Below are 42,017 nucleotides of genomic sequence, written 5' to 3' on the forward strand. Positions count from 1 at the left end.
TTACAGACGCGCTCTGCTATGCCGCCTGATGCTCCTCAATGGCCAAAGTCGAGCTAAGAAGTGGTTGACTCTTTTAAACAGACCTCACCCCCAGCCGAGCACAGGCCCAGCGGGGGGTGAGGTCTGAAATCCTGGAGGGTCAATCAACTCCCCAGTTGATCGACCGCCGCGCCCTCACTCTAGCGGATCTGCCTGCCACCCGAACTTGACCTTGCCGCACGGCAACGCGTCCAGCCCCCGGCGATTCCTGAACCAACGGTGCCGAAGCATCGGGGGCGTTTCCTAGGGGTTAGAGGCTGCTTTTAAGGGTGGTGGCCACCTTGAAGGCCACTTTTTTGCCGGCGGGAATCTGAATTTTCTCGCTGGTGCCGGGCCGCACCCCCGTGCGGGCGGCGGTGGCTTTGACGCTGAGGGTGCCCAAGCCGGGGAGGCCGACCGTCTTCCCGCCTTTCAAAGCGTCCACGATGAACTCAAGCAGGGCGCTGAAGACGTCGTCGCTCTGCTTCTTGGTCAGCGTGGTTTGGTCGGCCATCAGCTCGACCAGTTGGGTTTTGCCGATCTTGGTGCTTTCGGCAGGTGCAGGAGCCGCTTTAGCGGTGGGCTGCTTGACTGAGGCTTTGGCGGCTTTCTTCGTCATGGCGAGAGTGTGACGGTTGGGCCGTCACAATGCAAGGCTGCTCGGGTCAGCAGGCCGCTGCGTCCGGTACAACGTTCAGCGCTCACTGTGGGGACGTGTGGCCTCACCCTGGCGCTGAAGGGGACTCAGATGGGTGCCGTGGTGCTGCAGGCTCACCGGGCCATCAGCACTGAGCGGGGCAGGGGAGAGGGGTCACCTGGAGACGCGGCACACTGCTGCACTCGCTCCTCAAAGGTTGGGCACTCTGGCAGCGGGTTATTGTAGGAATAATAAATATATAAGGAACTCATTCCTCAGGGAGAAGAGTCACCCGTAAGCGTAGTTCCGCCCGAATGAACACCACAAAATGAAGAGCCACACAGGAAACCCAAGTGCCCCGCCCCAGCCAACTACTTGAAGACGGGAGAAGGCACAGGGGGGGATTAAATTGTTATTCCCTTGGTGCATCAGATCTCACAGCGCCCTCTCCAAAGCGGCGTCAGCAGGAGTGCGAGTTCCGAGTTCGTCGAGGCACGAAACGCAGATACAGAGTTTTCGGCCTCAACGTAACCAAATTTGGCTTAGAGTCGTCCCAGAAGCGTAGGGAGTTCCCCTAATCCACTCGGCACAAGTTGAATCGAGAAGTAGGCTTGAGCCAATGCGGTAGCGGGCAAAAAATGGGCTGCACTCGCGTGGCTTCAGTGGACAACTTAAATGTTATTCCCCTATAAAATAGAGCCCTGTCTCCCCCTCTCGAGCCTGTCAAGACTGCCAAGACTTCCAGCAACTTGTCCAGCGTGCCTTCAAAAGCACCTCTGGTCACGACCCTCGCACCTTGCCCTCCATCGGCGCGTTCCGCTTGCAGCGCAGCGCTGTTGATGCGCCGGTCTACTGTCCCGCCGCTGGGTAAAGTTAGCCTGCTCGAGACTGAGTTACCGGAACCCGGCACAGGCGCTTGCCTGCATCACAACCAAATTAGCGTGATCAAGCGTGTACGGAGCAGCGCTGGGATCGACATCATCGAAAAGCTTGCATTAGCGTTTGGAGTGCCGGCTCAGGAGCTATTGGCCTGATCCATTGCCAGCCGACCGATGCCCGCTCACCACTGACCAACGCCGCATCCCTGTCTCGACGCAGACCGTCCAATTCTCTGCAGCCTCCGGGGATGCCGACACGACGGACACCCCTTGTCGAAGATGTTCACAATAACTGTCTCGCACGAAGATGTCTGAAGTGGATAGGATTCAGCGAGAAGATCTTGGAATGAGAGTCAAAACGACCGTAGGCTTGCCCGGTGACCGGAGCCGCACCACTTTCAGGGGTCACACGAGAGTCGGAACAGAATTTCCCGCTTAGCCCAAATCACCTGGATAAACGTGGTTAGGAGAGCATCTTTGCCGTTACTGATCACTCCAGGTCTGTGGAGGGGTGGTGACGTCTGCTGTGAGTCGAGCGATGGCCCCAATGACACTGGGCAGGGCGTCCAGCACGAAGTCGAGTTCATGTGGTCGTTCAGCCAAAAACGCCAGATTGTCCAGCGCGGCTAGAGACAGCAGCGCACGAAAATGAAGATCACGGGTGGTCGGCAAGGGACGAAGCAGGGTATAGCCGTCTAGGAACGCGGCGCGTTGAGCCGATTCCATGTCCAGAGCACTGTGGGCGATGTCGAGCAGATACGGTCCCCAGCCCAGCCTGCCAAAATCGATCAACCGCAGCTGCTCCCTTTGAACCACAAAGTTTCCAGGATGCGCGTCCCCATGAATTAGACCGTAGCCGCCGGGCACCGCTTCGATGGGATCAAGCAAGTCCTGCAAGACGGGCCAAGCCGCCTCAACGACGGCCACTTGATCCGGTGTGACACGCGCGATCCCGAGCGTGCGCTGCAACGCCTGCCAGGAGCGATCAAAATAGGTCAAGTCGTAGGTGGGACGGTCGAGGTTTGCGAAGGACTCTGCCTGTTCAGCGTGCAGGTGGAGTTGTGCAATGAGCTGTCCAGCGTCTTTGGCCTGTTCAGGGGTGAAGGGAGCGCTCAGCGGTTCGCCATCCAGCCAAGTGAGCAGGGTCGCCCACACAGGAGAGGCTTCTGGCCGCTCCCCCACGGCTTCAACCCAGTGACCGGCTTGACTCCGAATCGGGCGTGGGAAGACGTCAGGAACGACCAGCCACAGATGATCAAGCCAACACGCCTCGGCTTGGAGGGCTCTGCTGTCCTGAGCGTGAGAGGTGTGCAAGCGCAAAACGTAGTGGTGGTCATCAAGTCCTCCCACCCGGTAGACCGTGGTGTCGCTCTGCCCCAGAGGCGTCAAGGCCGCGTCTGGCAAACCGAACAAGTGGAGGGCTTGCTGTGCTCTGACTTCCAGCTGTTCCGAACTCAACACCGTCGAGGGAGTGGGGAAATTCATGATGGAACGCTAGCAAGCAGGGGGAGAGGTGTCGATTCGCTGGATGGCGGATGGTGTCGAGGTGAGGTATACCCCAACTGGACGTCAAAAATCCAGCTCGAATCTGTCCAAATAGGGTCGAATTTCTGGTTTCCTGACGCAGCCTATTTCAACTCTCAGAGTCCAACTGGACAGATCAACCTCTTAGCGGGAAATTCTGTTCCGACTCTCGTGCAACCCCTTTCAGCATGACGGAAACAGATGTCTCGGTGTGGACATTGGTCTGACTTACACATCAGCCCATCAGTCGACATGGGCTCTTCATCAAATCACTCCTGCAGAGCAGCATCCCAGTCCACGAGCAGGACTTCAATGGCACAGGCGGCCTTCCTGCCGCGCCAGCACCCGCAGCGCATAGGCGACGGCCGAGAGCAGCATCGCAGTGGTGGTTCCCCCATCCAACCCCAGATACGCCGCTGAGTGCAAGGCGTGATAGGCCGCTGGCAGTGGTTCATCACGCTCTGCGACCAAGCGCTCGTACCAGCCTTGCCCCAGCGCTGGCAAATCCAAGAATCGTTCCCCTGCCAGAGCTGCGACGTCTCCCGCGTGCCGATCCACTTCAGCAGCAAACGCCAACAGGATCTCCCGAGTCGGCTGGGTGTGATGTAACGCTGGCGCAAATTCCACCGCCGCCAATACCTGCAAGGTCGTTGCCACACACGTCTCAAAGGCCTGCTGATTGTGCAGCTGGAAGTGGGGAGCTTGAGGTACGGCCGTCATCCCCTCCAGCATGGCGCAGCCCGCAAAAAGGGTCAAGGTTAAGTGATCGCAGATGGCCTGCAGATGAACCCCTCCGAATAACACAGAGGGTTTACAGCTCTATCACCTGAGACAGTCTCGCGAATTCGTGAACGGTTTGATTGGGTGCTCAGAGCCCAAAGAGTGCACCCGGCAACCGAGAAAACTCTTCTGAAAGAGAATGAAAACGCAAGATTGAAGTTCAACGCTTGACAGGGTCCCAAGCAGCGGCAAGGCTTCGGCAGCTGAATGCTCCAAGGCAGCCCGCACTGTGGACACCTGTTCTGCCGTCAAACCATGCAATGCTGCCACGGCCGCCCGCCGTTGAAGGCGCCCGACTCAGCGCAAGCCTAGCAACACGCCCTGCGTTTCACGGGCATCCTGCGGGCCACGCAACTCACCTTCTGAGCCAAGAAGAAGGGGGCGTTTTCTGCTTTGGAGTGACCTTGCTGGGCATGCTAGGGGTTCACTCGCTTCAAAACCCCAATTGCTGAAATGGCGCACCGCATCCACCGAAACAGGTAACGTATCGGGGCCGCCCAGTTGCCAGCCGCTCATCCACTGGCCGCAGGCCCGTAAGGACAGCAACCTAGAGAACACCCACGCGGCGAGAACGGCGAAGGCGACGACGATTCACGCAGAAAACATAGCTGAGTGGGCCTTTCAGGACGTGGAATGAGGAAGGGGGACAGGAAGTTATTCTGCTCGTTGAAACCCACTCAGGCCGAAAATCATTTGATCCAAGGTGGGCTGGCCTCCTCGCCTGTTTCACGGAACAACTGCATTCCGGCGGGAGAAATGATCAGCCACTCGGCGTTGGCATCCCCGGTATTGTCCACGCGGTGCACAGTGTGGGCAGGCACGATGAGCGTATCGCTGGGAGACAGTTCGACACTCTGATCACCGCTGGTGACCGTGACCCGACCTGCGAGCATCACCATGATTTCTTCGCGGTTTTGGACATGGGGAGGATTGAAGCCGCCGGGGGTTTGACGCTGCCGAACGACGGTTACGTCAGTGGCCCCGAGCCGGGGAGTCGCGAGACTGGTACCGTAGTTCCCGTTCGGGGTTTCCATGGCCTGTGTGTCTCCAGCGCGGATAGTGATCATTTGAGCCTCCTGGTGATGCCTGCTGGGGCACAACCATCACTATAGTAAGGTAACCTGTCCATTTAGACAAGGGGGATGACTAGTTTGCAAGACGTACCCAACACCACGACCCTAGAGCAAGCCCGCCAGCAACACATTGGCCGTCTCCTGCACCGCGCCGCCCGCGCTTACAACGTCCTGGCCCTCGAAAAACTTCATGCCCAGGGGCACACCGTATTGAGCCTCGCCCACACCAATCTGCTGCCCCACCTCGATACAGAGGGTACCCGCATTGTCACCCTGGCTGAGCGCGCCGGAATGACCAAACAGGCGGCGGGGCAACTGGTGACCGAGCTAGAAGCCCACGGTTACGTCGAGCGCCAACCTGACCCCGTGGACGGACGGGCTACCCGCGTGCAGTTCACGGCGGCAGGATGGCGGTACCTGCTGGACGCACAGGAAGTCAAACGTGCGATTGAAGACGAGTATCAAACCGAACTGGGACAACTGCTGTGGGAACAGCTCAACGAGGCGCTCCATCGCCTTTTGGGCGACGGCTCTCCTTCCCGCTGATTCCAGCACCCAGTGTCCACTCCCCGGCCAGATGGCAGCGCCTGAATCTCAAGCTGGATACCCCTAAAGTCGCCGTCTATCAGAAGACCCGTGTGCCCGGCAGCTCAGCCCACAGCGTCTGCCCACACCTTACTGTTCAACGCGGCCCGGCCCCCGCCGCTCCTCTCGCAAGAGAGCATGCGCGCTCCTCCGCTGCCAGGTGTTCAGCATGCCTTCGCCGTCAAGTCGCCGGCCGCGTGCTGCCAGCTGCGACCAGTCGTCCAGCAATCGCACGCTCTGCATCCGCGACAGCATATACCACGCAAAAAACCCCAACCGCAACACCCACCCCACCAGACCCGTGAATTGCACACCGTTCAGTTCCGTTACTCCCCGCCCCACCCCAACGCTCGCCGCCTGGCCCAGCCCGCCGTATGAAAAGTGGCGCAATGGTCGCCCCTGGATAGACCGCGCAGCATTGGCCCCGGCCCACAGCACGTTCGTCGGGCAGACCCCACCCGACGGGCGCGCCACGCCCGCCGCGTCCCCACCCACAAACACGTCGTCACGGCCACCCACCCGCAAAAACTCATCCGTGACAAGCTGGCCCTGTTCATCGCGCGGCATCTTAAGAGTGTCCGGCAACACGCCAAACACCACACCCGCCGTAAACAGCGTCGGTCTTCAACCTGTTGAGCACCAACGTGACTCACGGAAAGAAGGTTCACGCCACTGATGGGAAGGGTGGCGTGAGTGAAACACCACGCCGGCACCCGCAGCCCTTGAACTGAACAAGACGAGCCGCGAGACAGCCCAAAGGAGCGCGGCAGTGCCATATGGGAGCGTGTAACACCCCTCTGTCTTGCGACGAGGCTGCCTGAGCAGGTGACTTTATCCGTCTCCGTTTCAGTCAACGCTATCGAGGTTTGTGTGGGAAGGGCTGAAGTTTGTGCCTTTGGGGTCTGGCCTATAGACACTTGTATGGAGATTTGGGTGACACTGCAGGTAACGGCTCAATCTTCTGACACGTGCTGGTATCCAGGTCCCCCGCCTTAAGGAGTCATCCACCACCACAAAGGGCCATTTTTCACTCAACTTCTCGAAATTCTTCGCGGGGAGACGGCAGATGGGGGCCGTCGAGGTTTGTATGGGCCGGCCAAAACACTATCGAGGTTTGTGTGTTTCTCTATCGAGGTTTGTGTGGAAAAGCTATCGAGGTTTGTATGGGCGGCTAACGAGGTTTGTATGGGCCGGCCAAAACACTATCGAGGTTTGTGTGTTTCTCTATCGAGGTTTGTGTGGAAAAGCTATCGAGGTTTGTATGGGCTACCTATCGAGGTTTGTATGGAAAAGCACGAGGTTTGTGTGGCGTAGAGACCTGCATACCAGCGCTACGACGTTGCATATCGGTTTTTGGCCGGTCTCCTTGATGATGTTGATTCTTTGATGATTTTCAATCAGGCGAAAACCAAAAAATAGGGCACACACCGTGAAAGTGCTTTCCTGTAAACTGACCCATCTGTTGAGGAGGCTCTGTGGCACGACCGGCAAAAGAGACCCTAGAACGACGCGATGAGTACAACCGCGCCCAAATGGGCATGATTGCCGCCTGCAAAGACTGGGATCGTCAAGAACACCGCGTCCTGATCGTGCAAGGTGATCGCAAGCGCGAAATGATTGCCAAGAGTGGTGAAATCTTGCCTTACGGCCAAGATTCAGACATTATGATCGCCATCACCACGCTGTTTGCAGAAGCTGGGTGTCCAGAGAACAACACCATCTTGACCAGTGCCTATGCGATCTTGGCCCGCGCCAAACTGCCTGCCAATGGGCAGCTGTACCGTAAGCTCCCCACTTCGCTCAAGCGGTTACGGGCCGCTGTCTACACCTTTAAGCAGGGGTACTGGAGTGCGGCCCGACAGCGTTGGACGAACGATGTGGATGATTTCCAATTTATTGTTCGCTTGAGGTTCCGGGACACTGAAGACTTCAGTGGTGAAGCGGAGATTGAGGCTGACGCGCCCATCTTGATTGAGTTCAGCACGCAATTTGCAGAGCAGATCCGCAAAGGCTATGTTCGGACGGTCGATGAAAAGTTGCTCGGGCAACTGAAACAGCCAACCGTCCGGGCCCTGTACCATTTTTTAGATTCTTACGCGGTAGATCCAGAATCGGGCCAACGCCTGCTGTCTTTAAATTTCCGGTTAACCGACTTGTACGCCACGTTGGGTTTGGTGGGGCGCTCGGACAGCAACTTTGAGCGGTTGCGCCGGATGTACCGCGCGTTGATCGAGAAAAAGTATCTGGCTGACGTGGTATTGCAGGGCAGCGGCGAGGCTCTGGCGGTCACGTTTGTATTTGGTACGAATGCCCGTGAGGCCGATCCTACTCTGGTCGAGGCTTTGACTACAGAAGGCTTGGTGATCGGCGTGGCCCGGAACCTGGCTCTTAACCATCCCGAACGCGTACTGAGCGGCATTGCTTACGCCCGTTGGTATCACACCGAAGTGAAGATCGTGAAAAACAAGCCTGCCCTGATTCACGACGTCATTACCAATCCTGAAAAATACGCCCGCGAAGCCAAGACTCTGGTTGCTGTCGTCACGCCGCCGCCAGCGGTGCCGCTCCCCGATCCAGAGCTGGAACTGCTGGAGGCCGAGCAAGAACTGCGGCGCGAACGGGAAACGTGGTTCGCCCGTCCCGCCTCAGAACAAGTCGACTTGCTGCACCGTAAGCTGACCCTCTTCGGAGCTAAGCTGACCCCCACCCAAGCGGAAGCCTTGGTACAGGGCGGGGCCGACACTTTTGAGCTGCAACGGCAAGTCATCTTGGCGACGGCACGTCACGAGGAGCGTCAGCACGTGGTTGACGCTGCACTCAGGCAACTTCAAGGGGTCTGATCGGAGCGTTGGAGTGCCGGCAACAGGTTAAGCCCAAGTCTTCAGTCACACGTTTTTACAGGGCTTAATCTGGTGAAAGCGTCAACTTCCGACGGGGAGGATCAACCACAAATCCGCATCCTGGGGTTGTATTGCTTCAACTAGATCGGGGCCGGCTGACCTGCCGTGACTGACCTGAAACCAAACTACCACCGGTTCAAGGTGACGATCATTCAGGATTCAGTTTGGCTGTACCGCCGCTTTCCCTTAAGCTCCCCGGACGTCCAAAAATTGCTGTACCAACGCGGTTTCCACGTAAGCCACGAGGCGCTCCGCGAGAGGGATATCCAGCTCGGCGGCATCCGACACTGATTCTGGAGGGCCGTGGACGAGCACGGTTTCGTGCTTGACCGTCTCCAACAGCACCGGGCTACGGACGCTGCACAGACCTTCCTGATCCGACTCTTGGGTGAAGAGGACGTCCCACAGGTCATTCATACCGGGTCAGCTGTAGGGGTACGAATGACCTTGAAGCCGTCTGGCAGACTGGCATGCCAACACCGAGAAGTCCCCTGGATCAGGCGCCTAACAGTTTGAATCTAATGGGAACAGTTCCTTTGGGCTATGGAATCCATCTGGCCTAGCCAGATCATCCAGTGTCATGCGCCAGCCATCGTAAGAAATCTACGCTGATTCTCACGTGATGAGCACGGCTTTCAACCCTATGCCAGCATCACCTAGGAGTATTTATGACTCACCTCACTTCTCTGTCTGCCAGCCAGCTCGCCCGACTTGTAACTGAAAAAAGGGTTTCGTCTCTGGAGATCGTAGACGCGCATATCGAGCGAGCGGAACAGCTGCGGGCCCTCAACGCTTTGTCTTTCTCGTCCTTCGACCGGGCGCGGTGCGAGGCCCGGGAACGCGACGCCCAACTGGCGCGGGGAGAACGTCTCGGCTCGCTGCACGGCATGCCTTTCACAGTCAAGGACTGGCTTGAGGCTGAGGGCTTACCCTGTCTTGCCGGCGACGAGGTGCGCCGAGGGATGGTCTGTCAGCAAGACGCGACGGCCGTGGCCCGGCTGCGCGCTGCGGGAGGGATTGTGCTCGGAAAGACGGCTGTCCTGCCCGACACGGCGGTGTACGGGCGGGTTGCCAATCCTCACGGTCAGGGCCGCAGTCCGGGTGGCTCGAGTTCCGGCGAGGCGGCACTGATCGCCGCAGGCGGCAGTCCTTTGGGCCTGGGCAGTGACTCGGGCGGCTCCATCCGCCAGCCGGCTGCCTTTTGCGGGGTGGCCGGACTCAAGCCCACCTCGGGGCGGGTGCCGCTGACTGGGCATCTTCCGCGCATCAATCCGCTCGCCGATCCGCGCACGGTCATCGGTCCACTGGCCCGGCGGGTGGAGGACCTCGCTCTCGCACTGCACCTTATCGCGGGCGAGGACGGGCGGGACGCGAGTGTGGTTCCTGCGCCGCTTGGTGACTACCGGGAAGTGCGTGTGCCCGTCCTGCGCGCCGTATTTTTTGACCGTTTACCGGGGGGAGAAGCCTTGGGTGACGCGGACGCCTCCCGCGTGTTGTGGGAGGCGGTGAGGGCACTCGAGCACCTGGGTGTTGAGGTCCGTGAGGCTGCGCCACCCGGCCTGGATGCGACGATGTCGCTCACCCAGGCGTATTGGGCGCGGCCCGAATCGTCATCGTGGGAGCTGTGGGAGCCTGACGGCGTCTCGACACTGAGTGCCGATCAGGTCGAGCGCCACCTGTTTGAGTGGGATCGTTTCCGGCGCGGGGTGTTGGGCTTCATGCGAGATGTGGACGTGATTTTGACGCCCGTGACGCGTTCGGGCGCGGTGAGGCACGGAGACGACGAAGGCGGCATTGACTTCACGGCCCCCTTTAGCCTGACTGGACAGCCCGCCGCCGTGGTGCGTTGTGGGGAGACGGCGGACGGGCGACCCCTGGGCGTGCAGGTGGTGGCCCGGATGTGGCGCGAGGACGTGGCTCTGGCAGTGGCGCATGCCTTAGAAGAGGCGCTGGGTGGCTACCGGGTCCCTCCCTCCCACAAGACGGCAGACCAGGAAGCGTGAGGAGGAAGCCGTGGATGGATTGACCGTGGAGTTTCGCCGGTTGAGTGACGTGCCGCCCCGGGACGTGGTGGCGCTGCACAACCACCCCCGGGTGCGCCGAACCCTGCCCCTGGCGCAGTCACTCATGGACGAGACGGGGGCGCAGCGGTTCATCGCCGCCAAAGAGCGCCTATGGGAAGAGCACGGGTACGGGCCCTGGGCTTTTTTTGTAGGTGACAGGTTCGCGGGGTGGGGCGGACTGCAACCTGAGGGGCCGGACGCCGACCTCGGGCTGGTGCTGCATCCTGACTTCTGGGGTCTCGGGCAGCAGGTCATACCGGCAATTCTCCGCCGCGCCTTCTCGGACTGGGGCTTGCCTTCGGTGACGGTGCTGTTGCCCCAAGGCCTCCGGGGAACGAGGGCCGCGACCCGCTTCGGATTCAGGCTGGACGGCAAGGTGATGCTGAACGAGGTGGGTTTTGTACGGTACCGCTTGCTGGTCTCGACCTGGAGGGCAGGGCAGAAGATTCCCTGATTGCTGTCCCGCGCTTCACGTCAACACTGGTGGAGAGCTGAGCGGCATCCCCGCTCACCTTCTCTTACCTTTAGCGCGCTTCGCCATTCACAACGGACAAACCTCTCGGTGTTTGAGCGCGGCGCGGCGTGGAGTGCACCGTTCTGGGCACAACCGACCTCGATTTGGGACGACATGTTTGCGGCGGGGGTGCGCGCTCAGTACGTCACGAGTCAACGGGCCGCGCCGCTCTTGATCAAATCGCGCGGCCTCGTGATCAGCATCTCCTTTTTTGCAGCAACGCGCCACCAGGGCACCGAGAACATCCCGTACTTTCTGGCGAAGGGCGCCACCGACCGGATGGCCCTGGCCCTGGCGAACCACCTGCGCCCGCATGGAGTGACGAGCCTGAGTCTGTATCCAGGCCTCGTGCGAACGGAGGCGGTCTTGCACGCTCCAGCGGGCACCTTCGATTTCTCGAATTCCGAGTCGCCGCAGTTTATTGGCCGTGCAGTGGCGGCGTTGGCGAGCGACCCGGCCGTTTTCGCCCTGACCGGCCAAGTGCTGGTGGCGGCTGAGCTTGGCGAACACTACGGGTTCACGGATGTAGACGGCACTCGTCCCAAGTCGCTCCGGGCGGAGTGGGGGGGGGCCGCCTGCCGTGCGATAAGTCAAGGCAACACAGCTCTTCTAACTCCTCACCAACACGTCACCCGCCCTCGGCACATTGTTCCACTCCAGATCACAACGCCCGCGGCTCAACCATGTTCCAACCACGCCCGCCCTCCTACAGTGCGCAGGTCACTCGACAAGATGATTTTGCGACTGGCCCTAAGGAGAACTCCATGAAACGTTTCATTCCCCTATGCCTGACCTTGCTTCTTGGTGCGGCTGCTGCCCAGACTTCAGCCGAACAGACTCTGCGCCGCAGCTTCGTCCAAACGGTGGCCCCGAAACTTGACGGCACCAGCGGCCTGAATCTCGAGAGCCTCAGCACCCTCGTGACTGCTTGGGTGAGAGATGTGCGCCGGGCGGGCGTGACCACTCTGGAGAAGGAAATCGAGCAGGGTGTGACTGCCATTGAGCGCTTCGTGCGCCGCGAGGCTGAGCGCGTCGCGGCCCGCTGCACGCCAGGTGCCGGCGCCGACCTGGGCTGGGCAGCTCTGGACACCTTCGCCTTCTCGCTGAAGCCCGGCTTGGTGGGCGACTTTGCGCCGCTACACACCGCGTTGCAACGCTGTCTGAGCTTTGAGGTCGTTCTGCGCAGCGAGGTGAGGCTCCAGCACGCAGACATGGCCGCCGTGATCACCACCGGAACGGAGGCGGTGGTGCCGGTCGCCATCGACCTCCGCACCCGTGAAGGCACCGGCCAGGCGCCGCTGGGCCTGACGCGCACTGACTGGGCTTTCACAAACGGCTGCACGGCGCAGGTCACCCCGACGGGCGGCCTGCTGAGGGTAGAGGCCCTGGGGCTGTTTCCCGCTGTAAAGAACGGCCCCCTCGCTTCGCCGTTCACGGAGTACGCCTTCCGGTACAAACTGACGAGTCCGCAGCAGCACGTCATCATGGTCTGCCCGCCGGGCGCCGCCGAGGTGCCCGGAGCGGCCGACTTTACTTGGGCCCTGCCTTACCGGCTGGCCCACCAGGCGGAGTACATGCCCGCCGGGCACTACCTGCCACCTGTGGGCTCGCACGAGGCACCGCTCGGTTCCGTGCTGAACCAATGGAGCTGGCGCCAGAACGTGCCTGGCATGCAGGGGGCCAGCGAATTCACCACCCTCAAGGTGCTGCACGCACCCCGCTGATCCTGGTTCAGGCGCCGGGGAGTGTTGCATCAACCCAGGCCATGTTCGAGGGCGTAGCGCGTGGCGGCGGCTCGGTTGCCCACCCCGAGCTTGCTGAACACCGCCTTGACCTGATCATTGACCGTGTACACCCCGCTGCCCAACTGCGCCGCGATCTGCTTGTTCGAGAGCCCCCGCGCCAACAGGCCCAGTACCTGCGTCTCGCGGGGTGTCAGGCTAAAGGGCGTGGGCGCACGCAGTGGGGCCGGACGCCGGTGCTCGCCGGGTATTCCGGTTGCGACCAGTTCCCCGATCAAAGCCGCTACGTCTAGCGACTGGCCCGCCTGCACCGCCCGGGCCAGTTCAGGTTCCTGCTGACGAGCCAGGAGCGGGCCAACCCAGGAGAGGCACAGCGTCTGCATCAGCCCGGCGTTGTAGTTGCGCGCGGCCTGGAGCGTGTCGGCCGCAGACCAGTACTCCAGGGCCTGCACCGGCCGCCCCTGCTGGGCCAGCAAGGCCGCCATGCCCATCAGCCCGCCGATCTGCAGATCCGGCACTTGGAGTCCGCGCCCGACCTCCAGCACGCGGCGCAGCGCAGCCTCTGCCGCTCCTGACTGGCCGGTGTGCAGCTCGACAACCGCCAGGATGAGCCAGATCCAGCTTCGCCCGATGTGGTTGTGCACGTCCCGAGTCCAGGCCAGCGCCTTGTCTAAGAGGGCGCGGGCCTCGGCCAGCTGCCCTCCCAGCACCAAGCCGCTGGCCTGCATGCTTAGGCCCATCACGCCCAGCAGGCTGTCACCGGACTGCCACGCCCAAGTCAGGCAGCCCGCCAGATCTTGCTGCGCCGCCTCTGGGTCGGAGACGAGAGTGGCGTACGCGCGGATCTGCCGGGCGTACGCCAGACCCCGCCCGTCTCCAGCAGCCTCGAAAACGGTCACGCTCTGCCCCGCCGCCCGCGCCGCCTCGTTCAGCAGACCGCGCCGGTAGGCCAGGAAGGCCAGAGCGTACTCCAGCCAGCCAGCAGCCAGGCTGCGAGCGGGCACAGCGTCCAGCGCCGAGCGTAGCAGCGGCACGACGCTGGAATCCAGCGTTGAGGAGGACAGCGGGGCCAGGTAGGCCGCGAACGCCGCGACGGCCCCCTCGTCCCGCATGCGCGCCGCGTGGTGTAGAGCGGCGAGAATATTGGGCCGCTCCTCGTCAAGTTGCCGGAAGCCGGCGGCGATCCCGCCCAGGTCGCCGCCGGCATGGCCCCGCACCAGGTGGTCGAGGTCGCCGCTGAGCTTCAGGAAGTACTGGGCGTGCACCTGCCGGATGGCCTGCTCGTCTGGCCCCGCCCGCAACTGCTCCAAGGCGTACTCACGCACCGTCTCCAGCATGCGGAAGCGGGCTCCCTGGGGATCGAGCTGCACCAGACTCTTGTCTACCAGCGAGGCCAGGTCCGAGAGCACGTCCACGTCACCCCCGGCACAGACGGCCTCTGCAGCTTCCAGTGTCCAGCCGCCGACAAACACCGCGAGCCGTGCCAGCACGCTCTGCTCGCGTACAGCGAGCAGAGCGTAACTCCAGTCGATGGCGGCGCGCAGGGTCTGCTGGCGGGCGGGCAGGTCACGCGCCCCGCCCGTCAGCAGAGCCAGGCGCTGGCTCAGACGCTCGCGCAACTCGCTCAAGCTCATCATCCGCGTGCGGGCCGCCGCCAGCTCAATGGCCAGCGGCAGCCCGTCCAGCTGGCGGCAGATATCCTCAATGATGGCAGCCTGCTCCTCGCTGTGCACGGCGTCTGGACGGGCGGCGCGGGCGCGTTCGAAGAACAGCTGCGCTGCTCCGCCCACCGGATCGTCGGGGCCAGGCATGGCCAGCGGCGGCACCGGAAACTCGTGTTCTCCGTAGAGGCGCAGCCGTTCGCGGCTGGTGACCAGCAGCGTCACGTCGGGCGCGCGGCCCAGCACCCCGGACAGTGCTGGGGCGGCGGCCAACACATGTTCGAAATTGTCGATCACCAGCAGCAGGTGCAGCAGCGCGAGATGCGCGCCAATCACGTCCACGGTGTCGTGCCCAGACTCCTGCAGACCCAAGGCCCGCGCGACCGCCGGCATGACCTGATCGGGCCGTTCCAGGGCCGCCAGCGGCACGAACAGCACGCCGTCGCGAAATTGGGTCTGGAGCTGCCGGGCAACCTCCAGCGCGAGGCGGGTCTTGCCGACCCCACCCGGGCCGGTCAGCGTCAGCAGCGACACGTCTGGCCAGTTCAGGATGGCCCGCACCTGGGCCACTTCCTGTACTCGCCCCACCAACGAAGTTCGTTGCTCGGGTAGGGCGGAGGGCAGGGCCTTGGCCATGACCGAGTATACCGTGCCCAGCTCGGGTGCACGAGCGAAAATCCGCGTGGAACACGGCTGCAGGAGCCTGATCAGCAGCAGCGTCTCAGCGGTCAGGGGCAGCTGTCCAGGCCGGTCACGCCCACATCCCGCATTCTGAGGATACGGGCCCCGTCCCCCAAACCCGGGATGCGGCCGGAGGACGCTCCTTCTAGGCTGATCCTATGACCGACTTCCCTCCCACCTTCGACTTGCGCGCCGACCGCTTCCGGATTCTGGTGTCCGGTGAGGCGGTGGACGGCCGCTACGCCATCGTTGAAACGCTGGCCCAGCAGGGCTCCGAGTTGCCAGTTCACGTCCACCAGGGCGAGGACGAACTGCTGCTGGTTCTCAGCGGCCGGGTGTGCGTGCGGGCCGGGCCGGTGGAGCAGCAGTTGGCGGCTGGTGAAACCCTGCTGCTCCGGCGCGGCGTGCCCCACGCGCTGCGGCTGGAAACCGTCACGGCCCGCCTGCTGACCATCTTTTTTCCAGCCGGTTTCGAGCACTACCTGGAAGCCGTCGCGCAACCCGTGTCCTCCTGTCAGGCGCCACCTGAGCCCCAGGCGGTCGGGCCGCGCAATCCCCTTGCTGGTGGCAACCGCCCAGCGGTATGGCCTCGAATACTTTCCCGAGTTGCCCAGCTCCGACGCGAGTCTCCAGGAGGACTAAGATCACCCTCCTTCCCTCCCCCACTTGACTCCTGGAGAATTCGGCTGTCCACGCTCTGCTCGGCCGCGGGCACACCCCAGGCGGTGGAGGGCGCACCTTCGCGCAGCTGTGCGCCCTGCTGCGTCACGAGTTCGGCGTCAAGCCGCAGCCCGAGACGGTGGCGCTGGCTGAGTCACTCTGGCGGACGGCGCCGCTCCACGCCCTGAGGGCCGGCGCCGCGCTGATGACAGCAGCATGCCCCCCAACACCCATGTTCACCCTAGCTCTTCTCAGGAGAACCCCATGCGAACCCTTGTCCTGCTCCATATCCTTAGCGCCTTCATCGGCCTCGGCCCCACCTATTTCACCGCCATACTGCTGCGCCGCTCCCAGACGCCCGCTGCCCTGCGGCACAATCTGGCGCTGTCAGAGACCATGAGCTTCTTTCCCAAGATCGGCGGGACACTCGCCGTCCTGAGCGGACTCGCGCTGATCTGGCGGGGCCACTACGGCCCGGTCACGCAGCTGTGGCTCCTGGGCTCGCTGGCGCTGTACGCGCTGATTCAGATCGTGATCATTGGCTACGCCGTGCCGCGTACCGGACGGCTAGCCGCCTGGGTGGGCAGTCCGGCAGGATCAGAGGTGGGGACGCTGCCGGGCGAACAGGCTGCCGTGCTGAGTCAGCTCCAGCGGGCTCACCTGCTGGTGGGCGCCTTGGGAGCGGGACTCCTGGTGCTGATGATCCTCAAACCCCATTGAAGGGTGGGCGTGCATTGTGCCGCGGGGGAACGTTCAGCCGCGGCACATGAGGCAACCCGTAACCTGAACAGCTGACAAGGAGGTAGGGCGACTTCGCCGCCAACGTCATGTCGGCCTTCCAGCAACGCGGCTCCGGTCACCTGCTGGATCGAAGTCTCGCGCCAAGGGGCCACTGCCTGCAACCGGAGCTGACCTGATATCTGCACACCTTGAGGGATGTCCAGGGTCAAGGGTTGACAGGGATACGCCAAGCAGGTCAAGCTCCTCAACACATAAAGATCTCAACCAATTCAACTGTGCGCTCGTCCCGCCTCCTTGATACAGAAGGCTCATCACCTGATCATGATATTGCAAGGCCTTCGTGGAGGATCAGTTCAGTGTGGCGCGGTGTTCCTCAAAGCGAGTCGGTGAGCGGTACCCTAGGCTGGAGTGACGGCGCTCGCGGTTGTAAAACACCTCAATCCACTCAAAGACTAAATTACGCGTATCAGAGCGGTTTCCTTGTGCTTTATCGAGGTTCAGCTCCAGCTTGAGGGTGGCAAAAAAGCTTTCCATCGCCGCGTTGTCCCAGCATTCTCCTTTGCGACTCATACTCTGGAGCGCCTTCAGGCGCTCCAAGGCTTGTCGGTACTCGTGACTCGCATATTGAACTCCCTGATCCGAGTGATGGAGTAAACCTCGTCCAGGACGCCGAATCTGCTGTGCCATGTCCAGTGCGGCGACCACCAACTCGGTATGAAGGGTGGCGCGCATCGCCCAGCCCACGATTTTTCGAGAGAACAGATCCATGACTACGGCAAGGTACATCCAGCCCTCCGCTACGGGTACATAGGTGATGTCGGTGGTCCATTTCTGGTTGGGCTGTTCCGCCGTGAACTCTCGATTGAGCAAATTGTCTGCGACAGGCTGTCGATGATTGGATTGGGTCGTCGTACGAAATTTACGCTTGCAGCGCACCTTCAGTCCGGCTGCCTTCATCAGCCGGGTGATGCGTGCTCGGCTGACCCGTTTTCCCTCGTCCACGAGTGCCGCCTGAACACGGGGAGCACCGTAGGTGCCCCGACTACCTTCATGAATCGTCCGAATGATTTCGGTCAGGGCGACGTCCTCGACCTGGTAGCGGTTTTCTGGCCTTCTCCACCACGCAAAATAGCCACTGACCCCGACGTCGAGTGTCCGACACAGCATCTCGATGCTGTACTGGTGACGATGTTGCTCGATAAACTGATAGATCAGTTTCCTTTGGCGAAGAAGGCCAGTGCTTTTTTCAAAATGTCGCGTTCCTGACGAGTAATCTCCAGTTCTCGTTCCAACTTCTTGAAGCGCGCTTCTTGTTCACTCAAGGCGGCGACTCCTCGCCCGGTGAACTGGGGGCGGCCTGCCGCCCCTTGCTGATCATGGTGCTGCTTCCAGCGCACCACCAAATACGGCGGAACACCCAGGTTGCGGGCGATCTCAGCACAACTTTTCTGGCTACTGATGACCAGACGCACGGCTTCTTCTTTGAACTCGGCGGTGTAGTGGTTTTTGCTGGCAGTCATATCAGTCTCCATTGTCGGTCAGACTGAACTCCTCCTCCACAAAACCTTAGCAAGATCAGCATGGGGAAGAAAGGGGATTGTGTTGACAACGCGGTGGTGGAGTCGTTCTTCTCGACCTTGAAACGGGAGTTGCTGTTAGACCACGTGTTTCACACGCGCCAGGAGGGGCGCAGCCAAGTCTTCGAGTATCTGGAAGTGTTCTACAACCGCCAGCGGCGACATTCCACTTTGGGCTACAAAACCCCACTAGAATTTGAGCAGCTCAACATTCAGGCCGTGGCGTAACTGTAAGTACGCGAAACCGAGGCAAGCTCACCTCGCTTCAACCAATGTGATGGGGAGCGTCACTCATTGGGCTCTCGATGTCGTCATTGAACTCTAGTTTAAACAGGACACCCACAGACCCCCAAAAACACGGCGTTCTTCGGCGCTAAACTGCGGAAGGTTCAAATGGGACAGCGTACCGCCCTCTACTGCCGGGTTTCCACCCATGACCAGTCGTGTGAACGACAGGAGCGAGACCTGTTGGCGTTTGCCGACCGAGCGGGCGACGAGGTCATCGCCGTGTTTAAAGAAACCGCCTCCGGCAGTCAGGATGACCGAGTGGAGCGGGCGAAAGTGTTGCAGTTGGGGCGTGAACGACAGATCAGTGTCGTTCTGGTCACTGAATTGACCCGCTGGGGTCGGTCAACGACCGACCTGTTGAGCACCTTGCAAGGTCTAGAAGCCTGCGGAGTTTCGGTGATCGCCCAAACCGGCTGACAGTTCGATCTGCGTTCCCCTCAAGGCAAGCTATTTGCGTCCCTGATGGCCGCGCTCGCAGAGTTTGAACGCGGGCGTGCTGCGAGAACGCATTCGATCCGGCGTCGCTTTAGCGCAGGAACGTGGCGTCAAATTTGCTCGCCAGCCCGGGGTTCGGATCAAAGCAGATCGCTACCAAGCAAGGGTCTTGAAGTTGCGAGCAGAAGGCTGCTTTTACCGCCAGATCGCACGCGATCTGGGTCTCAGTAAAAACACGGTGATGGAGATTATTCACCGTCAGCGGTGAAAGGGCCTCAAGGATTCCAACGACCTTGCGGAGCGAAGTCCTGAACAGGACAGCGGCGAACGTGGAATTGAGGGGTCAACGGTACGCCTCACAGCGCAGCTGAACACCGCTGTGAAGTGCAGGCACTGCAGATCACGGCTGAACGCTGAGCGGTGTGTGCGGCGCTCAGCGAGGCGTCCGCCTGAGAAGGATGTCTGTCGCCTCGCTGAGGTACTCGGCGAACGGCCCGTCAATCCGCGTGCTTGCCACGATGTTCGCCGGAAAGCCGAAGCGCCAGTCGAGCGCGGAGAGGTCACGTTTCATCCGCGCGCCCTGGAAGAGCGTCGTCCAGTTCATCTGCCTGATGGGGATGGCCGGCGCGGGAGCCGGGCAGACCAGCACGCCCGTGTCCTTCAGTTGTCCGACCTGATACGCCTTGAGGACAATCTTCTCCAGGCGAGTTTCGTTGATCGTCTGCACGTCGAGGCGGTTCACGATGAAGTCGGCCGGGTCGTTATCGAACTTGCCCTGGCAGGGCCCTTCCGGGGTGGCCTGCTGTGAGAGTACCGTGATCTGACCCTTGCCCCGGTAGAAGCCGCCCTGCAGGTCGTAGTCCAGGGGCACCACGACCTCGACATGCACAACGTAGTTCATGGCGCTGGCCTTGATGCCTGAATCGATCTGTAAGGTCAGGGCGAGGCACTTGGGCAGACGCGCCTGGATGTCGTTGATCCGCTGCGTGCCGACGCCCTTGACCGTGGCGGGCCCCAGGCTGCGCAGGATGTCCGCTCCGGTCAGGCCGTCCGGGAGATTCCCCTTCTCGCAGCTGGCCGTCAAGGCACGCAGCAGCGCGGCGATGGCGTCGTGATAGAGCCCGAGAGTCACGCCGACTTCCTTCTGGAGGCCCGTGTAGCCCAGCTCATTCAGTGTGCCGGTCACGTCGGCCGTCCGCTGCAGGGCTTTCTTGAGCTCGTCGCGCCGCCCGCTCCGGATGGCACCCTGCAGCGCCACGTTGACTTCCTGAAGGGCCCCCCGGGCCATGGCTGGGCTGCGGATGACCACGGGCGGCAGGGTCTGCGCGGATGCGGGCAGCGTTGGGGCAGCGGTCAGTAGGGCGCAGACCAGGCCTATACGGATTCTGGATGTTGTCATGGTCGGTCTCCAGAGGTGGGATCGAGACTGCCGGCCGGACCGCGCACGATCACGGCGGTGGGGGTCAGTTCAATGGATTTGACGGTGGGTGGGGGCGCTGCGCCGCCGCCGCAGGGGGACAGACTGGCGGCAGGGGTCAGGATCTGATGGGTCTTCATGGGTACTTCCCTCCTAGCCGGGTGGGCTGCTGTCACCATAGGCGGCGGCGAGTGATTCGCCGGTGATTGGACGGCCCCGCATCATCGGCGACGTTCCAGACGTCGTTTCCGGCCGCACATGGGCGAATCGGCCACCCGGAACCGGTCCATTGACCTGCCGGCGCGCTTCTGGGCCAATCAGGGCGCAATCAGGCCCCACTTCTTAAGGTTGCGGTCATGAACACACCCCTCCTGCTTCTCCTGCTGTTCGGCGCGGCCACCCTGCCGTCCGCACGAGGCGTCGGCAGCGCACCTGCCCGAACCGACCTCATCCAGCACTTCACGCAGCGCCCGACCGGCACTGTTCCGGTTTCGCAGTACACCGGTCAGGTTCGCGAGTTCACGCTGGAAGTGCGGCGCGTCACGACCGAGCTCTCTCCCGGTGTACCGGTCGAGCAGTGGGCCTTTGGCTTCCCAGGTCAGTCGGCCAGTGTGCCGAGCCTGGAACTGCGCGTGCGGCAGGGCGATCTGATGCGGATCACGCTGGTCAACACCCAGGACCAGCCCCACACCCTGCACCTGCACGGCGTCACGTCACTGGCACAGGAGATGGACGGTGTGCCGCACACCAGCGGGGTGGTTCTGCCAGGGAAGTCGTTCACGCAGGAGTTCGTGGCGACCAAGACCGGCACGTACGCCTACCACTGCCATCAGCAGACGAACGTGCACCTCGACATGGTCCTGTACGGCGCGCTGATCGAGGACTAATATGGATTCCGATTAATTCTGACACAAGGGTCACCAGTGGAACAGGGTGTGTTGGGTAATGAGGTCAGGTTGTGTTTCCAACCAGTTGCAGTGCTCACCGACCACCGCTTCCAAGGCGTCAAGATTCTCCGGACAGGTATTGGCGATGGTGGCATCCGTAAGGTGTCAGACACGTTCTACGGGTTGCCGTTCTGGAGCATAGGGAGGTAAACGCACGATCTCGATCTCCTGTGGATGTCCCTGCGGTGTAGGGACATGAAAGCCACCATTGTCTTCCACGATCAAGACGTGATGATCTTGCCCGGCTCCGACACTTTGAGCCACGGCGGTCATGACGAGCCCATAGGCCTGTTGATTGAGCGTCGGGACAATCCAGAAGCGACGTTTACTGGTCTCTGGGTTGACAAAGGCGTACACGTACAGCCATTCGTAGCGGGGGTAAACCGGGCAAACGAACGGCCGCCCCGTCGGTGCCCATGCTGTCCGGAGGATGGGTTTGAGACCTCAGCGGGGCAGAGACACGATTTCGGAACTTCACTCCGCTAAGCAGTCCTCATACTCGTCCCACTTGAAGGTACTGGTCTGACCAGGGGAAGAACATCGTGTTTATCGGCCTCTGCACGTGTCCCAACTGAACCTTTCTTCAAGTGGGACATTGAACTGGGCTGTTGGTTCAATCGGATCTCCGTTCTATAGCTTTTGCAATAGACGTGTGGGGCAGCAAATTTTCTTTAGCGGAGTAAAATTTCAGGACCGTGTTTCTGCCCCGCTCGGGAGGGCAGGGGAGGGTCAATGGGTCTTCTTCCAGTCGGCGGCGAAGGTGTCCATCAGGTCCAGAAGGCGGGCGCGCAGCCGAAACGCCAGGTTTTCTGTGTCAAAGGCAATGTCTTGTCCCCCCGCGTCCCAGAGCGTGACGTACTCAAAGCCGCCGTCGTAGTCGAAGGTCTCATCTTTTAGGTTGCCCACGGCCTTCGTCTCCAGTTTGGGGGTCACCAGGCTAAGCGTCGCTCCATACACCAGCAGCTTATCCTGGCCCGTGTTGGCCACCTCAACGCGGTAGGACAGCCATGCAGGGCACTCTGTGTAGGAGGTGGTGCTCAATTTCTGAGTGGTGGCGGTCTTGTTCAGCAACTCCTGGGCCGCCTGGGTCAGCTTTTTGTCTGGCTGCCCACGCACGAGCACCTCCGCGCGGCCCACACACACCTGCTCCGGCCCAAAGGGTTCGAGGTTGGCAGGCAGCCGGGAAGCGGACGCGCTGGCCAGGGTAGCGAGTGCAAGGGTCAAAGGTCGGAAATTTTTCATCATAGTCTCCACGGAATCAAAGGTCTTGTGTGCGAGCGGCAGTCCAGGCGAGATCACCGAAACTGCCAGTAAACGTATGCGCGGCCCGGGGCACCGCCGCTTGTGCCCTTACAAAAGGTGCCCGAAGGGGTGAATTTGACGGTCGCTTCATTCGCGTAGTTTCCGTCGGAGGCGGACACCTGAAGCGGCTCGCGCTTACCGCCCGCGCCGATGAACGTGGCCTTGACCTGATAGGTTCCGATAGGCACGTCGAGCACCATGCCCCGGGCTGGAGCAGTCTTCGTCAGGGCCTTGCCCGCGCTGCCGTCGATCAGGGGGCCGACGGGCGTGAGTTGAAGCTCGATCTCGTCCTGGGCGGTGGCCCAGCGCTCCTGCCCGAAACCAGCCATCAGGGGCATGCTGCCGCCGAAATACCCCAAGTCGCTGTAGTCGCCGTTGCCAGGGATGCGGCCCGAGAGCTGCCAGCGGAAGTTGCGTACGAGACCGTCGCGGGGGTTGAAGGGGTTGTAGTCCGACGCCTTGGGGTGGGCGAGGCGCGAGCAAAAGGTCTTGCCCTGGTACGGCACCTGCACCCAAGCGAGGGCTTGATACCCGACGGGGGGAAGGCCCGTCACCTCGTAGCGGCCGTGCTCGTCAGTCAGCATCTCAGCGACTCCGGTGGTCACGACGGGTTTGATCCAGACCTGCACGCCCTCCAGCGGCTGACCACGCGAGTCAAGCACCTGTCCCTGCACGCTGCCGGGCACCGGCTTGCCAGGGGCGGCCAGAACGGAGCTTGTCGCCATCAGGGCGAGGACCATGCGGGCCATCTTGTTGATCCTTATTCCTTGCATCTGTTTCTCCTCATCTCTGTTGGTTGCCCCATGAATCTGTCTCCTGGGGACGTGCAGTGAGCGTAGGACTCACCCTCTGATTGCCGCGTGATTGAGCGCAGAGATTCCCGGCCCCCTGAAGGGAGCGCACGGCCTGGTCAGCTGGGTGCATTTCGCCCCAAGCGTGGAGAACTGGCCGAATCACGCGGCAATCAGACCAGACGTTTTGAGGGCGAGCGCCGAGAGGCAAGGCGTTTGGAGTACAGGTTCGTGCAGGGCACCCTGCATGAAGGACGGTGCCGCTCAAGTGGCCTCCCTGAACGGCCAGGGCCGCCCCCCCACCTGTCTCCAGAGCCAGCTGTAGTCAATCGAATTGTTGTCGCTCTGGACGCCGTTTTCTCTCAAGATGTCCAGCACTGGCTCAGGCCCATCCATTCTCTGGTAACGGCCCTCAAGCAGCACGCCCGTGGCGCCAACAGGCCGGACTGTCATCCTCGTGACTGACGCTTAGCTTCAGCAGGCGCAATGAACTCAGATGTCCCTCTTGCCCTTTGCGAGTAGATCTCTCGCCTTCAGTCCGCTAACCCACAGGCCCCCACCAGAGGGAGGGTCAGCTGACTGACGAATGGTCGGCCGCCAACCTGCTGCACATCCCCCGTCATGCTGCAATCATCCCCCCCCAACTAGGCTGAGGCCATGACACAGAATTTCTCAGGCAATGACCTCCAGGAACCGCTTGAACCCGGGTTCGTGACCCCGAGCACGGAAGCATACGGGGAGCTCTGCCGGCGTGCCCGTGCGCTGGGCGACGACGCTGCCTTCCTGGCCCTGCTGCGCCGCCCGGGTCTAGAGCCCAACGCTGCCCTGCGGCTGGCGCTCGACGCCGTGCCCGCACTGGAACTCCTGCCTCTGCCCGTGCTTGCCGAGGAAATCAGAGTCGTGCTCGGGCGGGCACGCCCCTGGAGCCGCACGCCAGCCACGCGCGTGTGGCTGGCATGACGCGCCGCCTTTCCAGCCTGGCCCTCGCCGTGCTGGCGGCTGCCCCCAACACGGCTGCCTCTCCCGAGGTGGCCGGTCAATTCGCGTACTTCAGGGGCGGAACACTCTGGATCGCCAGCCGCCCCGGTCAGCCTGCCCAGCAGGTGGCAAATTCACGCGGCGCGGTGCTGCAGGCCCTCTCTCCAGTAGACGGCACGCTCGCCTTTATGACTGGCCCTGGAGGAACCGACATCCACGCCCAGAGGGTTCCGCCTCTGCGCCCGTGGTTGAGCAGGGCGCCTTACGCGAAAAGCGTGCTTGTGAGTTCGGTGGTGCCCGGGCCCACCTTTACCACCGTGCGTGCCCGTTGGCTGCGGTGGGAAGGCGACGGCCACGCCCTAATTGCAGGCAGTGACGGTGGGAACGCGGGCTGGAACCTGGTCAAGCACAAGACGTTTCTGCCCAATCCATCCGCCCTGTACCAAAGCACCTCACGGAGCGGGCAGGTAATCACCATGCTCGGCTCGGTTCAGTCCCCGGCTGACGTGGGCGTGATGCTCTACGGCCCCGGTGCCCGTCCCGGCACCGAAGTCTTTACCCGCCGCCTGCCCCGAAACCTGATGGCGGCGCTGAGAGACGCGCCGCAGCCTGCCATCCGTGAGTTCCTGGGGGATCTCGATCCCCGCGCTCAGGCGGACGACGTGAGTTGGACTGTCACGTCCCCACAGGTCACGCGCGACGGTCAGCGGGTGTATTTCGCCTCCAATGCCGGGTACGGCGTGGGCAGCGCCGGTACCACGACCTCGGCCGTCTTTGAGGCAGACGTGAGAGAGGTAAAGCTCAGGGCCTTGGGCTGGCTGGGGACCTTTGTGGGCAGTGTACTGGAGGTCACGCCCTCTCCTGATGGCAAGAAACTGCTGATTCTGGTGGCACGCCACGACAGCAATGCCCAGATCAATACCTTTGCGTACGTGGCCGATCTAGGGCACAAGAACGTGCGCGAGCTGATTGTCGCCCAAGCTCCACAGGGTACCCTCACTGTACTGAACAGTTCCTGCTGGTTGGCCGACTCGCGAACCGTCGCGCTGAGCGTGGCCTATCCCTACCCGGAGGATCTCAACCCGAAAAGTGGCTTTGAGCCTGCGGCAAGCGGCCACACCCTGTTCGTCAAGGACGCTGAAAACGGGAAAACGCTGCACCGCGTTCCTGCGGCCACGGGCGTGACCTGCGGCCCTAAATGATGCGGCCACTCCTGTCCAGGGCCGTTTCCTGATCCTCTGCGGAGCCGAAGAACCGAAGCCTCGTTCGTCCCCCACTGTGGCGCGGCATGCCTGAGCACACGCGGCGGCGGCTGTACCCCGGCAGAGATCTCCCGTTAAGGAGGTCGAAGTCCATCTGAAGATGAACCGAGCGAGGCGAGGAGGGAAGGAAGGACGCTGCACTGAAGACGGACTCGCAGAGCCGCTTGTGGCGCGGTTCCGGAACACCCCGGAGACCGCCCGATATGAAGTACAACGCCCTTAAATCATGGGTCAAAAGGAGGGTTTCTTGTGGGCCGAGCGGAGCAAGTAAAGGTCGTGAGCAGGACGTAGACTGGAGCGATCAGAAGTCTTTGTTCTGGTCGCGTCATTCGGAGAACTGCTCTAAAATAAGTCTATGCGTGGGGGCCTATGATCACGGAGTCGGTAGCAGGGACGTGGCAGGTCACGCTGCTGGGTGGGGCGGCCCTGAGCGCGCCGGGAGTGGGCTACACGCTGCTGGAGCGCAAGATGGCCGCCTGCTTCGCCTACCTGGTGCTGGAGGGGCCGACCTTCCGTGCCCGGATGGCCGATCTGCTGTGGCCGGACTCACCCGAGGCGACCGCGCGCAACAACCTCTCGCAACTGCTGCGCAAGGTCAGGCTGACCACGGGCCGGGACCTGATCACGCCGGGCAATCCCCTCGCCATCGCCGGGGACCTGGATGTGGACGTCGCGCGGCTGCGGGACCTGTTCGCTCGGGGGCAGTACGCAGAGCTCGTGGGCCTGAACCCGGCGCTGCTGCCGGGTCTCACCTACGACGACTGCCCAGACCTGGACGACTGGGTTCGCTCGGAGCGTGAGATGCTGGAGGGCTGGTGGGTTCAGGCCCTCAGCCACGAGTCGGCCCGGCTGGAACGGGAGGGTGATCTCGGCGCAGCCCTGGAACTCGCGGGGCGCTTGCTGGCCGCCGATCCTGTTTCAGAAGACGCCTACCGCCGCATGATGCGGCTGCAGTACGCGCGGGGTGACCGGGCCGCTGCCCTGCGGGCATACAGCCGCTGCGTGGAGACGCTGCGGCGCGAGTTCGGTACTGGGCCCCTGGCGGAGACGCAGGAACTGGCGCGCGAGATTGACCAGGGCACGCTCAGCGTTCCTGTGGGAACGGGCCCGGCCCGGCACGCCCTGCCGCTCGCCGTGCTCCGCCCACCCAGGTTGGTGGGCCGTGAGCGCGAGTGGGCCATGATGGAGGACGCCTGCGCGCGGGGTCTGTGGGTCTTTATCGGCGGGGAGGCGGGGAGCGGCAAGACCCGGCTGGCGCTGGATTTTGCGGCCAGCAAGGGCGAGTCCCGCGTGAACTCCGCCCGGCCGGGCGACCAGACGCAGCCGTGGGCGACCTCCATCCGTCATCTGCGGGAAGGGTTACGGCAACGGCCTGACCTGCTCCCGACCCTGGAACCGTGGGTTCGTCTGGAACTCTCACGCCTGCTGCCCGAACTCGCGCTGAACGGGCAAGATCCTCCGCCTATCGTGAACGAGGAGGAGATGTTGCGGCTGCGTCACGCGGTGTTCATTCTCCAACTCGCTCTCCATGAGGGGGCACAGACCAGCGTGGCCGACGACTGGCAGTATTTCGATCAGCAGACCAATACCAACGGCCAGTACCTCTACGGCCCAGCGAGCCGGGCCCGCAGCTCACGCAGCCTGCCGCCCCTCATCGTGACCTACCGCCCCAGCGAATTGCCGCAGGAAAGTTGGGCCCTCCTACGGCAATTCGTGGCGCAGGGACTGGCTGTGAGCATCACCTTAGGCCCCCTGGACGAGGACAGTCTGGGAGCGCTGATGGACGATCTGGACGTGCCGAACGATCCTTCCACCCGGAACCGGCTGATCCGGCACACCGGCGGCAATCCGGTGTTTCTCCTCGAAACGGTCAAGCACCTGATCGAGACCGGTCAGTTTGGAAAGAGCCTGCCCGAGCGGCTGCCGCTGCCCGTCAAGGTCGCGCAGGTCATTGAGCAGCGCCTGAACGGGTTGTCTACCCCGGCCCTTCAGGCGGCGCGGGCCGCGGCCATCTTGCAGCGAGACTTTACGGTAGACCTCGTGGCCGACATGTTAGGCGCGCCCCTTCTCGAGCTGTTGGAGGCCTGGGGCGAACTGGAATCGGCCCAGGTCGTGCGCGGTGACGGCTTCTGGCATGACCTGATCTATGAGGCGGTGGCCGCACAGATCCCGAACTCGGTACACACCCTTCTTCACCGCAACGCCGCGCGGGCCCTGGAGCGCTCCGGGGCCAACCCACTGCGCACTGCCCAGCACTGGCTGAGCGGTGAGAACGCGCAGGCGGCCCTGCCCCACCTGCGCGCAGCCGAACGCGCAGCCCGCGACAACTTCCGTCTGGACGACGCCCGAGTCCTGCAGGAGCGCATTGCCGAGATAGGGGGAGAAACTGGGGGGCTGGACGCCCCTGAACCTCGCCCGCACAGCCTGCCCCTGCCCAGCACCTCCTTCCACGGGCGGGAAGCTGCTCGCCTGGAGGTGCAGGCGTTGCTGGCGGGTGGGATCCGGCTGCTGACCCTGACCGGGCCGGGCGGCGTGGGCAAGACGCGGCTGGCCCTGGAGGTCGCCCGCGCCACCGAGAGCCGCTACGAGGGCGGGATGACCTTCGTGTCGCTGGCCGACCTGACCGATCCACGTGGACTGGCCGCCGCCCTCATGAACGGATTTGGGCTTCCGGTGGGAACCCCGGAAGATCCACTGGTCGCGCTGGGCCGGGAGCTGGGGCACAGGCGGCATCTGCTCGTGCTTGACAACCTGGAGCAGGTCGTGGAGGGGGCCGCCTTCCTCGCGCAGATGCTCAGGGCCGCGCCAGGGCTTCAGCTGCTCGTGACCAGCCGGATCCCACTGTCTCTTTCCGGCGAGCAGGTGTACGCCGTGGAACCGCTGCCGCTCCCCGGCTCCTTTCAGGGAGACCCGCAAGAGGCGCTGTCGCGGTCTGCGGGGCTCGCGCTGTTCGTCGACCGGGCACAGGCGGTCAGCCCCGGATTCGGGCTGACCGACCAGAACCTGCCCGTGATCGGGGCCATTTTGCGCCAACTCGATGGGCTTCCGCTGGCCATCGAACTCGCGGCGGCCCGGCTGCGGGCCATGCCGCCCGCCGCGCTGCAAAATCGCCTGGAGCGGGCGCTTCCCATGCTGGTTCACGGCGCGCGCGACCTGCCCGACCGGCACCGAACCCTGCGGGCCACCATCGCCTGGAGCGTGACCCTCCTTCCAGAGGCCGAACGAACCCTACTGGGGCGGCTCTCGGTGTTCAGGGGCGGCTGGACACTGGACGCCGCCGAACGGGTGGCCGACGCCACGGGCACGCTCGACGTACTCGAACGGCTCGGCACCTTGATCGAGCACAGCCTCGTGCGCTGGACCGAGGAATCTGGCCTAGAACCGAGGTACACGATGCTCGCCACGGTGCGCGAGTACGCCTGGGAGGAACTGGAGGCGTCCGGAGAGCTGGCCGAGGTGCGCCGTCTTCACGCAGCGTTCATGCTGAACTTTATGCGCCGCGCCGCAGAGGGGGTCAGCGGTTCCGGGCATAAACGCTGGGTGCAGGATCTGGAGGGCGAGATGAGCAACGTTTTCGCCGCCCTAGATACCCTGACGGGCACCGGACAGCTGGAGGACGCGGCAGAGCTCGCCGAGCTGATCTGCCTGATGGCTCCTCTCAACCCCTGGTTCATCGAAGGTGTGAACGCTCTGACGCCGCTGGTGGAGCATCCGGCGCTGGGCAGCCTCTCGAACCGGGGCCAGGCCCGTATTGCCCTGGCGCGTGGCGTACGCGCCTTCTGGCACAAGGATCTGAGCGCCACCGAGACCTTCATGACCGAGGGAACCCGGCGGTATGCAGATGAGGGGGTGGTGGTCGGGCAGGTTCTGGCCCTCGGCTACCGCACCTTTGCCGTGATGCAGCGGGGAGATTTCGAGGAGGCCGACCGGCTCTCGCGGGAGTCCATCGCGCTTGCCGAAGAGTATGGCGATCCGTTCATCACGTCTATGGCCCTGCACGCCCGCATGATCGTGCCGCAGGTTCGTCAAGACATTCCAGAGATCACGCGCCTCTCCTGGCGGATGCACGAGGTCGCCCTTCAGACCGACAGCACGTTCTCGCTGATGTCGGCCCGTGTTCTTCTTGCCGAGGCAGAACGCCTCGCCGGACGGTTTGGTGAGGCGGCGGCGCACCTGACTCAGGCGGGCCTCCACGCCGCCGCCCTCGACTCGGGCACCGGGTGTCTGACCGTACTCACAGGCTGGGCACAGCTGGCGCTCGCCCGCGGCGACGGGCCGGTGCTGGGCTGGCTCACAGGCGTGCTGGAGGGTCATCTCCAATTCATCCGCTGGGACAGTGAGAGTGCGGCGACGCTGGCGCAAGTGGAACGCTCCGCGCGGGTGCTGCTGAACCCAGACCTGTTCAGCGAGCGGCGCCGGCGCGGACGGCAGGTCGGACTCCGGGAGGCACTGACCCTGCTCGCGCGCGGACAGGGCCAACCCGGATGACGCTGTGGGAGCCTCAACGCCCCCAGCCGGTCTGAACGTCACTTCTGGGCAGTCTTTGCCACCACCGTGAAGGGGCGGATCATGCCCAGGGCGGCGTGCGGCGCTCCCTGATGGCTGGGGCTGGGAATGCCGCACAGCAGGAGGTAGTCTCCGGGCGTGAGATTCAGGTGCGCGTATGAGGTTCGGCCCTGGGCAACGGCCTGCGCTCCGCCCATGGGGATCAGCGGCATGGGTCCCTCGGGCTGTTTCAGGTAGGCCGCCACGTCCTCCACCGTTTTGCCGGGGGCGATTCTGAACACCAGCATCTCGTGACCCTCTGGCCCGCCGTTCATCACCTCCCACACCTGCGGCCCCTCGGTGATCGCTCTCCCCTTAGGCAGTTCGAAGCCGTAGTCCACCAGCTTGACCTGCAGGCCGGCCTGGGGCGGCTGGGTCTGGGCACCTGCGCCCTTCGTGACCTGAAAGCTCTGCACCATGCCCAGTGCGAGGTGGGGCACCCCCTTGGCGTCGGGAATGAAGCACAGCTCCAGGTAGGTGCCGGGCTCAGTCAGGTTCAGCGTGACTTGCTGCGCCTGTCCCGGCAGCAGCATCCCCACGCCGCCCACCAGATCGACGCTGGCCAGGGCCGCTCCCTCGTTCTCCTTCAACTTCGTCAGAAAGTCTGCCTGCGTCATGTGGCCGGGCAAGCGGACAATCTGCAGGTGGTGCGGTTCCTGGCCGGTATTCTTCAGCTCGAAGGTCGTCCAGCCCATTTTCACGCTTGCGGGCGTCACGAACTTGTAGTCTTGCCCCCGAACCTGTACGGCGGCCGGCGCGTGGGTATGCCCCGTGTGGGCCAGCGCAGGCCCGGCGAGCGTGGCGATCAGGGCGAGGGTCAGCAGTGGGCGCAGAGCGGTGGTCTTCGTCATGGTTGTTCCTCCTGGGCCGGGGCCAGGAATGCGGCTCCGGCGTGAATGAACCGTAAAAGAGGTGGTCTGATTCCGGCGTGATTGAGGGCGCGCGCTCCGGCTTGCCCTTGGGGAGAGGCCGCCGAACCTTCAGGCGCTCCGCCCAGGTGTGGCCCCGAGGTGTCGGCTCCCACCGCCTCCGGCCCGGTTTTTGGTGAAGGAACGGCTGGCGGTGGCCCAGACGCAGCGCCCACACTCCGAAGTGCAGTCGTTCAGCGGGCGTGGATGAACGCGGGGACGGTCAATCATCGGCCAATCAGAGACGGTGTTTTACGGTGCACTTCACCGGGCAATCCCGTCAGAAAGGGGCCGCGCCCAGAGGCCGCTTTCTGACCCGACGCCGGTTTCGCCGCCGACTGCCCGGCCAGGCAACGGGGCTCACGAGGTTCCCACCGCTTCTCCCCGACTGCTCCTGAGGTTTAAGCATGAACGACTTCCCTCACCCGCCTCTCCCTGAACACACCGTCTACTTGCTGCGCATCTGGCACGAACTGGACGGCTCGAAAGTAGTGTGGCGCGCCTCGGTGCTGCTGCCCTACGGCACGCAGCGCCGCTACTTCGCGACCCCCGACGCTCTGCTGGAGTTCCTGAATGCCCAGGTGCGTGATCCGGAGCCGGAGTAGGGTGCACCGGCCGCCATACTTCCCTCCTGCCCGGCGGAGCGAGGCGCTTTCCACCAGAAGGAAGGATCAAAGTCGTCCATTCTGTTCACGAATCATGCTGTTCTCTTGACGAGAAACGTTGCAAGCACCTGTTCTGTCCGTCTGGCGTGTCCAGCAGAACGGATGAACCGTGTCCGGCGACCCGGCCAGGACTCAAGGCGGGCCGTGGCGCACTCCCCACGCCGAGCGGCTGGCCGGGCCGCGAGAATTCAGCCCTGATGCAGTTCTCTGTTCTGGTGATGCCCTTCATGCGCCCCGCTCGGCCAGAAAGAGGGATTCTTGTCGGCAACCGCGCTGGAGACGGCCCGAGGTTGACCGCTGCTCTATTCCACCTCAACGGTTCCGGACATGAAGGGGTGGGGCAGGCAGTGGTACGTAAAGCTTCCCTTCTCAGGAAAAGTGACCGTGGCGTGCCCGTGGGCTGGCAACGCGGAGTGCATTTCCCGTCCACCCACCGTCAGGACGACCTCGTGAGCCACGCTGTCGTGGTTCTCCCAGGTCACGCTTCCTCCCGCCTTGATCCGGACGGCCTCTGGGCTGAACTCGAAATTTGAGACGCTGATGACGGCCTCAGCGCTGGCCGCGCTTCCGGCTCCGTTCATGTCCGGCAGGTGCTGGTGCCCTGCTGCATGGGCGTCCTGAAGTATGGGGGTGCCGTCTGCCCGTAGAGCCGGACTTCCCTCGACATCGAAGTGCATGCCGCCCGGATACTCCCCACGGGCGGTATTCGCGTTGCTGTTGTGGTCATGCCAGGGAAAGGTTCCGTCCCGCCCCTTGACCAGCGTGTCGTACCGCTCCCCCGGCAGGATCGGCAGGGTGTCGGCCACATACGGAACAGGCAGGTCGTGTCCGTCCTTGGCGACCACCAGAAAACTCGTTCCATGCAGGTGCAGGCTGTGTGGCTGCGCCCCCAGATTCAGGAGGCGCACCCGATGGGTCTCGCCCGCGGGGATCTTCAGGGGCGGGATGAGGGGGAATGCCTTGCCGTTGACCAGGAACTCGTCGTAGTCGGGGTGGTAGGGCAACTGGGCCGGGTCATGGCGGCTGTCCCACTCATCGAGAATCAGGGTGTGATCCCTCGACCACGCCAGTTGCTCGTCCGGGTCTTCTACGATCAGTGCCCCGTACATGCCCATATCCAGGTGAACGTTGGTCTGAAAGTGGCAGTGGTAGGCGTGCGTGCCTGCCTCAGTGGCGACGAACTCATAGGTGAAGGACTGGCCGGGCAAGACCTCATGGCTGAGGTGAGGCACCCCGTCCATTTCCTGAGAGAGCGAGGTGATGCCGTGCAGGTGCAGGGCGTGCGGCTGGTCATGGGTGTTGTGCAGCGTGATGCGGACGTGTTCGCCGAGCTTGACGTGAAGTTCGGGGCCGGGGACGGTGGCGGGCTGACCCGGGAAGCCGAAGGCCCACTGCTGCACACTCACCCCAGGGGCAATCTCAGTCTGGACGCGGTGAACTTCCAGCGTGAACTCGCGCACGCCGCCTGTGGCCCGCGAGAGCGGAACAGTGCCCTCCGGACGGGCCAGAAACTGCTGCATGATCTCGGTACGGCTGAGGGTCGGCGGCAACTCGCCGTGTGCGAGCGCCGCGCTCAGGCTGAGGGCCACCAGCACACAGGCACCAGAAAGAGTGGGAGAAACACGCGCCTTGAACATGCGGTCAGCGTAAGAGGCCCCGCATGATTCGCCCGTGATTGGTGCGGAACCGTTGGCTACACGCCGCTCCAGCTCCAGCAGCGCCCTGCCAAAGCCTGCTCTCCCGGACACTCGAAGCCGCCCCCCATGCCGCGCTCTGGGTCGTCTTGAGGCCGGACAGTGCGCTGATCCTGCCACATTCGGGGGTCTTCAGCCGATCACGCCGGAATCAGGTTGGGGGCAGTACGGTTCGCTCACAGTGCTGGCCCTGGGAGGTTTATCCATGTTCAAGCGCCTGTCCACATTCACAGTATTCACAGTCCACGCTCTCGCCTTCGCGCGGCTCGCCGGTTCTCCAGAGGCGTCCGCCGCCGCCCAAGCCGTGCCGCCCCTCGTGCTGTACAACGAACAGACGGCCAGAGGTGCCCTGCAAGAAGCAAACACAGCCCTCAGGGACCCGGTGAACAGTCGGTCACGCGATCAACTGCTCAGCGCCATCCAGAAGTTCCTCAAAGCGGTCGATGACCTCGCCACGCTCGATTACACAGGCCTGCAAGACGAGATCAGGCGCAGCCGAGCGCTGCATTACGCTGCGCTCAAAACGCTGCTGGAAGTGATGACGGCGCGGTGCGAGCAGGGCAGTGTGCCGGACGAGCTGGCGGCGGGCGACATTTTACGCGTACTGGACGACTCGGCGAGGCAGGGCATCGGCCCCTCCACCCTCAACGCCCTGATCAACCGCGTGCTGGGCTGTCTCGCCCTCGACCTGAAGATCGATTCGAGAATCACGGACGTCAAGTCGGGGTTTATCAGACACGTGGAAGTTCGGGTGCGGCTCAACTCCAACCTCGCGGCGGGCATGTATTCGGGTGAGAGCGTCATGATACCCCTGCTGTACAGCGTTCCTTCGTTGCAGGGCAGCGTTCCTTCGTTGGGGGGCAAATGCTCTGTTTCCTGGCCCGGCGTCCTAAATGCGTTTACGGTGCAGCGTCTCAAACTTGAGCGCGACAGTGATTTCGTCCTGCGCGACGTTGTCCTCGATCAATACGATCCAGGCGAGGGGATGGAGGTCGTGACGCTGTCGTTTCCTCCGGGCGGGAAGGTCGCCCCATTCCCTCGCCCAACTGGGGGGCCTTCTCGACGGCCCGGCGGGCCACCCAGGGCCTGACCCTCAAGGAGTGGCGATTTGGGGTTCCTGCGGGTGCCGTTGCCTCCAAGTCCATCGAGCAGACGGTCGCGGGCGTGCTGGTGGAGGCGACAGCTATCCTGCTGACCCGCGCCGCGAAACCCTGAGGGCGGGGACGGTCTGAGAAGCGGGGAGTGACGGGTTCAGGACACTGCCCTGGGCAGGCACTCGCAGAGCAACAGGCAGCGCGGTTCCAGAACCTCAGCGGAACCGCGCCGCCTGTTGCTCCTGCTCCGCTCCTGGTTCTGCCACAGGGCAAGTTGAAGTTGGTGGATCAGGAGATGTCCGTGTTGGCGGCGCGGGCAATGACTCTGCGCCGTTCACCTTAAGGATTGGCCGCCTGCCAGTCTTCAACGAACTGGGCGAACATGAACCGGGCATCCTCCAGCAGCCGCAGCCTGATGGCGGTCTCACCGGGACTCACCTGGCCGTATTTGACGCCTGACCAACGGAGTGGGCTGTTGGAGAACCAGACGCCTGTTGCCTGCACCTCATTGGACACACGGCCCGAAACCAAGGTTTCTACAGCGCTGCTCCCGCGCACCGGCGTGACGTTCAGGAACAGGGTCAGGGCAGCGGGCGACTTGCTGCAGCCGGGGGCCTCCACAAACCGCACGCCCTGGCTGTGGAGGAAGGATTTCAGCTCGCTATAGAGGCGATCTGCCAGCGTGGAAGGGGTTGACCCAGGCACGCCTGAGACGAAGACCGAAGTTGTGGGGTTCAGGCAGAGCGTCACTCCCGCCAGAGAGGGTGGGGCGCTCATGGCCGCAGCCACCCCCAGAGGGCAACGGTACACCAGGCGCGCCGCACCCGGCTCCGCCGCCTTTTCGGCAGCGCCGGGCGGAGGCCGCCCAGCGGAAGCTCTGCAGCTGAATCATTCACCGCCCTGCTCTTCATGTTGAGTCCTCCCAGTGCAGTTGTTCACTGCTTGTAGCGTCCGTAATGCGCCTCGGCGGTGCCTTTCAGGTTCTGGAGCACCATGATGTCGGCCCCGGTGGAATCCTTCTCAAAATGCACGGCCCAGGTTTCAGGGTTGATCTTGTTTGTCTGCCAGCTGTTTGACGGCGTGCAGGTGTAGCCTTTGCTGACCCCCTCGCTTGGGCGGTAGGTGATCTTGTCGCCGGCCATTTTCACCGTGCCCTTCTCGTAGAAGTAGGCCTTGGAGGTGCAGCTGTAGGTGGTCAGGGACAGCAGCCTGGTGCGCTCATAGTGGCCACTGGCCAGGAAAGTGACGATCTCTGAAGCGCCGCTGGCGTCCTGCCATTTGTTGGTGTTGAGGTCGTAATACTCGGTGGACGACAGCGTGCCGTACAGCCAGCTGCCAAGCAGGGGTGCCCGGATAGGCGGCCCGCTCTGCACGGCGAGGGTGGTGGACGTCAGGACGAAAGACAGGCTGAGCATGTACCGGTGCATTGGAGGTTCTCCCAGATGAGACGCCGCAGTTCTGGACGCCGTAGTTTTGATGTGCAGGGGTTGGCGTGACGACTGGTACCTGGCTCCAGGCTTGAGGACGCCGCACAGGCCAGTGCCGCGCAACCCCGAGAGGTGGCTGGAACACGCGGGGCGGGGCGCGCCCGTGCGCGTGTGGCCCCGGCGGCCGCCGCAGGCGAGGCGCTACAGCCTCTGCCCACAAGAGGGTTCCTCGTGCGCAGGGCGGGGCGAGGGAAGGTCGCAGGCAGTCCGCAGACTGGCGTGTCCAGAAGGCTTTGTGCTGGTCGCGTCCCTCACCGCACTGCTCTGGAGCAGGCTCAGGGCGCGTTCTCTGTGCCGAGTCCAGCCGCGCCTGAGCCGCACAGTCGCCCCCTCAGCCGGGCCGTTGCCGCCGGTGGGTACGGCCTTCAGGCTCGGCACGGAACTGCATAGACCGTGTGCTGGCTGAAGCGGCGTCAGCCGGTTCTGAGTGCCTGGTCTGGCGGAGGTCACTGGGTTGGTGGGGCTGAACTTCCACTGACGAGCAGCAGGGGTGGATGAGCGCATGGTTCCTCCTGGTGGGCCTACCCTAAAACCTCCACCCTGATTCCCGCGTGATTGGGCCGCGTTCTTTCTGGTCGCCCGCTGACAGCGCCTGCCTGGGGGGTTGGGCCCGGCAGACACGGCCCTGAACCTCCGAAAAGCGTGCTGTCCCCAATCACGGGCCGATCAGACCAGCCGGGTCACGCTGTCCTCGCCATACGGCAAGGAGGCTTCACCATGAATAAGACCCTGACCGCCAGCACCCTGCTGCTGACCGCCCTACTCTCGGCCTGCACCACAGGCGGCACCTCCCCGACGCCCAGCATCAAGACCACTGAACTCACTCCGGCGAGTGTCAGTGTTCAGGTCGGCCAGACGGCTGCCTTGAGCGCCACAGCCAAGGACGAGCAGGGCCAGGCCATCCCCAATGTCGGCTTTACCTGGAAATCCAACCAGGAGGCCGTGGCGAAGGTCGTCGGAGGCGTCGTCACGGGCCTGAGCATCGGAGCGGCGGGCATCACGGCCAGCGCGGGCGGGGTAAGCAGCAACGCGGCCAGTGTGACGGTCACCCAGAACCAGCCTCAGCCGGGCGGCAGCTTCGACCTGACCGTGTCCGGCGATAAACTGCCGGTCATCACCGGAACGGGCGCGAGTCTAACGGTGAACGTGACGCGCCGGGGCGGCTTCACCGGTGCCGTGACGCTGGGCCTGACGGGCCTGCCCACCGGGGCCAGCGGCGCCGCCATCACCATCCCGGGGGGTCAGACCAGCGCTGTGGTCACGGTGAGCGCGGCTGCGGCTGCCCCGCACTCGCAGCCCACCGCAGTGACGCTCAGGGGCACTGCCACTGGAGTGTCCGACGTTTCCAAAACGGTGACCGTCACGGTGCGGGGCCCCGCAGGCAGCCTGGACACCACGTTCGGTGCGGGCGGCGTCGCCGTGAATGCCGTCGGCACGGGGGAAGACTACAGTTACGCCCTGGCCGTGCAGCCCGACGGCAAAGTGCTGATGGCGGGCACGGCCTTTGCCTCCTCTGATGACTTTGCGGTGGTGCGGTACACCCGTGACGGCGCGCTCGACCCCACCTTCGGCACAGGCGGTAAGGTGCTCGTCGACTTTGCGGGCAAATCGGATATCGCCCGCGCCTTGGCCTTTCAGGAAGACGGCAAGATCGTCGTCGCGGGCAGCATGACCAACGCTGCGAATGAAGAACGCTTCGGGATCGCCCGCCTGACGGCGACAGGCAGCTTGGATACCACCTTTGGCGAGGGTGGCCGGGTCACGCCCACTTTTCCCGGCTCCTCAGCAGACCGTGCTCAGGCGCTGCTGGTGCAGGCCGACGGCAAGGTCGTCACCGGCGGTTTTGCTTCCTTCGCCTCGGGCACGACCGGGCAGGACTTCGCGCTGGTGCGGTACAGCGTGAACGGCGTTCTGGACACAGGTTTTGGCTCGGGCGGCGTCGTCACCACAGCACTGGGCGGCAGTAACGCCAAGGACACGGTGCGGGCGCTCGCGGCGCAGGGGAACCGGATCGTGGCCGTGGGCGGCGACGGTGACTTCAAGGCGGCGCGCTATACCCCGGGCGGGCAGCTTGACGCCTCCTTCGGCTCGGGCGGCAAGCTGAGCGCCCTCTTTGCGGGCAGCATCGGCGTGGCGAACGCGGTTGCCGTGGATGCCCAGGGCCGCCTGGTGCTGGCCGGAAACAGCGAGAACGACACCGCCGTGGTTCGGCTGGGTGCAGACGGTGCACTGGACACAACCTTCGGCACGGGCGGCCAGCAGGTTGTCAGGCTCAGTGAGAACTGGGACAGCGCCACGGGCGTCGCCGTGCAGGCCGACGGCAAGCTCGTGCTGGGCGGCTGGGTATATGAGGGCAATTCGTCTGCCGGGAACTTCGCCGTGACCCGCTTGGAGGCGAACGGGACGCGGGACGCGGGCTTCGGCCAGGGCGGCACAGCCCTCACGCCCGTCGCCCCCGGCTCCAAGGCCGATGAGGCGCAGGCGCTGGTCCTGCAACCAGACGAGCGCATCCCAGCCACCCGCATCGTGCTGGGCGGGCACCGCAACGACGCCAACAACGACTTCGTCCTCACCCGCTACTGGCCCTGAACGGGGGCAGCGGGCGGGGTAGCGAGACCCACCGTCGCCCCCGGCTCATAGCTCACCCCTTCCCAGGAGACCCTGAGATGCGCACACCTGTTCTGATTGCGGCCACCCTGCTCCTTGGCCTGACCGCCTGTGGCGGCGGCACGCCCTCTAGCAGCCCGAATCCCGCGCCGCCAACCGCTGCTGAAACGCCTCGAGCCTTTCCCGTGGGGATACCCACCGGAACGCCCACGCAGGCAACCATTGGCGCGGCGGGCGGAACCCTCGGCACGTCCGGCGGTGCGGTTCGCATCGACATTCCCGCTGGGGCACTCGCTGGTGACCAGACGGTTGGAATCCAACCTATTACCCGTACCGTCCCGGGGGGCACTGGCCAGGCTTACCGACTGACCTCGGAGGGACTGACCTTCGCCAAGCCTGTCCGCCTCACCTTCGCCTATACAGACCAGGACGTGATCGGCTCGGCACCGCTGGCGCTGAGTATCGGTTTTCAGCACCAGAACGGTGTATGGCAGTATTACCATACGCCGACCCGCGATCCCACCGCACAAACCGTTTCCGTCGAAACCACCCATTTTAGCGACTGGTCGCTGCTGGAAGGGGTACAGCTCCGGCCCGATCTGTCCGAGGTTGAGATCAGAGAACAGCTTTCGTTGCAGGTCGTGTCCTGCCTGTGGCCGGAGGATGGTGGACCGGACAAAGTCACATACGGCTACGAGTGCGGCCCCTCGGCGGTGGCCTTTACGGCACGGGACTGGGCGGCGAATGGCGTCATGGGCGGCAACGCCAGTGTAGGGACCGTGGGCGATACAGGCACCAGCTCCGGTGCGGCTGTCTACACCGCTCCAGCGAAAAAGCCCAGCCAGAACCCTGTCGCGGTGTCGGTGAACGTGTCCGACCTGACTCTGGGCGACATTACCCTGGTCGCCCGGGTGAGGGTCAAAGATCCTGCGAACAGCGACAAGGGCACCGTCACCTACACCGAAACGGGCACGAAAACCCGGACTGCGGCGGCTCCCTGGGCGGGCGGCGGTCAGAAAACCTATCAGAACAAGCACACCTACACCGTCACGGGTACGGAAGTCGTGGCGGACGGACGCCTGAACCTGACCTTCGAGCAAGCGGGCACCGCCTCATACGACGAGGCCGATCATCAGGAGTGGAAGGTTTACTCAGTGTGCCAAGCGGGGGGCCCCGAGGTGTTGCGCGAGCACCACATCCATGACCTGAAGTACAGCATGACCGGCCTGCTCAAGGCGCCGGCCAAAGGCGACCTCCTCGTGAAGGACGGCGACTACCAGCTCTTCGTGAACACTGCTTCTGGCCAGATGGGCGGCCCCTACACCCGGTGGAGCTGGTACAAGCTGTACTGCGGCGGCGAGCAAGACGACCGGGTCGACCGCACGGAGACGTACCCAGTGACTGCGGACATCAACCGCGTTTTGCAGGGGAAAGTTGGGCCGAGCGGTGAATTGAGAGGGTCATACGAGACCCAGGGCGAGGCGCTGAACATGCCCACGACCATCCGTGTGGAGTGGAACCTTTCGCCCGAATCACAGTGAGGAGAGAACCACGATGAACAAAACGTCCCAACCAATGTCTGCCCTAGCCCTCCCTAGCCGGCCCATACTCGTCGCAGGGGCCACCGGCGCCATCGGCTCCCAAGTGGTGCGGGCGCTGCTCGCACGCGGCGCACAGGTGCGCGTGTTCGTCCGCTCGCCCGAAAAAGTTCATGACTTGCCGCCGGAGGTGGAACGCGCTGTCGGCACGCTGGAAGACCGCGAGTCTATCGTTCAAGCCCTTAAAGGGAGCCACGCTGCCTTTTACGTCTCGCCGCATGATGAGCGTGAGGAGCAGTTCGCCGAGCACTTCGTCTCGGCTTGTGAAGGGGCCGGTGTGCGGCTGGTGTTTTCCGGCGTCCATGCAAGTGGCACCAACCGCCTGAGCCGCTTCATGCAGCGGACGATCTTTGGCTTGCTGATGCCGCATTACCAGCCCAAGCTGCGCCTGGCCGAACGGGTGCGCACTTCACACACCAACCCCGTGCTATTGATGCCTGGCAACTACTTTCAGATGGATGAAGTGTGCCGGGAGGAGCTGTTGGCCGGACGTTATCCTTTGCCCCTGGGACGGATTCCGCGCGTGGATACGCGGGATGTGGGCGAGGCGGCGGCGCGGGCCCTGCTCGACGCCTCCGTAAAGAGCGGTGGCTACGCACTCGTTGGACCCGAGTCCTTGAGCGGCGAGGACACGGCGGTCCACTGGAGCGCGGCGCTGGGGCAGCCTGTGCAGTACGCGCCCAACCTCGCGGAAATGGATGCCCTCTTTGTCCGGGCGTATGGGGGCCGCAAGGCGCTGGACTGCCAAAAGAGCTACCGGCTGGTCGGCAAAGTCAAGATGGGCACGTCCGCCGCGGATCTCCGGCAGACCACCTTTCTGCTGGGCTGTCCTCCACGCTCTTTTGCCGAGTACGCCCAGGAGGTGGCGGCAGGGTGGCAGGCGGCGGGGCCGCCGGTTCCCCCTCATGCAGGCCCCCGCCTCCCGTCGGCCGCCTCCTAACGGTGGTGTGGCCTTCATTGACGTCATGACAGGCTGAGGGCAGGGGTGGTCTGAACCTCAGACCACCCCTGTAGTGGGCATACCTCGCTTTCACGTACTTGAAGAAACTGATCTTGCTAGGGTTCTGTGGAGGAGGAGTTCAGTCTGACCGACAATGGAGACTGAGATGACCGCCAGTAAAAACCACTACACCGCCGAGTTCAAAGAAGAAGCCGTGCGTCTGGTGATCAGCAGCCAGAAAAGCTGTGCAGCGATTGCGCGCAACCTCGGTGTGCCGCCCTATTTGGTGGTGCGCTGGAAACAGCAGCATGAGCAGCAAGGGGCGGCGGGCCGCCCCCAGTTCACCGGACGCGGTGTCGCCGCGTTGAGTGAGCAGGAAGCGCGATTCAAGAAGTTAGAACGAGAACTAGAAATTACCCGTCAGGAACGCGATATTCTAGATAGGGTGTCGCTGCTGGGTTGTCAAGTCTTTGGCTGGGCGGTTGTCGGTGTTGGGCCGGCTCCGTCTTGAGAACGACAAAAATTATCCTGATAAGGGCGCCCAGATTTGACGACTGCCAACCCGGTGATCAAGAGTTTACGTCCCAGTGCCACTAACGCCACTTTGGCTGGTTTGCCCGTGTCCCGTAAATGGCGGTAGTAGGTTCGCATTCGGCTGTGTGATTTTGACGCGCCCAAGGCCGAGAGATACGCGATCCGTCGCAGGCGGGCGTTGCCGGTCTTCGAAATCCGTCCTTGACCGCGTTTGGATCCCGATTGGTGTGGGGAAGGCGCCATGCCTGCGGCCGCCGAGATTTCTCGTCCGGTGTCCAGCTGGGCAAATCCTATGGTCTCTGCCAGAATGGTCGCCGCCGCCACGAAGGCAAACCCCGGCACACTCAGCAGCAACTTCAGTTGCTGCGACAACAGTCCATCCGCCTCGATCAGCGCACGCATCGCGGCCTCAATCTCTCCGACTTGCCCAACCAGGAGGTCTAACCGCTGCTGGGTGAGCTTGACGACGGTCTCCGAAGCACGATGGGCGT

General features: G+C 63.3%; 39 protein-coding genes and 1 pseudogene. 19 read left to right on the top strand and 21 right to left on the bottom strand.

The window, feature by feature from the left end; translation table 11 throughout:
* Window positions 1-289 precede the first annotated feature (289 nt).
* The 4 genes from E7T06_RS17605 to E7T06_RS17620 form a co-directional block, all read right to left on the bottom strand.
* Window positions 290-637, bottom strand: coding sequence for an HU family DNA-binding protein (locus E7T06_RS17605; RefSeq protein ID WP_136367073.1), 348 nt, complete (start codon window positions 635-637; stop codon window positions 290-292).
* Window positions 638-2,016: 1,379 nt separating this feature from the next.
* Window positions 2,017-3,018: a phosphotransferase gene (locus tag E7T06_RS17610; RefSeq protein ID WP_136367074.1), complete on the bottom strand. Its 1,002-nt coding sequence runs from the start codon at window positions 3,016-3,018 to the stop codon at window positions 2,017-2,019.
* Between the two features lie 348 nt (window positions 3,019-3,366).
* Complete coding sequence (locus tag E7T06_RS17615; protein ID WP_136367075.1) at window positions 3,367-3,777, bottom strand: hypothetical protein; 411 nt, start codon at window positions 3,775-3,777, stop codon at window positions 3,367-3,369.
* Window positions 3,778-4,526: 749 nt separating this feature from the next.
* Entirely contained in the window at window positions 4,527-4,904 is a 378-nt protein-coding gene (locus E7T06_RS17620) for a cupin domain-containing protein (RefSeq protein WP_136367076.1), read from the bottom strand.
* 75 nt (window positions 4,905-4,979) lie between these two features.
* On the opposite strand from E7T06_RS17620, the gene E7T06_RS17625 reads away from it, so the two are divergent.
* A complete protein-coding gene (locus E7T06_RS17625; RefSeq protein WP_240741153.1) occupies window positions 4,980-5,456 on the top strand; it encodes a MarR family winged helix-turn-helix transcriptional regulator in 477 nt (158 codons plus the stop codon).
* A gap of 129 nt (window positions 5,457-5,585) precedes the next feature.
* Here E7T06_RS17625 and E7T06_RS17630 read toward each other — a convergent pair whose 3' ends face one another.
* Window positions 5,586-6,062: a hypothetical protein gene (locus E7T06_RS17630; protein ID WP_136367077.1), complete on the bottom strand. Its 477-nt coding sequence runs from the start codon at window positions 6,060-6,062 to the stop codon at window positions 5,586-5,588.
* A gap of 908 nt (window positions 6,063-6,970) precedes the next feature.
* Between E7T06_RS17630 and E7T06_RS17635 the strand changes: the two genes are divergently transcribed.
* On the top strand, window positions 6,971-8,335 hold the full coding sequence (locus tag E7T06_RS17635) for a replication initiator protein A (RefSeq protein WP_136367078.1): 1,365 nt from the start codon (window positions 6,971-6,973) through the stop codon (window positions 8,333-8,335).
* A gap of 246 nt (window positions 8,336-8,581) precedes the next feature.
* Here the strand turns inward: E7T06_RS17635 and E7T06_RS17640 are convergent, their stop codons facing one another.
* On the bottom strand, window positions 8,582-8,812 hold the full coding sequence (locus E7T06_RS17640) for a hypothetical protein (protein ID WP_136367079.1): 231 nt from the start codon (window positions 8,810-8,812) through the stop codon (window positions 8,582-8,584).
* 251 nt (window positions 8,813-9,063) lie between these two features.
* On the opposite strand from E7T06_RS17640, the gene E7T06_RS17645 reads away from it, so the two are divergent.
* From E7T06_RS17645 to E7T06_RS17660, 4 genes are all read left to right on the top strand, one after another.
* Window positions 9,064-10,398, top strand: a complete 1,335-nt coding sequence (locus E7T06_RS17645) for an amidase (RefSeq protein WP_136367080.1) — start codon at window positions 9,064-9,066, stop codon at window positions 10,396-10,398.
* Between the two features lie 10 nt (window positions 10,399-10,408).
* On the top strand, window positions 10,409-10,912 hold the full coding sequence (locus E7T06_RS17650; RefSeq protein ID WP_205750974.1) for a GNAT family protein: 504 nt from the start codon (window positions 10,409-10,411) through the stop codon (window positions 10,910-10,912).
* Between the two features lie 108 nt (window positions 10,913-11,020).
* A complete protein-coding gene (locus tag E7T06_RS17655) occupies window positions 11,021-11,740 on the top strand; it encodes an SDR family oxidoreductase (protein WP_276605586.1) in 720 nt (239 codons plus the stop codon).
* Window positions 11,737-12,696: a hypothetical protein gene (locus tag E7T06_RS17660; protein WP_136367082.1), complete on the top strand. Its 960-nt coding sequence runs from the start codon at window positions 11,737-11,739 to the stop codon at window positions 12,694-12,696. The genes E7T06_RS17655 and E7T06_RS17660 overlap by 4 nt, the downstream gene beginning before the upstream one ends.
* Window positions 12,697-12,725: 29 nt before the next feature.
* Here E7T06_RS17660 and E7T06_RS17665 read toward each other — a convergent pair whose 3' ends face one another.
* Together E7T06_RS17665 and E7T06_RS21925 are read right to left on the bottom strand one after the other, a co-directional pair.
* Window positions 12,726-15,011 carry a LuxR C-terminal-related transcriptional regulator gene (locus E7T06_RS17665; RefSeq protein WP_136367083.1) on the bottom strand — a complete coding sequence of 762 codons (2,286 nt, stop codon included), beginning with the start codon at window positions 15,009-15,011 and terminating at the stop codon, window positions 12,726-12,728.
* 92 nt (window positions 15,012-15,103) lie between these two features.
* Window positions 15,104-15,556, bottom strand: coding sequence for a hypothetical protein (locus E7T06_RS21925; RefSeq protein WP_240741154.1), 453 nt, complete (start codon window positions 15,554-15,556; stop codon window positions 15,104-15,106).
* Between the two features lie 424 nt (window positions 15,557-15,980).
* Here E7T06_RS21925 and E7T06_RS17675 point away from each other — a divergent pair, with 424 nt between their 5' ends.
* Window positions 15,981-16,436, top strand: a complete 456-nt coding sequence (locus tag E7T06_RS17675; RefSeq protein WP_168733618.1) for a DUF2269 family protein — start codon at window positions 15,981-15,983, stop codon at window positions 16,434-16,436.
* Between the two features lie 369 nt (window positions 16,437-16,805).
* On the opposite strand, the gene E7T06_RS17680 is transcribed toward E7T06_RS17675, so the two are convergent.
* The gene (locus E7T06_RS17680) at window positions 16,806-17,672 is read right to left on the bottom strand and encodes an IS3 family transposase (protein ID WP_136367086.1); all 867 of its coding nucleotides are present in this window, start codon (window positions 17,670-17,672) and stop codon (window positions 16,806-16,808) included.
* The gene (locus E7T06_RS17685) at window positions 17,669-17,977 is read right to left on the bottom strand and encodes a transposase (protein ID WP_168733619.1); all 309 of its coding nucleotides are present in this window, start codon (window positions 17,975-17,977) and stop codon (window positions 17,669-17,671) included. Before E7T06_RS17685 ends, E7T06_RS17680 begins: the two co-directional genes overlap by 4 nt.
* Before the next feature lie 51 nt (window positions 17,978-18,028).
* On the opposite strand from E7T06_RS17685, the pseudogene E7T06_RS17690 reads away from it, so the two are divergent.
* Window positions 18,029-18,262: pseudogene (locus tag E7T06_RS17690) on the top strand (integrase core domain-containing protein); the annotation flags it as partial.
* A 165-nt stretch (window positions 18,263-18,427) separates the two neighbouring features.
* The gene (locus E7T06_RS21930) at window positions 18,428-18,739 is read left to right on the top strand and encodes a recombinase family protein (RefSeq protein WP_240741155.1); all 312 of its coding nucleotides are present in this window, start codon (window positions 18,428-18,430) and stop codon (window positions 18,737-18,739) included.
* A gap of 451 nt (window positions 18,740-19,190) precedes the next feature.
* Here the strand turns inward: E7T06_RS21930 and E7T06_RS17700 are convergent, their stop codons facing one another.
* Complete coding sequence (locus E7T06_RS17700) at window positions 19,191-20,156, bottom strand: hypothetical protein (RefSeq protein WP_136367088.1); 966 nt, start codon at window positions 20,154-20,156, stop codon at window positions 19,191-19,193.
* Window positions 20,153-20,314 carry a hypothetical protein gene (locus tag E7T06_RS21345; protein WP_168733620.1) on the bottom strand — a complete coding sequence of 54 codons (162 nt, stop codon included), beginning with the start codon at window positions 20,312-20,314 and terminating at the stop codon, window positions 20,153-20,155. The genes E7T06_RS17700 and E7T06_RS21345 overlap by 4 nt, the downstream gene beginning before the upstream one ends.
* A 216-nt stretch (window positions 20,315-20,530) precedes the next feature.
* On the opposite strand from E7T06_RS21345, the gene E7T06_RS17705 reads away from it, so the two are divergent.
* A complete protein-coding gene (locus E7T06_RS17705) occupies window positions 20,531-21,061 on the top strand; it encodes a multicopper oxidase domain-containing protein (protein WP_136367089.1) in 531 nt (176 codons plus the stop codon).
* 165 nt (window positions 21,062-21,226) lie between these two features.
* Here E7T06_RS17705 and E7T06_RS17710 read toward each other — a convergent pair whose 3' ends face one another.
* From E7T06_RS17710 to E7T06_RS17720, 3 genes are all read right to left on the bottom strand, one after another.
* Window positions 21,227-21,553, bottom strand: coding sequence for a transposase (locus tag E7T06_RS17710; protein WP_136367090.1), 327 nt, complete (start codon window positions 21,551-21,553; stop codon window positions 21,227-21,229).
* 297 nt (window positions 21,554-21,850) lie between these two features.
* Window positions 21,851-22,366, bottom strand: coding sequence for a hypothetical protein (locus E7T06_RS17715; RefSeq protein WP_136367091.1), 516 nt, complete (start codon window positions 22,364-22,366; stop codon window positions 21,851-21,853).
* Between the two features lie 50 nt (window positions 22,367-22,416).
* Window positions 22,417-23,172 (bottom strand): carboxypeptidase regulatory-like domain-containing protein, encoded by a 756-nt coding sequence (locus tag E7T06_RS17720; RefSeq protein ID WP_168733621.1) that lies wholly within the window; start codon window positions 23,170-23,172, stop codon window positions 22,417-22,419.
* Window positions 23,173-23,871: 699 nt separating this feature from the next.
* Between E7T06_RS17720 and E7T06_RS17725 the strand changes: the two genes are divergently transcribed.
* The 3 genes from E7T06_RS17725 (at window position 23,872) to E7T06_RS17735 (ending at window position 29,942) form a co-directional block, all read left to right on the top strand.
* On the top strand, window positions 23,872-24,174 hold the full coding sequence (locus E7T06_RS17725) for a hypothetical protein (protein ID WP_136367093.1): 303 nt from the start codon (window positions 23,872-23,874) through the stop codon (window positions 24,172-24,174).
* On the top strand, window positions 24,171-25,394 hold the full coding sequence (locus E7T06_RS17730; protein WP_136367094.1) for a hypothetical protein: 1,224 nt from the start codon (window positions 24,171-24,173) through the stop codon (window positions 25,392-25,394). The genes E7T06_RS17725 and E7T06_RS17730 overlap by 4 nt, the downstream gene beginning before the upstream one ends.
* A gap of 429 nt (window positions 25,395-25,823) precedes the next feature.
* Entirely contained in the window at window positions 25,824-29,942 is a 4,119-nt protein-coding gene (locus tag E7T06_RS17735) for a BTAD domain-containing putative transcriptional regulator (protein ID WP_136367095.1), read from the top strand.
* A gap of 38 nt (window positions 29,943-29,980) precedes the next feature.
* Here E7T06_RS17735 and E7T06_RS17740 read toward each other — a convergent pair whose 3' ends face one another.
* The gene (locus E7T06_RS17740) at window positions 29,981-30,850 is read right to left on the bottom strand and encodes a hypothetical protein (RefSeq protein ID WP_136367096.1); all 870 of its coding nucleotides are present in this window, start codon (window positions 30,848-30,850) and stop codon (window positions 29,981-29,983) included.
* A gap of 464 nt (window positions 30,851-31,314) precedes the next feature.
* On the opposite strand from E7T06_RS17740, the gene E7T06_RS17745 reads away from it, so the two are divergent.
* Window positions 31,315-31,512 (top strand): hypothetical protein, encoded by a 198-nt coding sequence (locus tag E7T06_RS17745; RefSeq protein ID WP_136367097.1) that lies wholly within the window; start codon window positions 31,315-31,317, stop codon window positions 31,510-31,512.
* A 362-nt stretch (window positions 31,513-31,874) separates the two neighbouring features.
* Here the strand turns inward: E7T06_RS17745 and E7T06_RS17750 are convergent, their stop codons facing one another.
* Entirely contained in the window at window positions 31,875-33,209 is a 1,335-nt protein-coding gene (locus tag E7T06_RS17750) for a multicopper oxidase domain-containing protein (protein WP_136367098.1), read from the bottom strand.
* 56 nt (window positions 33,210-33,265) lie between these two features.
* Complete coding sequence (locus E7T06_RS22130; RefSeq protein WP_276605587.1) at window positions 33,266-33,388, bottom strand: hypothetical protein; 123 nt, start codon at window positions 33,386-33,388, stop codon at window positions 33,266-33,268.
* An 83-nt stretch (window positions 33,389-33,471) separates the two neighbouring features.
* Here E7T06_RS22130 and E7T06_RS17755 point away from each other — a divergent pair, with 83 nt between their 5' ends.
* Complete coding sequence (locus tag E7T06_RS17755) at window positions 33,472-34,356, top strand: hypothetical protein (protein ID WP_136367099.1); 885 nt, start codon at window positions 33,472-33,474, stop codon at window positions 34,354-34,356.
* 343 nt (window positions 34,357-34,699) lie between these two features.
* On the opposite strand, the gene E7T06_RS17760 is transcribed toward E7T06_RS17755, so the two are convergent.
* Complete coding sequence (locus E7T06_RS17760) at window positions 34,700-35,137, bottom strand: hypothetical protein (protein WP_136367100.1); 438 nt, start codon at window positions 35,135-35,137, stop codon at window positions 34,700-34,702.
* A gap of 158 nt (window positions 35,138-35,295) precedes the next feature.
* Window positions 35,296-35,787, bottom strand: coding sequence for a hypothetical protein (locus E7T06_RS17765; protein ID WP_136367101.1), 492 nt, complete (start codon window positions 35,785-35,787; stop codon window positions 35,296-35,298).
* Window positions 35,788-36,564: 777 nt separating this feature from the next.
* On the opposite strand from E7T06_RS17765, the gene E7T06_RS17770 reads away from it, so the two are divergent.
* The 4 genes from E7T06_RS17770 to E7T06_RS17785 all read left to right on the top strand — a co-directional run bounded on the left by E7T06_RS17770 (window position 36,565) and on the right by E7T06_RS17785 (window position 41,503).
* Window positions 36,565-38,436: a hypothetical protein gene (locus E7T06_RS17770; RefSeq protein ID WP_136367102.1), complete on the top strand. Its 1,872-nt coding sequence runs from the start codon at window positions 36,565-36,567 to the stop codon at window positions 38,434-38,436.
* Between the two features lie 77 nt (window positions 38,437-38,513).
* Window positions 38,514-39,995: a hypothetical protein gene (locus tag E7T06_RS17775; protein WP_136367103.1), complete on the top strand. Its 1,482-nt coding sequence runs from the start codon at window positions 38,514-38,516 to the stop codon at window positions 39,993-39,995.
* A 13-nt stretch (window positions 39,996-40,008) separates the two neighbouring features.
* Window positions 40,009-40,992: an NAD(P)H-binding protein gene (locus E7T06_RS17780; protein WP_136367104.1), complete on the top strand. Its 984-nt coding sequence runs from the start codon at window positions 40,009-40,011 to the stop codon at window positions 40,990-40,992.
* A 166-nt stretch (window positions 40,993-41,158) separates the two neighbouring features.
* Window positions 41,159-41,503: a transposase gene (locus tag E7T06_RS17785; protein ID WP_168733622.1), complete on the top strand. Its 345-nt coding sequence runs from the start codon at window positions 41,159-41,161 to the stop codon at window positions 41,501-41,503.
* Here the strand turns inward: E7T06_RS17785 and E7T06_RS21935 are convergent.
* The coding region (locus E7T06_RS21935) for a transposase (protein WP_240741156.1) at window positions 41,455-42,017 on the bottom strand (563 nt) is incomplete at its 5' end. The two genes, E7T06_RS17785 and E7T06_RS21935, sit on opposite strands and share 49 nt — an antisense overlap.

Source organism: Deinococcus sp. Arct2-2, from assembly GCF_004801315.1.
In the GTDB taxonomy this organism is placed as follows: Bacteria; Deinococcota; Deinococci; order Deinococcales; family Deinococcaceae; genus Deinococcus.

What these genes read in the sequence shown, in the direction of transcription:
- E7T06_RS21930 (WP_240741155.1), top strand. Translation starts at nt 18,428, where the DNA reads ATGGGACAGCGTACCGCCCTCTACTGCCGGGTTTCCACCCATGACCAG.
- E7T06_RS17645 (WP_136367080.1), top strand. Translation starts at nt 9,064, where the DNA reads ATGACTCACCTCACTTCTCTGTCTGCCAGCCAGCTCGCCCGACTTGTA.
- E7T06_RS17610 (WP_136367074.1), bottom strand. Translation starts at nt 3,018, where the DNA reads ATGAATTTCCCCACTCCCTCGACGGTGTTGAGTTCGGAACAGCTGGAA.
- E7T06_RS17780 (WP_136367104.1), top strand. Translation starts at nt 40,009, where the DNA reads ATGAACAAAACGTCCCAACCAATGTCTGCCCTAGCCCTCCCTAGCCGG.
- E7T06_RS17760 (WP_136367100.1), bottom strand. Translation starts at nt 35,137, where the DNA reads ATGAGCGCCCCACCCTCTCTGGCGGGAGTGACGCTCTGCCTGAACCCC.
- E7T06_RS17765 (WP_136367101.1), bottom strand. Translation starts at nt 35,787, where the DNA reads ATGCACCGGTACATGCTCAGCCTGTCTTTCGTCCTGACGTCCACCACC.
- E7T06_RS17640 (WP_136367079.1), bottom strand. Translation starts at nt 8,812, where the DNA reads ATGAATGACCTGTGGGACGTCCTCTTCACCCAAGAGTCGGATCAGGAA.
- E7T06_RS17625 (WP_240741153.1), top strand. Translation starts at nt 4,980, where the DNA reads ATGACTAGTTTGCAAGACGTACCCAACACCACGACCCTAGAGCAAGCC.
- E7T06_RS17770 (WP_136367102.1), top strand. Translation starts at nt 36,565, where the DNA reads ATGAATAAGACCCTGACCGCCAGCACCCTGCTGCTGACCGCCCTACTC.
- E7T06_RS17660 (WP_136367082.1), top strand. Translation starts at nt 11,737, where the DNA reads ATGAAACGTTTCATTCCCCTATGCCTGACCTTGCTTCTTGGTGCGGCT.
- E7T06_RS22130 (WP_276605587.1), bottom strand. Translation starts at nt 33,388, where the DNA reads ATGTGGCAGGATCAGCGCACTGTCCGGCCTCAAGACGACCCAGAGCGC.
- E7T06_RS17675 (WP_168733618.1), top strand. Translation starts at nt 15,981, where the DNA reads ATGCGAACCCTTGTCCTGCTCCATATCCTTAGCGCCTTCATCGGCCTC.
- E7T06_RS17750 (WP_136367098.1), bottom strand. Translation starts at nt 33,209, where the DNA reads ATGTTCAAGGCGCGTGTTTCTCCCACTCTTTCTGGTGCCTGTGTGCTG.
- E7T06_RS17700 (WP_136367088.1), bottom strand. Translation starts at nt 20,156, where the DNA reads ATGACAACATCCAGAATCCGTATAGGCCTGGTCTGCGCCCTACTGACC.
- E7T06_RS17740 (WP_136367096.1), bottom strand. Translation starts at nt 30,850, where the DNA reads ATGACGAAGACCACCGCTCTGCGCCCACTGCTGACCCTCGCCCTGATC.
- E7T06_RS17785 (WP_168733622.1), top strand. Translation starts at nt 41,159, where the DNA reads ATGACCGCCAGTAAAAACCACTACACCGCCGAGTTCAAAGAAGAAGCC.
- E7T06_RS17720 (WP_168733621.1), bottom strand. Translation starts at nt 23,172, where the DNA reads ATGGCCCGCATGGTCCTCGCCCTGATGGCGACAAGCTCCGTTCTGGCC.
- E7T06_RS17745 (WP_136367097.1), top strand. Translation starts at nt 31,315, where the DNA reads ATGAACGACTTCCCTCACCCGCCTCTCCCTGAACACACCGTCTACTTG.
- E7T06_RS17725 (WP_136367093.1), top strand. Translation starts at nt 23,872, where the DNA reads ATGACACAGAATTTCTCAGGCAATGACCTCCAGGAACCGCTTGAACCC.
- E7T06_RS17715 (WP_136367091.1), bottom strand. Translation starts at nt 22,366, where the DNA reads ATGATGAAAAATTTCCGACCTTTGACCCTTGCACTCGCTACCCTGGCC.
- E7T06_RS17775 (WP_136367103.1), top strand. Translation starts at nt 38,514, where the DNA reads ATGCGCACACCTGTTCTGATTGCGGCCACCCTGCTCCTTGGCCTGACC.
- E7T06_RS17665 (WP_136367083.1), bottom strand. Translation starts at nt 15,011, where the DNA reads ATGGCCAAGGCCCTGCCCTCCGCCCTACCCGAGCAACGAACTTCGTTG.
- E7T06_RS17630 (WP_136367077.1), bottom strand. Translation starts at nt 6,062, where the DNA reads ATGCCGCGCGATGAACAGGGCCAGCTTGTCACGGATGAGTTTTTGCGG.
- E7T06_RS17685 (WP_168733619.1), bottom strand. Translation starts at nt 17,977, where the DNA reads ATGACTGCCAGCAAAAACCACTACACCGCCGAGTTCAAAGAAGAAGCC.
- E7T06_RS17615 (WP_136367075.1), bottom strand. Translation starts at nt 3,777, where the DNA reads ATGACGGCCGTACCTCAAGCTCCCCACTTCCAGCTGCACAATCAGCAG.
- E7T06_RS17705 (WP_136367089.1), top strand. Translation starts at nt 20,531, where the DNA reads ATGAACACACCCCTCCTGCTTCTCCTGCTGTTCGGCGCGGCCACCCTG.
- E7T06_RS17735 (WP_136367095.1), top strand. Translation starts at nt 25,824, where the DNA reads ATGATCACGGAGTCGGTAGCAGGGACGTGGCAGGTCACGCTGCTGGGT.
- E7T06_RS21345 (WP_168733620.1), bottom strand. Translation starts at nt 20,314, where the DNA reads ATGAAGACCCATCAGATCCTGACCCCTGCCGCCAGTCTGTCCCCCTGC.
- E7T06_RS17605 (WP_136367073.1), bottom strand. Translation starts at nt 637, where the DNA reads ATGACGAAGAAAGCCGCCAAAGCCTCAGTCAAGCAGCCCACCGCTAAA.
- E7T06_RS17730 (WP_136367094.1), top strand. Translation starts at nt 24,171, where the DNA reads ATGACGCGCCGCCTTTCCAGCCTGGCCCTCGCCGTGCTGGCGGCTGCC.
- E7T06_RS17755 (WP_136367099.1), top strand. Translation starts at nt 33,472, where the DNA reads ATGTTCAAGCGCCTGTCCACATTCACAGTATTCACAGTCCACGCTCTC.
- E7T06_RS17620 (WP_136367076.1), bottom strand. Translation starts at nt 4,904, where the DNA reads ATGATCACTATCCGCGCTGGAGACACACAGGCCATGGAAACCCCGAAC.